Genomic DNA, 56,678 nt, shown 5'->3' on the forward strand with positions numbered 1-56,678 from the left:
GCCGAGTCGTAAAGCTCAGAAAGCTAGCAATGAACAAAGAAATTTAAATCCTGTTCTTGACTCTTGCAGTTAAAAACAGGACATTTTAAATGGTTTATCGCATAGACATTTTAATTGGTGAATAACACACAAAAATCAAAAATGGGAGCCTTAAGCTCGCATTTTTATTGTATTTTTTTGAAAATTTCGTATAACGCCCATTATGTTAAATAGAATAGAATTTGAACGATAAAAAATTAACAGTCATACATTATCATTAACAAATAATAGGGGACATTTTTTATGGGTGATAAATTGAAAGAAATACCAGCACTTACTGGGTGTTTTATTGCGGGTACTCTAGTGCGTGTACAGAGGGATCTAAATTTACCACGGAGAATTTGGAAAAAAATCGAAGATATACAGGTAGGTGATCTAGTTTTTGATCCTAGACAGTATCGTGGACAACAAATCCCTCTAAATTCTTGAAATATTTCTGTTCAAAGGCTTCTGGGCTTAAACAGCCGTTTGCAGAATGTCTTCTGATTCGATTGTAATAAATCTCAATATAGTCAAACAAGACAGCATTCGCTTCTTTTCGAGTGGCAAATACACTGCCATGGACCACATGAACTTTCAATGTATGAAAGAAGCTTTCGGTCACTGCATTATCCCAGCAGTTTCCCCTGCGTGACATACTTTGAACGCAGTTATTCGTCAATAATAGCGCCCTAAAATCACGACTACAGTACTGTGAGCCTTGGTCCGAATGTACCATGACACCCATTGGATACCCCTGACGAGCCATTGCATAATGAAACGCATCACATACCAATTGACGGTCTATTCGATAGCTGGTTTGCCAACCGACAATACGACGGCTGAATAGATCCAGCATCACACATAAATACAGCCAACCTTGCTTAGTACGGATATAGGTAATATCTGTTGTCCAGATCTTATTGGGTTCATTGACCGTAAATTGACGATCTAACAAGTTAGGTGCTGTAGGCAAACGATGGTTTGAATCAGTCGTATGCTTGTATTTACGTGCAATCCTGCTACGTAAACCAAGCTTTTTAAGCATTCTTCCAACGGTTCGTTCGCTCATGCTGTAACCTAAATCATGCATGTCATGTACCAATGAAGGTGCACCCAATCGTGCATGATGCTGCCAATATACGGCTTTTAAATCATTATATTTCTGCGCTAGATTGGTCTGGCGCTTTCGCCAGGCATAATAGCCTGAAGTGCTGACACCCAGGCATTTACAGACAGAAGATACAGTGACTTCATTCACATCCAGATCTTGAATTACCGTGTACTTTTCTTGGCATGATCTGTCAGAAAGTACACATGCGCTTTTTTTAAGATGTCATTGACTTCCCTAAGCTGTTTGACTTCTTTCTCTAATTCCAATATCCGCTGTTGTTCTGGTGAAAGTTGACGTTTGCTTGAACCCACTGGATTGGCTTCACGAATCCATTTGTCTAAAGTTGAATAACCCACACCTAATTTCTGGGCGATTGCAGCTGTAGGCTCGTGTGAGTTTGAAAGTGCATAATCAATTGCTTGCTGTTTAAATTTGGGATTAAAACGTTTGGCCATTTCTTGGATCTCCAAAGTTAACGTTACGTTATCTTTAGAGGGAAGTACTGTCCATTATTTTGGCTAGGATCAACATGATGAAATAGCTCTCTTAAAATCAAAGGTTCAGCTTGATCAAATGCAATATCCCTAGTCTGAACGATCTGCTTCAAGAATTTATTCACATTGTTGTCGATATGAGTGACTGTGATCTCCTGCCAGATACTAGGCACAATCAGGGCTAAAGGACGTATTTTATAAAAATGAGAGGCAATATTAATCCCATACGGATCAAGATCACCATAAAATGCCAACAAGCAGTTATCCGATACTTGTTCTAATAATTTAACTACTGTTTTAATGTTGGCCCCATGCCCACGATAGACAAACAGGCTCGACTGCCACTCAAGAGGCAACTGCATATACCAATCAAATACCCTATTCATCATGGCACCATTTTCAATAATAATGATGCGCTGTATCGATTGTATGTCATCCCTGGATGAATTTGGTCAAAAGTGAGACGATAAATATCCTCAAATCAGTAAATCATGGCTTGCCAACTGGTCGAATCTCAACACGTTCTTTGCCTATCCAATGGACATTCGCAAGGCGATTTATACCACCAATGCAATTGAATCCTTGAACAGTGTCATTCGCCATGCCACCAAGAAAAGAAAAATCTTCCCAACCGATGAATCTGTGAAAAAAGTGGTATATTTAGCGATTATGGCAGCAAGCAAAAAATGGACGATGCCCATTCAGAATTGGAAAGCTGCCATGAATCGTTTTAGTATCATGTTTGATGAACGTGTAACCAAGTATTTTTAAAACCACATTTACACAGAATTATTTACACCCTCATTAAATAGTGTAATTATCAGTAGATACCAAATTTACAATCTTCAATGGCTTGCATTTTTTTAGTAGTTGACTCAGCCAACGTTTTACGTTGCTCTTGAATTGCAGGGTCACGAGTAAAAATAGGTAGTTCTTTAACTTTAGTCCGATATTCTGTTTCAATTTCATGACACACTTTAATATTTTCTATTGTTTTATTGACAAAATTTTCATCTACTTTTTTGTACTGATTTTTAGAAATACGTAATGTTTGACCATCATCAGATAAATGTAAGGGCATAGCAGCTAAACCATTATTAACCGCTAAAGTATCATCTTTTTTTTCCAATACGAGAGAACTTCCCTCTTTACCATTCACCACATTACTACGAGCAACCACATTTTCTTTAAGAATATAACTATCTTTACCCTCTTTAAAAATTTGCATAATGCGCTTTCCTTGCACATTTTCTAATTGCCAGTAGCCAACCATTTTGTCATGTTTATTACCACAAGCTGATAAAAAAACCGTCGACATTGATAATAAGATTACTAACTTTTTCATAAGTAAACCTCTGAAAATAATAAAGATTCTTCTAAGCACAACTTTTTATAACTATCACTAGTCGTTTTTAGGTTAAACTGAAATATATCAAAAAATAAATAAAATACATACATTTATTTTTAATTGAATTATTTCAAGTGGAAACTACACCCCAAATTTGCTAAATAGGTTTTCCAGCGTTTCAGTTATACAATGTTTTATGAGATCTGGACTAAATTCAACAGCATCATGAAAAGTTAGAACAACAAAATATCCGAAACTATTCCCAAAAGATGTCAAACAGGAAGCCCATTTGAAACTTTACTTAATGGAAAACGAATTTGGGCTGATAAGAATTTAGCCCAAATTTAACCTGACAGGCACAATAAAAAACGGGGAACTGTCAGATCAGTTTTGAGCTAGTATAAGTGAAGGGTTGTCCTTGTTAGCAGCAGTGTAAAAATGCCCCCTTGGTTATGGTTAATATAGCGGTCTTTTTGAACACTATCTGTACCCTATTCTTTTGAACTGGAAAGCTCTTCAGCCAACTGCTCAGCCTGTTCCAATACAGTTTCTGTAGCCAATAAAGCCATATCAGGTGGATAGCCATACTTCTTCAGCAATCTCTTCACGATGACTCTTAACTTTGCTCTAGCAGCTTCCTTGATCGTCCAATCCAAAGTCACATTCTTACGAATAGAATCAGTGAGTACGACTGCAAGTTCTCTCAATATGTCTTTCTGCATCAATTCTCGAGCACTGTCATTGTCTGCTACTGCTGAGTAGAACGCATATTCGTATTCAGTCAGGTTGAGTTCTTCAGCCAGTTTGTCTGACTCCTGAATTGTCTTAGCTAACTTGATCAGTTCATCAATGACTTCTGCTGCAGTAAGTACCTTGTTCTGATAACCCTTAATTGCTGAACTCAACATATCCATGAGCTTCTTACCTTGGGTGACACTGCGTTGCTCTCGTACCTTAATCTCATCACCAAGTAACTTCTTAAGTGTTTCAAGCGCAATGTTCTTATGCTTATAGTCTTTCATCTCCTGCATAAACTCATCAGAGAGAATCGAGATATCTGGTTTCTGAATCCCTGCAGCATCGAAGATATCTACCACTTGCTCTGTGACTAGAGCTTGGTCAATGGTTTGCTTTACCTTGGCTTCAAGCTCAGCATTACTTAAGCCAGAAATCTTGCCTGTACCATCACTAAACTTAGCAAGACGTGCTTTGACTGCTTGGAAGAATGCCACCACTGGTGCAGCTTCCATAGCATGTGGATGAGGTACAGCTAATGCGAATGCCTGTGACATCGCTGTGACTGCTGTCAGGAAGCGAGTCTTCCCTTCTCCTTGATCTACACCAAGGATATGCTCTTCCGCTTCTAAAATGATGTTGAGCTTACGAGAAGTATCTGCAGTGAAGTACTCTTGGTAGTTGAAGCCATGCAAAATGCCATCAAGCACTTCTAGCTTTTCTTGCAGGATCGTTGCAGCTTCATCCTGCACCAATGCAGGATCACCTTTACCACCTGCTTCTGAGTAAAACGATAAGGCTTCTTTCAAGTCAGATGCGATACCAAGATAGTCCACAACCAAGCCACCAGCCTTGTCTTTGTAGACACGGTTGACTCGTGCAATCGCTTGCATGAGGTTGTGACCTTTCATTGGTTTGTCGATGTAAAGGGTGTGCATACTTGGGGCATCGAAACCAGTCAGCCACATATCACGAACAATAACGAGTTTGAGCTTATCATCATTGTCTTTCATACGATCTGCTAAGCGTTGGCGCTGTTGCTTGGTAGTGTGATGTTTAGCAATCACCTCACCATCTGAAGCTGAGGCAGTCATCACAACTTTGATTACACCATCATTCAGATCATCACTGTGCCACTCTGGTTTGATCTTTACAATCTCGTTGTAAAGGTCTACAGCGATCCTGCGAGACATGCTGACGATCATGCCTTTGCCTTGGTTTGCATTGGCTTTAAGACGCTGCTCAAAGTGTTCTACGATGTCCTTTGCAATGGCTTTGATACGTTCTTTACTGCCGATCAAACCTTCGACTCTTGCCCACTTCGCACGTTCTTTTTGAGTTTGGTTTAAGTCATCTTCAGTAAACTGGTCATCAAAGTCTTCAATCAGCTCTTTGCCTTCCTCACTGATGGCAATCTTAGCTAGGCGGCTTTCATAGAAGATACGAACAGTTGCACCATCCTCCACTGCTTGCGAGATGTCATAGATATCTACATAGTTCCCGAAGACTGCAGGTGTGTTTACATCCGTCTTCTCAATTGGTGTTCCTGTGAAACCAAGGTAAGTAGCATTAGGAAGTGCATCACGCATGTACTTGGCAAAACCATAGACAGTACGTTTACCGACAACCTTGCCATCTTCATCTTTGACATCGACTTCCTTGGCATTAAAGCCATACTGAGAACGATGTGCTTCATCTGCAATCACGACAATGTTGGTTCGGTCTGACAGTTGCTCGTAGACGCTAGTGCCATCATCCGGTTGGAACTTTTGGATGGTGGTGAAGATCACGCCACCTGAACCCACCTTGAGTAACTCTTTGAGTTCTTCTCGGCTGTCTGCTTGTCGTGGTGTTTGTCTAAGGAGTTGGCTTGATGCAGCGAATGTACCAAAGAGCTGATCATCTAGATCATTACGATCTGTGATCACAACGACTGTTGGATTATCCAAAGCCAAGACAATCTTGCCTGTGTAGAAAACCATAGACAAAGACTTACCTGAGCCTTGGGTATGCCATACCACACCGGCTTTCTTGTCACCGACTGCTTGTTGCTGTACCAATTCGAGCTTACTTCTACCTTGATGTTGCATGGCAACTTCTGCTGATTTCGAGTCCGAGTTCACTGCAGACGCACGAATAGTCGAGAGGACTGCTGCATTCACTGCATAGTACTGATGATATGCAGCCATCTTCTTGATGGTCTTAATGGTGATTAAGCCATTGGTATCCTCGTGCTTCGTTGATTCATAGACAATGAAGTGTCGAATCATGTCGAGTAGTGTGACTGGATTCAGTAAACCATGAATCAGGACTTCTAGCTGTGCTTGTGTCTTCTTGGCTTTGGTTTGACCATTGTTTGTCTTCCACGCCATGTAGCGACTGTAGTCTGCTGAGACAGTACCTGCTTTCGCCTCTAAACCATCAGAGATGACGTTGAAAGCATTGTAGGTAAACAAGCTAGGGATTTGGCTTTGATAGGTCTGTATTTGCTTGTATGCGCCTTCTACAGTGGCATTCTCGTCTGTTGCATTCTTGAGTTCAATGACCACCAAGGGTAAGCCATTCACATACAAGATAATGTCTGGTCGTCTTGTCCAGCGATCTTCTTTGATGGTTACTTGATTGACGACAAGGAATTCGTTATTGGTTGGATTCTCAAAGTCAATCAACCAAGCATACTCACCTTGAGTGTTACCCTCTTTGCTCACCTCAATGTTAATGCCCTCAGTGAGCAGTCGGTGGAATGCTTGGTTATTACTGAGTAGATCAGGGGATTGAATATTGGTGACTTGCTTTAGTGCTTCAGTACATTTGTCTTGGCTTAAATGAGGATTTAAGCGTTGTAATGCATCAAGCACTTTGTCTTCCAAGATGACCTGCTTATAGCTTCGTAGAGGGTTAGTGCCCTTCGATTCAATCTCAGGTCCATACACATAGGTATAGCCCAATCCCTCTAGTTGCTCTATCGCCATCAGCTCAATGTCTGATTCGGTCATCTTAGTCACTTGATTATTTCCCCCTAAACTTATCCATATAACCTGGACTCATTAATTTTTTATATGATGTAAAGCTAAGAAACCTTATTCATCGTCCTGCACGTTATAGCCATACTTCTGCACAGCATTCTCAATAGCGCCCTCAAACTTATGGCAAACATATAGATAGAGTTCAGCATCTACCATCAGTACTCCAGGAACACCTAAACCATCATTGAGTGGAATCAGAGTCTTTTGTGAACCAATCTGAACTGTTGGTCGTTGGTATGAGCAATTCACAGTGACTTTATGTGGCGATCTATTCCAGTCAATTTTCTTGGCTTCCCACTCACGACTACCGCCCAGCAAGGTGACTTGAATCTTGGATTCAGTCGCTGTCTTATTCAGTTGTTTGTAAGAGACAAACTTGGCGACTGAACAAGGAGAGTGATAACAGGTTTCTATGACTTTACCTTTTTGTATGCCGCTATGATTGAATTTAGCCGGTGCTGCTTGAACGGTTGCAGCAAAGCTAACTACAGCAATCAAGCCAAATCCCATTTGAATCATGCGCTTTATCATTCTGTTTTTCCTCTTTGTTCTCTTTTACTTAATCCATCGGCACAGCGATCTTATTCACTTTCCAACTCAAACCATCACGAACCATTTTGACAGTGACGGCTTTGGAATCATTTGGATGTTGGATCACAACCTCAAAGTCACTGAATGAGGTATAGCGAGTTTTGTACTCTGCTTGATCTTCTTCTTTGGTTTCTGTTGTTGATGCTCCCTGTGATGAATGTGCTGCATCTTTAAGGTCTTTGCCTTGCATCATCATGGTCATCCCTTCAGGTGTGACAAAACCATCAATCATCTTGTCTACCATGGTAGATGCAAGCATGGCACCTAGTGCTGCGAAACCATCATCTTTATGGGTTGCCATCTCTTTCATCATCATGGCATTCATTTGATCTTTGAAGCTCTGACGCACACTTGGATAGTCGATGTACTTGGACACCTTTTCGCTATCACCTACTTGTGCAGCATTCTTGATGTTATTGATGGCAATGTATGGCGAAGCATACAAGTAGCCACAGATCACTACGACTAAGGCAATGATTGCCCCTATAATTTTTTTATTCAATTCAGCCCCCTGAATGTAAAAAAGGTGAAGCCATCAAATGACTTCACCTCAAATGTTATGCAACTTCTTCTGTTTGGTATTGGACTCTGACTTCGCCGCTCATCAGCTTAGGAAGCAAGGTATCTCGTAGTTGTTCAAGTGTTTGGATTTGCTTCTTGTTAGATGAAACCTTTTGCATCGAAGGAGTAATCAACAGCGAATACTCTTCAAGGTAGTCTAAACTTGGAGTCTTAAAAGAGATATTTAACATATCTTCTGGCTTAACCCTTTGATGACTGCCACTGGTTCCCGAAGCACTCATTGCTAATTCATCAATAACATCTCTTGAATTGAATAAGCTATACAAGAACATTAAATGAGATCCTACTTTAGGCTTCAAATTCTGAAACTCTGTTGAACATACATAATTATCTTTGACATCAGTTAATAACCATATACGAGGCACTCTTGGATTCAGCTTTGAGACTAAAATTGAGTTCTCACATACTCTGTACTTATTACTCAGAATTTCCGCACCCAATTCAATAGTAGGCTTTTCTCCTGAATCAAAAGCAGGCAAACTAAAATGATAGTATGTCTTAAGAGGATCTTTTGATGGGTTCACATTGTCTTTGATATGAGTAGCTATATCACTTACTAGTAAATCATCCCAATCCTCTTTCGCTTCCTCAATAAACCATTGACGAAACAGTGTTTCAGCCATGGCTTCCAAAGTCTTGTTCTGACAGTGCAGTAAGTCGATCTTGTCATCTAATGATGAAAGGATTGAGGCTATGGCTTTTTGTTCAGGGAGAGACGGAAAGCATATCTCTTCTTGATGAACATCATTACGGTTAACTCCAGGCACCGCACTTTTGTCACTAAATTTTTCCCAATCCAATGTTTGCAAAAAGTAGTAGATGAACTTTTTGTCATTCCCCTTAAAGTCGTTTACATAAAGAGATGTGTTTAATGGCCAAAATGGTACATCACTGAAAAAAACTGAACCAATGGTTCCATATCGGCCCGTCACAACACCTGATTCATTTACTTTGGCTTCATTATGAAAATCAGCAAAACCTGAAGAAGCAATGATGGGAACACTACCAGAAACACGAGATTGCTTTGGTAAGTCATAACCACGTTTTAGGGTAAAGAAGCTATCTAATCGCCCAACCTGCCACTCACTCATACAACCACCTTTGCTAAGTTCTCAGCAATGGCTTGGTTTAGCTTGGCTTCCTCAGCAAGCTGTGCTTCAAACTCTGCCTTTAAGCTTGTAAAGCGTACCTTGAAGTCGAACTCATCTTCATCATCAGCTAAACCAACATAACGACCTGGCGTCAGTACATAATCAAGCTCAGCGACTTTCTCAAGTGGTACAGATGCACAGAAGCCTGCAACATCCTCATACTCACCACCCTTGTTACGCCAATTGTGGTAAGTGTCTGTGATGAGCTTAATATCTTCATCAGACAAGACTTTGGTTCTGCGGTTAATCAGATGACCTAGGTTACGAGCATCAATGAACAGAATCTCATTGCTACGATCTTGGTATTGGCTTGAGTTAACACGGTCACGACGCATAAACCATAAAGCAGCAGGAATCTGTGTGTTCAGGAACAGCTTGGCAGGTAGGTTCACAATACAGTCGATGACATTGGCTTCTGAAACCAAGGCTTTACGAATCTCACCTTCACCACTGGTCTTAGAGGTTAATGCACCTTTAGCAAGCACAACGCCTGCCTGACCTTTAGGACTCATGTGATACAAGAAGTGTTGCATCCATGCGAAGTTCGCATTGCCTGCAGGTGGTGTACCTAGAGACCAACGAGCATCACCCACTAACTGCTCACCGCTCCAATCAGAGACGTTGAATGGTGGATTAGCAATGATGTAATCCGCTTTCAGGTCTTTGTGTGCATCATTCAGGAATGAACCCTCAGAGTTCCATTTCACATGCTCTGAGTTAATGCCACGAATGGCTAAGTTCATCTTGGCCAAACGCCAAGTTGTCTGGTTACTTTCTTGACCATAGATGGAGATGTCGTCCACTAAACCCTGATGCGATTCTACGAATTTCTCAGACTGTACGAACATACCACCTGAACCACAGCAAGGATCGAATACACGTCCTTTGTATGGCTCTAGCATTTCAACCAATAAGCTCACGATGGATTTAGGCGTGTAGAACTGCCCACCTTGCTTACCTTCAGCTAAAGCGAACTCACCTAGGAAGTACTCGAATACGTGTCCTAAAACGTCGGCAGAGCGATCTTTTGCATCACCTAGGGCAATGTTACCAATGAGGTCTATCAGCTCACCTAGGCTCGTAGGATCGAGATTTTGACGTGCATAGACTTTAGGTAGTACACCTTTGAGCTGAGGGTTCTCATTCTCAATGGCTTCCATTGCATCGTCTACAATCTTACCAATGGTGACTTGCTTTGCTTGGTTTAACAGGTATGACCAACGTGCGATCTCAGGAACGAAGAAGACGTTGTATGCAGTGTATTCATCACGATCTTCAGGATCAGCTCCTGCAAACTCTCCCTCACCTTCAACCAATAGGTTGTAGTGAGCTTCAAATGAGTCAGAGATGTACTTGAGGAAGATCAAACCAAGGACTACATGCTTGTACTCAGCAGCATCAATGTTCTTACGAAGTTTGTCTGCAGCTTTCCAAAGAATGACCTCAATGGGTTCTTGTTTGGTTTGCTTTGGAGTACGTGCCATGGAATTGTCCTGCAATGAATAGGTTATCTAGTTTTAGTTAAACCAATAGTACCCAATAATACGCTCGTGTGTAAGTATTGATACGTCATTTCTTGTCGTACAATTTAAGTATTAAAAAAGTGTAGCAAGTTGCTACACTTTTCAGACTAATCACAAACCCCACTTTAGCGATCGTTAAAGTGGGGGTATTTTCTAAACTTCTATCGCTTATTCATAGTGATTTATTTTTAAGCGTATTGATGGCTAAAAAATACAATAAAAATTAACTTCGATAAGTGCAAGGCGATTTTCTTCAAGTTTTGTGCTGTAACTGACAGTAAACATTGCTGCGTTACTTGCATAACAGAGACCCTGTAATTATTTTGCAACGGCAAAATTCGTTCAACAGTCTCCTTATCGGGACAATATAGATGCGCGACACGTTCATGAATGATATTGAGATCAATCGCTTTGTCTATTTTACGTATAAGATAATTTTTAGGAATAAACTCTTCTAGCGTAACCATATCAATTTCAGTTTGGGTGGTATAATTTTTCGCATGTGATAATTATAAAAAATTCTCACGTAAGTGTGAGAGTTTTATGAGCAAACTGAAAAGTGTAGCAAGTTGCTACACTTTTTCACTTTTCTGAATAAGCTGTTTTAAAAAATCTTCTAGTTGTAAAAGACTAGCTTCATCAATTTCTGAAATTTTAAGAGAGATATTGAGCTGTTTTTGATTCAGTTTGATATTTCCAGCAACCTTACCATCATATTCGATTTTTCTTACCACTGATGTCGTGGTTACTTTTTCTGGATCTTGACTCAATAGTTTTTCAGCATAAGAAGTAACTTTGCTTTGCTCCAGTTTTTTTTCTTTTAATTTCTCCCAAGCACCGAGTAAAGCTGTTTCCGCCTCCGAAAGTTGCTCTATATGATCCGATAAAAATTTCTTGAACGCTGTTGCAGCAGTACGACCGACTAGACCTGGCTCCAAATCCAGGTCATTCAACATTGCTTTAGGCAGCTTTTCATACGATAGATATTTGTACATATCTTCGCGATTTAAACCCAATGAATTAGCTAAACGTTGCTTGTTCTTCTTCAACTTTTCATCAAGTGAGTTCAAACCAATAAAAATTTCATAATCTGTCAGATCTTGACGCTTTAAATTTTCAGCTAGGGTTAACAAAGATGCTTCTTCATCATTAGCATCAATGATAATGGCTTCAATCACCGACTTGCCGAGTAATTGATGCGCCCGTAAGCGTCGCTCGCCTGCAATCAGTTCATATTTCAGATTATCAAGTTTACGCACTGTAATGGGCTGCAAAAGGCCGATTTCATTAATAGAATCCGCCAGTTCTTTTAATTGAGAATCTTCAAATACTTTACGCGGTTGGTTGGGACTGCGACTGATATCCTCAATAGGAACATTACGTCTAAATTCTTTTAGCTCTTTAATATTGTCTTTCTGTGCTTGCTGATGTTTTTCTGTATTTTGTTTCAATTTTTGAGCTAAAAGCTCTTTAGTGCTTGCCATAATACTCTCAGGTTTAAACTTTCGCTACAATTTCATAAGCAAGGCTTTCAAAAGCCTTACGTACTTTTGAATTTTTTTCTACTTTCAAAAGTGGCTGTTGCAGAATTGCTGCTTGATTAACTTTAGTACTTTGAGGAATGGTAGTTTGTAAAATTTTTCCAACCTGTTTTAAAGCTTCATCCCGAATCAATTTACAAACATTCTGACGTTCATCATGTTTAATCAGTAAAGCGCCTAAAAGCTCTAAATCTGGATTAATACGTTTTATCTTTTCAAGATGGTTTAAAAGATCTGTTACCCCATACAGTCCATATTGTGATCCAGATTCGATAGGGATAATGACATGTGTTGATGATGCTAAGGCATTACTGGTTAATAGTTTAAGACTAGGTGGGCAATCAATTAATATGAAGTCGTAAAGATCTTTTAACAGTTCTAGCTTGATGCTTAATTCTTCTGAAGGACGAGGAGCTTCTTCTTTAAGCTGGTCTTCAGTTTTTCCTAAATTTAATGAGCCATAAATTAATGATACTTTTTCAAAGTTTGTTTCTTCTTGTAATGCATCAGCTAATAATGAAATATCACCAACGAGTAATTCTGCTGAAGTAACAACAATTTCGCTTGGATGTTGGATCCCAATGTGTAAACTTGCGTTTGCTTGAGGATCTAAATCAATGACTAAAACTTTATTGCCAAGATTTGCAAGTTCAGAGGCTAGATGTACAACGGTCGTTGTTTTGCCACATCCACCTTTGTGGTTAGCAACCGTAATAATTTTTGCAGACATACGTGTCAGATGCTTCCGTATTTGAATGTTTAACAATATAAATAACTTTCACTCATCATACTATAGTTTTTAAATTTATAAATCTTATTTATTTAGGTGTAAAACAACTTAAAAAACTAATTTTTAAATAAGCTAGCTTAATTAATAATTAGTATAATTATTTATTTAGCTAATTAATAATTAAGACTGTTTTTTTGCTATATAAAACAAATGCTTATAAGTTTAAAAGTGGAGGGCTTGTCACCGTAAAGTGGAAGGTTTGTCACTCAAAGGTGGAAGGTCTGTCACTCAAAGGTGGAAGGTCTGTCACTCAAAGGTGGAAGGTCTGTCACCGTAAAGTGGAAAGTTTGTCACAAGAGTGGAAGGTTTGTCACTACTATTTTTAAAAAGGTTATATTTTTTAAAAAACTCTTGCAAAAATAAATACTTAATTTGTTGATAAAGTTGGCTAAACAATCTTTAAGGGTGGAAGGTTTGTCACTATGTGTTAGCACCCTGTGGATAAATTTTTTTTATTGGATATTTCCTGATGATTATCTATTCATTTATACCTTTCAAATCTAATGAAAGGTGGAAGCCTTGTCACATCTAGGTTTCTATCTGACATAGCATACCTAAATTTGGAAGAAATAAGTGAAAATGGGTATTTTGAACTGTTAGTTTAGAGCTAAAGGTGGAAGGTCTGTCACTATATGGTGGAAATAATATATTTCATTCCACTTTAAGGACAATAAATCGTCAAAAATGCATATTTCTGATGACAAGCCTTCCACTCTTAGATTCTTGTGGTGAAAGTCTTGAAAGTTTTTCCACTTTTGTATATAAAAATAGAATTAAATATATAAATATCACGGTTATGACAGAATCAGAATCATTGCAAGAAGAATTGAATCATATTCCTTACTGTATAGGCAATATTCGTCATAATGGCGTTGTTAGCACTAGTAACCGCTTAATTCGCCCAATTGAGTTATCAGCCAATGAATATAAGGCGCTCCTATATGCAATGGCTGTTGCAAATTATAGTGAGAAAAATAGGGTAAATGGTGAAATCACAGAACAAACCTATATTTATCTGTATAAGGATGATTTGGCAGATTTACTAGGATTGAATAAACGCAATTCGATTAATGTTGCAATAGACCGGATTTATAAAGAACTTTCATCTAGGGTGGCTCATTTTATTATTGAGGAACCTACTGATGATGGTAAGAGAAAGACTAAAAAAGTACATTCTGTCGTTCCTATTATCCGTGAGTTAAGATGGGAAGATGATTCTAAAAATGCCATTCAGATTCGTTTTACCAGTGAGGTGTTACCGTATTTCACGCAGTTGGCTGGGGGGAATTTCACCACCTATCAATTGAAACATCTGTTTGCCTTGGATTCTGTTGCTAGTATGAGTCTTTATACGTATTTCATTAAAAATGAATTCAAGTACGCAAGCCAAAAGAGTTATGAAGTCCCAATGCTTTTAGAAAACTTGAAAGCTCTGATTGATATTAATGAAACTAAATATGATCGCTGGGTAGATTTTAGACGCTATGTATTAGATAAAATAGTTGCAGAAATTAACGAAAATACAGATCTACAACTAGAGTATGAAACCATAAAAAAAGGGCGCCCAATTGTGGGGGTGAATTTTAAACTGCATCAGCGTATTACTGATAAAACACTAAATGAAACTGCTGTAATTGAAAAAATTTATCTTGATGTTCCATTTGAAGAGAATGCATTAGTAAAAGAATTGGGGGCAAAATTCGATACGAATGTACGTTCCTGGTACATTTTTAATAATGATGAAAAGTATTCGCAGTTCAAGAAGTGGTTTAAAAAAATTGGTTGTCTCACTGACTCTCAAGCAAATATTGTTATTAATGACACTTTATTCCAAATGGATTTTGCTGAAGTTGGTATGAGCTTGAATGACTTTAAACGTAATATGAAGCATAAACTAAAAAATAATCCGGAATTTGTACAAAGTATTCGTGATAGGCTGAATGATATTTTTGGTAAAGAGCTTGTCTAAGGAAAAGTGTAGCAACTTGCTACACATTTTTTAATGTATCACTGAAGAATTCAAGTACTAAGAAAATTGGATACAAAATATCTGTGTGTATAGCTGAATGAAAAATAGTTAAAAGAATAGATATTATTTTTAGATTTTACACTTTTGTTGTTCCTCATATATTTTTGCAGAAAAAAGTTTTTCAGTGCTCAAAAAATGGTGTGGTTAAGATAGGGAGATCAACCAAGTTTTAAGTATATAGAGTAATTTAGATAAAAAATTACTAAATATTTTTATAGCCTTTGTATAAAGCAGCGGATCATGAAAACTATTAAAATAGCCTAAGCTTATTAGCTTTGTTGTAAAAATTTACTCTGAGATGCTTCTTAAGCTAGATATTTGATGCTGTTGCGTCTAGCCACAAATGATAAGCTAAAGACCGTTTTAGCTAAAGATGATGACGATCAACTTGGCGATACCATTGATTTGTAAGTATCCTCTAAACTCTATGCCAATCTTTTAATTTGGATCACTTTGTATGTCGGCAACTTTTGCAGTACACCATTTAAATAGGCATACAGATCTAGACCATTCAACTTTGCTGACTGGATCAATGTCATGATGTTAGCAACTCGCTGACCACTGCGCAGTGATCCAACATACAACCAGTTCTTACGACTTAAAGCCCAAGGGTGCATTTGGTTCTCCACCAAATCATTGTAAATAGATAGATTACCATCATCTGAATAGCGGCTTAAGGCTTGCCAGCGCTTTAGAGTGTAATTGATTGCCTTAGCGGTGGTAGAACTTGATGGCACCATCAGATGATGTTGGTTGAGCAATTCATATAGTTGTTGCATCACTGGTTGACTATGCCGTTGCCGGTATTCGCAGCGTTGTTGCGCTGTACCGTCGGTCTTGTGCCTTAACTCTGCTTCTATCGCATACAATTTCTGAATCAGCACCAGTGCCTGTTCAGCAATCTGACTTTTCCCAGTGATATGCAGTTCATGGAATTTACGACATGCATGTGCCATGCAACCTACTTCAATGATCTGACCTGATTTGAAATGTGCTTTATAACCACTGTAATCATCACAGACCAGATGTCCCTGCCAGCCATTCAGGAATTCTTCTGCATGCAGACCTGAACGGTTTCTTGAAAGTCATAGATCACCCCCTTGCTGCAGCACCACCTGTTTTAAGGCATTGACCAGAGGTTCAAGTGTCTACACCACAGCGACCAATCCAATCTGACAGGGTGGATCTAGATAGATCTACACCTGCGCGCAGAAAGATCTGTCGCTGACGATACAGCGGTAAGTGATCAGCATATTTGGATACCAGCACATGGCTAAGTAACTCAAGTGTCGCAATACATTTATCGATCACATAGGCAGGCATCGTTTGCTGAGTCAGGGTGTCACATTGATCACAAACCCATTTACCACGCACATGCTGTTCTTTATAGAACTGCGCTGGTCTGAAATTCAATTTTTCACTGATATTCGCCGATACGACGCAGTGTGCACCCACAGATGTATTGCGTTGATGCAGATTCATGCTCAATACGTACGGTTGCTAAATGATCTGGGAGTAGTCGACGTTTATGTTTATTTATCCAATGAGCCGTAAAACACCCTCATTTATGGAGGTGATATAAGGCTCGATTTTTAATTCTAATGAGGTGATTGTTGTTGCTCGATGTATTGTTTAATAATTTCTAATGGCGCACCACCGCAACTTGAAGCAAAGTAACTTGGCGACCATAAAGAATCACCCCAAAGTTTGTTTTTAATTTCAGGAAAGTCTTTTCTAAGGTGGCGACTAGATAGACCTTTTAAGCTATTCACTAAATTTGAAATAGCAACTTTTGGTGGGTAATTAATTAATAAATGAACATGATCATCCTCCCCATTAAATTCAATCAATACAGCATCAAAATCCAAAGCCCGATATTGGCAATAGTCACCAACATAATATACATTAAATTGTATAAATTGCTGTGTATATAAGTACAATGAAATAAACAACTTACGTTTTCAAATATTTTTTATTGGAATTAATTTTTATTAAGATCGTTTAATTGTGGTCACATAAGTTTTTAAAAATTTACCAAATTATCACCAACATAATTTTGTGATGATTAATTAGGTAAACCGAATGGTAAAAAATCAGGTTGATGGAATTATATATGGCCAGCCTAGGCTTTTATCAGCATTAATTAACTGTATAACCCCCAAAAAAAATTAAAACAGACACTCACCATTAAAACTTAGGTGTAGCACGAGAGTTAAGCAGTATCCGTTACGATGATTTATTGAAGTCATTTTATTTCTAACTGCAATTGAGCAGGCCTACCAATGCAAGCCAGATGTAAACAAAATTTAAAAGCCGGTAGTGCTTTGCCTTGTTTTAAGGAATATAGCTGTAAGCGTGCATTATTTTCTTTTGTTGTTGGGTAACCTTCTAGTTTCTGATTTGCCTTGGCAAGTTTGAGTAGATTCGGCGTAATTTCTTTGTTTAAAAAATTAACCATATCTATTCCAAGTAAATGCCACATGTTGGCAGGAAACAGATCTTTGGCCGCATAGTAGAATTTTTCCAGATTCTGAATATTTTTCCGCGTTGAATGTAAACCTGTATGTGAAGCAGTTACGTGATTAATAAAGAATTCTAAGACATACCTAATATTTTCAGGTGACTTTTGATAGCAGGCTTGTAGATAGTTAAAAAAATGTGTGACCAATAAAAGGTCCTCATTAGTATCAATCATTGACGGTTTGATGTATTGCAGTTCGGTTATATGAAAAAGTCTTGGATTGTTTTTTCTAGATTTAAGTTGTTTGAGTTGGATTGCATTGTCATACCAATACTTGATGAGCTCATGAGATAGGCAAAGTTCTTGTGCTACGCGCTCCGTATCATATTTGTATAACTCTAATAAGCAGAGTGCCTTATAAAATAGATCAAGATCGATTTTAGATTCTGGAGTCGCGACAAAATAGTCAAAAATACAATGTTCTTGCGTTTGATTTACCTCTAATTCTGCATGTAGTGTGTGAGCATTGCTCGCTATCCATTTTTCTTGATTGTTTAGAAGGAGTTTACAGAGCGTTGTAGCATGCATTTCAAAATTGAATTCAGACTGATCATTGAGCGATTTTAGAAAATGTAACTCTTGTGTTGAATTGCTTATCCCCAGCATTTTCTTAACCAAACCATTGCTTAGTAATGGGCGATATTTGGAAAATTGATAACCTGCAATAAAGTAAGCTACATGAATATAACTTTTAAAGGTCTCGATGGGTTCGAGATGCCCCAAAAGATGTGCGATGATAATCCAATGATTTTGATCAATTGAATTACGTAATAACTCAGCCCTGAGCTGATTATATTCAACTTCCGTATAGTCTGTGAGGCTATCAGACAAAAAATGATAATCACATTTAAAAATTAATGCTAAATGATTTGCTGCAGAATGTCTAAATGAATGAAATGTATAGTGATGTTGCTTGAATAACTGATCCATAAAATTTTTAAAGGGTGCAGTCAGCATGTGCTGGCTGAGTTTCTTATTCTCATTGAACTGACTGAATAAATAATCATTCGGTTTTTTTGTTAACCGCTGTTTGACAACATATTGATGAAATTGTTGATACTCAGATGCTTTGAGTAAGCAATACACGGGCACGCTACGTTGCGCGCTGTCAGTCTTTAATCTGTGTTCATTGCCTATTTTTTCTGACCCATATGGCTTGACCAATAATGATATTCTGTTTAATCCTTCAGTATCTTTGATACGTAAACCAATCATTTCATTAATTCGCATCCCAGTTCTGTAAGCAAGCGTATAAATAAGACTAAGATTTTCATAGTCATGTTGAGAGATGATATTTTGTAGATGTGCTTGTTGAAGTTTTTTGATTAACAGTTGAAATGTGACTGGGCTGATAATACGTGTGCGTGGTCTGGTTTGTTGATCCAGCGTCTCTAAAGTGAATGCTGGGGCATCGAATAGTTGTTCTTGAAATTGATGAAAACGTTTGAGTGTTTTTACAATTTGAGCAGCCGATTTTTTAACAGTATCTTCGAGCAGACTTTCAGCAATACAGTTATTTTGATAAATCTGTGCATATATTTTTTGCAGGCGTGTTTCTTCATCGTCCTCAGAAAATTGATATTGTAAAGAATAGATTAGCCAAGGCTCACCAATTCGAGTGTAGTATGTGTAAATTGAGCTTTTGGCTAACTGGCTATTGTTGGAAATGATTTTAGCAAAAATTGTAGCGCAAAAATCAAATCTCTGAGCTAGCAGATCTATATCTTCTTGAGGTGGTTTAAAGAGACTAATTAACCACAGGGTGATTCGTTTACTGTATTCATTAAAGAGTTTTGCATTCTCCATACAATAATCGATCATGAGTTGATAGATTGGGGCATCTGTTTGGCGAAGACGAATAATTTTTAATAAGTCTTTATGAATTTTTAGTACATCTTTTAGTGCATCTTGCTCATGATGCAAATAAACAGTTTGTGGAGGTAAATTCTTAGACTGATGAATGACTTCAGTAGTGAGCTCATGCTTATATTTAAATTTTGGTTGCACAAAACGCTCAAACTCTTGTTCGGGTAAACCACAACTGAGTAAATTCCCGATGAGGCATTCAGAGAGCGCCGGATCTATATCTACGTTGGGAAGCTGTAACCAGTTGTAGCGAGCATGCTGAAGTAAATGCGATAAGCTATTTTTTTTAAACTTTTTCTTTATTTTTCGAAAGATATACTCAAGATAGCCCTCTACGGGAAGATGAACATGTCGAATATCTCTCAGATTAAAATGTATTAGCCACAGACGTGTGACGGGGTCTGGAATAAAATTTCTAGATTTTCGAACAGTATATTCATCAATAAAAATATCGCCATAATGATTAGAATGGGATTCTAAAAAAAGAATATTAAGGTCTTTATAATGGCGTACTTTTACTGGATTTCTGAGGTGTTCAAGCAAGGCATTAAGTTCAGCTTTTTCATTTAAGCCACCAAATAGAATGGCAGACAATATAATATTGCCCACGATTTCCTCATTTGAGAATGAGTCACAGCTTTCAGCCAATTCCCAATAATTATAAAGCTGTTGTACGAGGTCATTTATTTCATGACCATCGGCATTCCAGCTCATGGTCACGATAGGCTTATCTCTTTTAATATCTAAAACAGCATGAGGCAGCTCTAAATCCAAGCGATGCTGAGCATTTAACTCTTTGATGTAATCTTCAAAAAAATCATATGCAAACTTGATCCACTTTTTACTCGTAGAGTTTTTCTTGATGTGGCTATAAACCTCGCCGTAATCACCTAGCAAATGTGGATTCTGATCAAACTGCTGTTCTGAAAAATATTTGCGGAGTGAAGCATGAACTTCATTTTGAATTTTTTGTTCATTTAATTGTCGAGTAAGTTCTCGTTTCTTTTCGGCAAACAGTTGATCTGCTTTTTTAAGCGATGAGGACATTTAAATTCACTCCAATAATTTCAAAATATTCCTGCATTTCATTTAAATGTGTTGCGAGCGCGCGATATTGGTTCAGAGACAAACTAGAAAATGGATGTGCGGCTTCCTGTTGGAAGGCTTCATGTCCAAAAAGTGCAAGTATTAAAGGCTCGGGGATTTGTTTGTTGGTGAGAAAGGCACGTGTTGTATGGCGGTGCCAGTTGGGATGTGCTAACCCAACTTCAGGATGAAAGTCACGCACATTGGAAGGTGTAAGCGGAGTGAGTGTGCCATTTTGTAAAAGATTTAACAGAGGCTGTTCATTATTAAATATGGCATCAATTTGGGCTGAGATTTCGCGGTTAATCGCCATGTAATGTTGTTGGATATGTTCGAGGAAACGAAGATATTTCTTTAATTCACCGATGAGAAATGCACAAAGTGGAATCAAGCGTCCAAAGCCACGTCTACCACCGACCTCTTTGTCAGACAGCATAATTGTCTGTTGCTGAAAACTTATATTATTCAAAAAACCTGGAAAGTCCCGAACAGGTCGTGCAGCGGTAAACAAAAGTAGGATATGCCACATCCAAATGCTATAAGCATTAAAACTTTCTACCCAGTCGTTATCTGAAGTCGTATAAATTTTGGTGTAAAGATAGAAAAGGATGTCCTTTATGACATTTTTACTTGGTGCTTTTTGGCTACCAAAGCAGATGGACTGATCACTATAGACAATATCACCGTAGTCATTTTCAGCGAGCTGTGTACATAGTTCAGATAAAACTTTGACATAATTTTTTTGTAATTTATTTACATTGTAATGGCAGTAAGAGCTTGAAGAAGAGTGACTTGCATCTACACCAGTGATGATGTCAGCAAGTTGCCTATTGCCTGTTTTTTGCAAAATAACATGATGCAGTAATGAGCTAGTTTTTGATAAGTTCAGCTGAGGAATTTTGACTTCATCTTTTATTATTCTAATTTTTTTCTTTAGCTCATCTTCAGTGATGATTGGTTCTGCTTTGATACGATCAATAAAGTGATTTGGGATAGGGATATCTAAATGAACGGTGTTATTGATCAGTGACTCCGGATATTCAAACGTTGCATCTTCAAAAATGCTGAATTTGGTTGAGAGATAGTATTGGTCACTTTGCAATTTAATGACTTGGCGATGATTTAATCTTTTTACACGCCTTTTTTGAAAATTTAACCAGTCTTTAAAGCCAACGCCTGTGATTAAGCAAAGTAATACAACGAGCACGCTTTTATCATTATGTTTTTTATCATCATGATACAGGTATGTAATTAGGTCAGAAATAGTATAAACACTTGGGAGTAAACAACTTGCAGTGAGCAAATGATCTTGTCGTTGCATATGTTTTGGAATTAACGAAAGTGCCATACGTTGGGCATTTTTAGAATGTCTGGCAAGTGGTGTAATCTGATCTGCTTGAACAATAACAGAGGGGTCTTCTTGCTCGTCAAGGGCTTGCTCATTAGCTAAACCTCTATTACTTTTTTTAGTCTCAATGATTTCGTTAATAGTTCCATCGGTATCCCATGTACGATATTGCAGTTTACTATCTACACTTGATTTGGCAATTTTTGGACGGCTTTTTAGTACATAATTGAATGCAATACGTAATTCATCACAGAAATTTTTCTGAAAATCATTTAGTTCTTGATCTGCTTCAGGTTGAAGAGCAGACTCTACAAATTGCTCTAATGATAGAAATAAAGCAGGGAATTTAAGAGTTAAGAATGCTTGATAATCTAATGCGTGAGCATCTTTTTTTTTTGCAAAAAAAGACTTGTTTGCAACGCGGAAACGCTGAAATAAGCGCTTAATCGTATTGAGATGCTCTGTATGTTGTTTTTCAAATAAATCTGGTTTGATCTGCGGCAATGCTAATAAATATAGTGCTGCTTTAAGGACGAGCACATTCCAGGTGAGTAGTTCCGTGTGCGCATGATAAATGCTGGCAATACTGTTGATGTAATACGTGATTGGGGAATCACCAATTTTAGATTTTCTAGACGCTTGGAGAGTAGCGGGAATGCGAGGTGGTGAACTTGTAGAAATATCAGATTCAATCTCACTGAGAACAAGCCCCTTAAGATAATCTGAGCAGTCATGGTAAACCAATAGATCTGCGATAAAGTTAATATGTGCATGAAGACACAAATCCTCTGCATTAAAAAGCTTTTTTAATAAGTCTGATAATAAAATTTTGGGTTGAGGAAGGGGCTTAGTTTCACTTTCGTGCATATGAACAATTCCAAAAATCTGTTGGATTTGGTGAAAAATCATTTTGATTTAAATAATGATCGACGACTTTTGATTGCTTGCTGACTTCGTCAAGTAGATGCTGGCGACGTGCATGGATTTTTCTGTTTCTATTGTGGAGTTGTGTATGGCTAAAATTGAGTAACTTACCAAGCCCCTCAAGACTGAGCGTTTTATGTGCTTTGAATGAATGTAAGCGATTAAAGTCGAGTAAAACTTCAGTCGAAATATATCGGTTGATCGCTTGCTGAAGATGCTGCGGATTTAAATTGTGTATATCAAAAGTATTTGCTTGCAAAAAACTTAAGAATTCAAAGCTTGCATAGTGTTTGAGTTGTTGTTGTAAGTTGGCATCAGGTGGGAACGTATATACATGTAATTCCTGAGGTGAAGGCGGAAGCTTCATGTGATGCAGGTACAAATCAAAATTATCAGCGATCCAGAAATTGGATATTCCTGCTATAGACCAAACATTGAGTTTGTTTGATGCTAAACGAAAATGAGAAGTTAATCGTAGAGCTCGAAAGGCCATGTGATAGCAGTGATGAATGCCAGCAAAATCTGGATGAGTGTTTAATGCGAGTTTAGAAAGATCTCGCTTGAAGATAATTTTGGGGTTATCAAAATTAAATGAACATTCAGAAGTTACTTGTTTACGCGTTCCACGGCACATATTTAGATTATTAAAATATAACTATGATACATTTCTACTATTTAACTGTTTACTTTTCAAGTAATCTAACGGTATTTATTGTGTAAGTGTAGAAAAGTAGACACAATTTATAGTTTTGGTGTGCATAATTTAATTTGGTTCTATTTTTATTAGTAATATTTTTAAGCTATTACCGAGGTTGGGATTGATTGATTGTATGGCTGTGATTCCTGCTACAAAGTAGTAAAAGTTAGATCATAAAAATACCCCAACCTTGGCAAGGTCACCGAGATTTATTCCATTAAATGACCTTAATTATAAGTATATGATTTGATTACTGGTATATAGTTTTTGGTGGAGTAAAATTTTGATCAATTTAGATCATTTAATGTGGTTTTGGTCACTTCATTTTAGACATTTTAGTTTATAAAAGTCACCTATGTTTTGATGCTGATTTTCGTGAGAAATAATAACAATATATAGTTTAATATAATGATTATTAATAATTTATAAATCGACTACAACATGTAGTAGCGAAGATGCTCAAAATGCACTTACTACGTAACATCAGTTAAATAAAAGTCTCCCACAAACCCAATACGGTTCACTTGGGCCTATGCAGTCTGAAATAGGTTTATAAACTTAATCTGATCTTAAGAACTTAATCTTAGCTTTGTAGAGAAAATCTCTTGAAGGATGAAACGAGTGGATCAGCGAGTAGATGTACTAAATTTTAAAAAACTATTATATCTAATGAGCGTCTTGATCTTGATTAGCCTTGGGCTATGGTGGGGAAGTAAGCTGCTCTCGAATAAAAATATAGAGGCTAAAGTAGAGAGACAGGTTTCAGAGGCTGAGAGGAGTCCTGAAGTCTCAGAGCAACAAATCTTAATTTCTTCAAAACAAATTGAGCAAGTTGGGATCAAATTACACACATTAGGTGCTTCTTCTACTAACATACAAAAACAAATTATTTTACAAGGGCAAGTACAGTGGTCACCAGAAAGCAAAGTTGTACTGACTAGTCCTGTTTCAGGAATGGTGCAGCAAGTTTTGGTACAACCCTTGGCAGAAGTTACCCGGAATCATCATGTACTTGCTGTACATAGTCCAGATTTAATTCAGATTCAAAATGAAATATTGCAGCTTCGTGCTCAACAACAATTAGCCCAGCAAAATTTAACACGTGAACGTAGCTTATATGCTGAAGGCATTATTGCCGAGAAGCGTGTGCAAGAGGCACAGAATCAAGTACAGCGTCTTAATATTAACTTAGGTGCAAAACAGCGAATGCTGCAATTTATGGGAGGAGGGCAGGTAAATAGTCTAAATTCCATTGTCTATGTTAAAAGCCCAACAAGTGGTTATATAGAAAACTTACAGGTTTCTACAGGTCAGTATGTTGAGGCTGGTACAGTATTAGGTCAACTTGTAAACGCTGATTCACCGTTACAATTGTTATTACAAGCTAATTTAGCTGACAGTAAATATGTGCATATTGGGGATGTTGTTCAGGTTGAAGGTTGTGATATTACAGGGCATATACAAAATATCGCTCCAGCACTTGTAGGGAATACACAAACTCAAAATATCATCGTACAAATGGATACCAAACATAATTGTTTGCGGGTGCAACAATTTGTCAAAGTTCATGTTCAAAGTAAGCAGCCAACAGTAATTGCAGCATGGCCAGTACCAAGTACTGCCATAACCTCACAAGATGGTAAACACATTATTTTTGTTAAAAATCAGAAGGGGTTTGAAGCTGTAACGGTTGAAGTTCTATCAGCTGATCAGCAGCAAAGTTATATTACAGCTGAAAAATTAAAACCCAAAATGCAACTTGCTATCAGTGGTGTAGAGCGTCTCAAGGCGGTGTGGTCTGGCTTTGGTGCAGAGCAAGCACCTATTAGCACTACAGAACGTTGAGGTGAGACATATGTTAAAACGTCTTATCGCCTTTTCACTTAGTCAGCGCATTTTAATATTATTGCTCACATTGGCGATCAGTGTGGCAGGCTACATTGCTTTTACGAAACTACCAATTGATGCTTTTCCTGATGTGTCAAGTACGCAAGTACAAATTGTGATGAAATCGCCCGGCATGACGCCCGAAGAGGTGGAAAGCCGTATTGTTGTACCCATTGAACAAGAAATGTTGGGAATATCTCATCAGACAGTAATGCGTTCGCAATCTAAATACGCGATTGCGATTATCACATTAGACTTTGCTGAAGGCACTGACCCTTATTGGGCTAGACAACAGGTGAATGAACGTTTAAGTAATGTGATGTCTGCATTACCAAGTAGTACGTCAGGTGGAATTGCACCCATGACGACCCCATTAGGTGAATCTTTTATGTTTACCTTACATGGGCCACTCAGTGATATGGAAAAACGAACTCTACTTGATCGGGTGGTTCGTCCACAACTTCGTAAAATTGAAGGGGTCGCCGATGTTAACGCTTTGGGGGGACTTGTTCGTACATTTGAAGTGACCCCTAATTTAGAGGCCCTGGCGGCACGAGGCTTATCTTTAACACAGCTACAACAGGCAATCGAGCTAAATAATGCCAGTGATGGTGCTGGGCGGCTTAATGAAAATGGAGAGTCATTACTGATCCGAAGCGATAGCCGCGTCAGAAACCTTGAAGAGTTAGGCGATATTATTGTTTCTAGCCATCAAGGAACATTGGTGCGGGTTAAAGATGTTGCACAGGTACATACTGGAGCACTCACACGCTATGGTGCAGTGACTGAAAATGGCCAAGGTGAGGCTGTCCAAGGTATTGTATTAACTTTAAAAGGTGCGAATGCACGTCAAGTCGTTCAACATGTTCGTGAGCATTTGTCCGACATTGAAAAAACTCTGCCACAGGGTACAACGATTGAACCATTTTATGATCGTGGTGAGTTGGTAAACCGAGCCATTCATACCGTAAGTAAAACGTTATTAGAAGCTATTGTCTTAGTCTTGATTTTACTTTTATTGTTCTTAGGAAACCTAAGGTCTGCTTTAGTGGTTGCGGCAGTTTTACCATTATCTGCACTAAGTACTTTTTTGATGATGCACCATTTTGGTTTAAGTGCCAATTTAATGTCTTTAGGTGGTTTGACGATTGCGATTGGTTTATTAGTGGATGCTGCAGTTGTAGTGGTTGAAAATATTGAAATGCAACTTGCTGAAGCAAAAGAGTCACCGCAACGTTCTTTTTTACCGCCATTAAATATGATTTACCGCGCAGTGTCTGAGGTTGCAGTACCAGTCACAGCAGGCATGATCATTATTATGTTAGTGTTTATTCCATTGGTCACGCTTGAAGGATTGGAAGGGAAGCTCTTTTCACCTGTGGCTTTAACAATTGTATTTGCTTTATCAAGTTCACTAATTTTTTCTTTGACAGTGATTCCTGTACTGTGTTCATTCTTTCTAAAACCGAAAGCACATCACACACCCTTTTTAGTAGCTAAATTAGAAACTGGTTACCGAAAACTTTTGAATCTGAGTTTAGCCCATCCTAAACAGATTTATGTCTTAGCAGGTGGTACCTTACTTCTGGCTGCATTGATTTTCCCATTCATTGGAAAGTCATTTATGCCAACCATGGATGAGGGAGATACTATTTTACAGTTAGAAAAAATCCCTTCGATTAGCTTACAAAACTCAATTGCATTAGATCTGGATATTCAAAAACGTATTTTGGAACAAGTGCCTGAAGTTGAAAGAATTGTGGCACGTACAGGTTCTGATGAATTGGGATTAGACCCTATGGGGTTAAATGAAACAGATAGTTTCATTGTGCTAAAACCACAAACGCAATGGCAAGTCAAAAATAAAGAGCAAATTTTAGAAAAAATTCGTCTTGTACTTCAAGATGTTCCTGGCGTGAACTTAACATTTAGTCAACCCATAGAGATGCGCACTTCAGAAATGTTGTCTGGAGTACGAGGAGATTTGGCTGTCAAAATTTTTGGAAGTGATTTAGACCAGCTTAATGATTTATCAAAGCAAATTGCAATAGTTCTACAAGGCATTGAAGGCAATGAAGATGTCATGACACTCGAAAATTCGGGAGTACAGTATCAAGAGCTGCGAATCCATCGTGATATGGCTATACGAAATCAATTGGACAGTCAAAATGTTCAAGCCCAACTCAAGATGCTCGTGGAAGGCAAAGAAATAGGTTCCATTATTGAACAGGGGCGCCCTGTTCCATTAATGATGAAAGGGGATCCACGTTTGGGAGAGTCGAGTTTTGAATTTTCCAATATTGCCTTGCCAATTGAGAATGCAGCTGCAGTGCCATTGTTATCTTTAGCAGAAGTGGTTAAGACTGAGGGTGTCGTAAAAATTGATCGTGAAAATGCATCACGAATGTCAGTGGTACGTGCCAACGTACGTGATCGTGATTTAGTTAGTTTTGTAGATGAAGCAAAACAATTGGTTGCAGAGAAAGTCAAGTTACCAACCGGCTACTCACTCAAATGGGGGGGGCAATTTGAAAACCAACAACGTGCGGCTGCTCGCTTAATGCTTGTTGTACCTGCTGCATTAACAATGATCTTCTTTTTACTATTTACGACTTTGGGTTCGGTGCGTCAAGCCGTATTGGTTTTCGTCAATATTCCCTTTGCGTTAGTCGGTGGAGTATTTGCATTAGCATTAACAGGTGAGTATTTATCTGTTCCTGCATCAGTTGGTTTTATTGCCTTGATGGGGATTGCTGTACTGAATGGTTTAGTGATGATTAGTTATTTTAATCAACTGATTTCTCGTGGTGTTGCAATTGAGGAAGTTGTTCGTGAAGGTGCTATGCGCCGTTTACGTCCAGTCATGATGACCGCGAGTATTGCAGCTTTAGGTTTGATCCCATTGTTATTTACTACTGGCCCTGGTGCCGAGATTCAACGTCCATTGGCGATAGTTGTGATTGGAGGGCTTATTTCTTGTACTTTGCTGACTCTGATTTTACTTCCTAACTTGTTTAAAAAATTTGGTTTAGCGCGAGATCATCATGTCTGAAATATGCCAACTCTCTATTAACGTGTCCTCTGATATTGCTGAAGAACTTATGGAGCATTTGTGGTTAATTCCTGAGTTGATTTCAGGGTGTACTTGTGTCAACGCACAAGGGTTTGGTAATCGCCAACATTATCGTAATGTTCAGGAAAAAATTCGCGGAGCAACTGAACGGAATCTTATATTGCTGATTGTACAACACGAATCTGTATCATTGGTTTTGGCGCATATTCAGCAAAAATTTAAATCAAGTGATTGTTTTTATTGGGTCATACCTACATTAATTTCTGGTTATATGAGCCAAGGAGCACTTGACTAATGACATTAAATATCAAATTTAAATCAACACTTCTAGGCCAAATTTGGTATCTGTTTGGGTTGGGCTATTGTTTTACAGTGGCTTCGACAGCAATTGCAAAACCTCAACTTGAAGCTGCTTTGCCACCACTTGAAGCAGTACAACAGAGTCTAGTAGAACATCCGAATGTGCGTGCTGCAATATCAGAGCAAGATTATGCAGACTTTGCCCGACAAGGATTAAAAGTAGGGCAAAATCCGTGGACTGTTACAGCCGGTATGCAAGTACGTAAGACGGATACACAACTAGAGCGAAAACAAGCCAATAGTTATGAACCTAGTTTGGGGATAGAAAAACAAATACGTTTGCCTAATAAATACCGGCTAGATCAAGATCTAGCACAACGTATTTCAAGTATTGCAGAAACCCCAACCTTGGCAATAGTCACCAACATAATTTACATTAAATTGTATAAATTGCTGTGTATATAAGTACAATAACATCAATAACTTACGTTTTAAAATATTTTTATTGGAATTAATGTTTATTAAGATCGTTTAATTTTGGTCACATAAGTTTTTAAAAATTTACCAAATAATCACCAACATAATTTTGTGATGATTAATTAGGTAAACCGAATGGTAAAAAATCAGGTTGATGGAGTTATATATGGCTGAACCGTACCGGGTTTGTCGGAGACTTTTTTATTTAAGTTAGGCCACCTGACCTAACGGGTTAATCTTATGCTGCTGTTAGGGTCTAAAAATAGCAGTTTTGAAGGGCTTTATCGAGTGATTTTTTCAACACTCTACGCAATTATGGATATCATAGTATCCACTTTATGTTTTATTTCGCTATAATGGATATAACTGTATCCATTTGGTCTTTGCGGATGAATTTTACCTTACTTGATGATACCGATGTAAGCCAAGCTTATGCGGCTTATTTACGTGAGTTACGCAAGCAGGCAAAGCTGTCGCGCGCTGCATTGGCTGAGCGAAGCTGCGTACCTGCGGCCACCATTAAGAAATTTGAGCTGACCGGGCAAATTTCATTTCGTCAATTGCTGTTGCTATGGCAGACACTTGATTCGCTAGATAGGCTTTATCAGCTCACGCAACTTAGCAAAGAACGCGCTGCTATACCCATGAGTATTGATGAGGTGCTAAAAGATGAGTTTTAAACCGATTCAGAAGCTTAATGTTACTCGTACGCTAAGCTCAGGTGAGCAGATATCTGTTGGAGTCTTGGCGCAGAATCGGCAAGGCGTTTTTTTTCAGTATACTGACGACTATTTGCAGCAGTTTGGCAATTTATCACCGTTTACCTTGCAAGCGAATACGCTAGTTCAAGCCGCACCTAAAGCGCCGCACCAAGGTGTACATGGCGTATTTGGGGATTGTTTGCCCGATGGCTGGGGCATGTTGTTACAAGATCGTATTTTCCGGCAAAAGGGCATCCTACCTAATCAATTAACGGCGATGGATAGACTGGCCTTTGTCGGTGATAAAGGCATGGGAGCGCTGTCTTTTGCTCCGGTGTCTGAGTTTTCAGCCACGACATACGCGGACATTGATTTAGCAACCTTGGGCTTAGAAGCACAAACGCTGTTCGATGCTTCAATGTCAGATTATATGGATGATAATCACGATGAGTTAGATGGGCATACGCAACAGGTGTTGGCCGCATTAGTCGCCGGTGGTAGTTCGGGTGGAGCAAGGCCTAAGGCGCAGATTTATATGCCTGCAGGGGAAACTCAGCATTGTCGAACCTTTGCTCAGCCTGGAGATGAGGCTTGGCTGATTAAGTTTACCTCGAAAAATCTCGCGCTCGGGCATGAAGAAGGGTTGTGTGAAGCGGTTTATTTGCAAATGGCCGAGCTTGCCAAGTGCCAACCACCAGTCTGGCAACTCATTGAAGCACCAACTACAAGCGGTGCGTCTGCCTGGTTGGCGCTTAAGCGTTTTGATTATGTCACGGAGCAGGCCCGTTTAAGCGGTAATCGCAGTTCAGGTCGCTTGCATATGCACAGCGCTTGCGGGCTGCTGGATGCAGACTTTCGAACGCCAAGTTTAGATTATATTGACTTGATCAAAGCCAGCCGTCAGTTGTGTAAATCTCCTGCTGCTGGGCAGCTGCAATTTCGCCGTGCCGTTTTTAACCTGCTGTCGTCTAACCAAGACGACCACAGTAAAAACTGGGCGTTTTTGCAAGCGGATGACGGTCAATGGAACCCTGCACCTTTTTACGATGTTACCTACAGCCCACATCCATTCAACGAACACGCCACTGCTTTCGGCGGTTATGGCAAAGCGCCATCGCTTAAGGTGATGCAAAAACTTGCTACTAGTGCTGGCTTTGCGAATTGGAATGATGCAAAGCAAGTTATTGAAGAAGTCGCAGAAGCCATCAGCCAATTTACGTATCTTGCCAAGCAACAAGGGATCAGTAAAACAACAATGTCCGTGATTGCTAAGACATTGGAGCAGCGTAAACAAGAAAATGCAGCGCTTTTTCTATAACAATAAGAAGGGACAGTAATGAAGCTCGGCCGAAACGATCCTTGCCATTGTGGCAGTGGTAAAAAATTTAAACGTTGTTGTATGAGCAGCGTTTCCAAGCAACATGCCCAAGTCTTCGATGATGTTGAAACCATGCTGGCAATGAACCCAAATTTGAGTCTTGATGAACTCAATGCCGCTTTGCAGCACAAAGTGCAAGAACGCAATCATCAACCTCATCCCGATTTTTGTGGCGTAACGCCAACGCAAATGGCCAATTGGCTTTATGCGCCTTTTGATGAATTAAAGTGGGTGACAATTTGCACTCCCGACTCTCTTTCTGCCAGCCCAATAATGCGTTATCTAGCCCTCATTCTTGATGAGGCCATGGCGCAAGAAGGCTCCTTCAAAGCCACGAGTAAAGGCAACTTACCGGCTAAGTTGGTTAAACAGGCCAGTGAGTTATTGCCTGAGTTTGCCGTTGCTCAATTAGAACGTAGTATAAGCATCAGCGAGTTTTCGGGCAGCAATGAAGACAAATTTAATGCCTTGCACTACACCCGAGTGCTTGCCGAAATTAGCGGTATTATTTATCGGCGCAGTGGCCGCTACCATGTAAAAAAATCAGCGCAAAAGCAGTATCAAGCGCTAGGCATACAGGCCTTTTTCAAACCTATGTTAGAGGCCGCTATCAGCAAATATAACTGGGGTTATTTGGACAGTTTCGAATACGATGTCGACTTGCGCACTTTTTGGTTGTTTATGCTGTGGCGTATTCAAAGCCACAACAGTGTGGAGCAGCTTGTGAAAGAGGTGATGACAGCTTTCCCTAATCTATTGCTGGTATTCCCTACGGATGATTACTTCTCGCCAGAAAGAAACTTAAGTATGCTCATCGAATCACGATTTATTGAGCGATTTTTGCAGTTTTGGGGATTTGTAACGATTGACCCAAGACGTTATATAAACGCTGAACAAGTCGCCAGAGTGATTCAGGTACAGCCTTTGTTAAAACAAACTTTTCAATTCACAATAAATAAATAGCAAGGTCACCGTGAGCGAATTTCAATACTATAAATTTGAGCGTCTGGATGGGTATTTAGATGCTAAAGCACGTCAAGCACTCAGAGCCATTTCAAGCCGTGCCGAGATCAGCGCTACGGCCTTTCAGGTGTATTACACCTACAGTGATCTAAAGGCCGAGCCTTTTGAGCTGATGTTAAAATACTTTGATATCGGTTTTTACTATGCCGATTGGGGCTCAATCGATGTATACATCAAGCTACCAGCAGGAACGCTTCCAGATGCGTTACTTGGCTTTTCAAGTGATGGACTTCATGTTCACGAAAACGATGAGTGGCAGTTGCTGATTTTTTCCCTTGAGGAGTGTGATGAGTATTTTGACGATGAGCATGCTGACGACTTTTTCCAGCATTTAGCCGCTTTACGCGGCGGGTTAATGCAAGGGGATTGGCGCCTTGTGTACTTAATGTGGCTCAAAGCGTTTGATTTTAATGATGGCGTTGAGCGAGTGCCGTTAATTCAATTCGATTTTGAGCACCTCAGGGAAGAGGAGCAGTCGTTTGCTGCGCTGTATGATATTCCCTTAGCATTGGTTAAGGCGCTCGCCATGGTGCTGAGCGAACAACCCAGTCACCAAGCCAAACAAACTCAGCTTACGCTTGATGCGTGGATCCATAATCTCTCGCAAGCAGAGAAAGACACGCTATTACGCACGTTGTTTGAGCAAGGCCAGCTAACCCGTCACCAAGCCTTAGCGCTGACGCGAAAAGAACCTGTCAACACAGACGAGATCTATCAATACTGGTTAACTTCCGCCGTCATTTCTCCTTTCATTGAGCAAGCGCAAAGTCAATTACAGCAAGAGCAAGCCGCAGCACTCGCAAAAAAATTAGCTATCGAAAAAGCGGAAAAAGAAAAAGCGTTGACGTATATCTACAATCAACGTGAGCACTACTGGCAGCAATCACAAGAGCAAGCGGATCGAACTTGCGCCAGTGGTTACGATGCGGCATCACGCTATCTGCATCAGCTGTTTGAGGCCTATCAGTTCAAAGCTGATGAAGCGGCGTTTGAACAACGTTTTAAGCGCTTTGTTGTGGCGAATAATAGCCGTAAAGCACTGTTAAATCGCTTGAGTGATTTGCTTTAAACGATGAGGCGATAGGCTGGCCAAATGACGTTAGCAAAAAACCGATTGAGGGTTGGTTGAAAGGTTGTAAGCCCACCAAAGGTCTACAAATTGTTACCTATGAAGTCACTTTGTGTAGACCTCGGGGTCTAAGTAACGCGCTTTTACCATCTCTGTGGTAAATACTGCGTGAAATACAAAGGCATCACGATATTGGTTTGCTCTAATGCGGATGAGCCTTGTGTACCCGTTAACTTAAAGGTTTTACTTGGAGTACATTTTTCAACGTAGGATGCCAACGATTTTGCTCTTGTACGTTTACCACTTTTGACCTCCACAGGGACGATATCGCCTTCATCGGTCGCCAAAATAAATTCGATTTCGGCACGGGCGTCATTCCATGAATAGCTTGGGTCAACGCCAATGGCAGTGAGCTCTTGTTGCACAAAGTTTTCAGCCACATAACCTTTGTATTCATAGTTTTGTTGCTTAATTTCTTTATAACTGCTGCCGAGCATATGATTAAGCAGACCCACATCAAACAAAAACAGTTTCACCATATTTTCTTTTTTATAGGCCGCTAACGGAGATTTCGGCAATCCTTCAATAGGGTAGTTTGGCAAAGCTAGGCGGCAGCAGTTAAGCCAATGGATCGCGGTTTCAAAATCGCTATAACGAGATTTACGCTCATGCACATGCTTAAATTTAAAGCGTTTAACCGACTCATCGCTGACAAGTGATAGCTGGGCTGGAATGCTATTAAATACCGATTCAATCAGTGTGGTGTCGACCTTGCCCGCGTACTTACCAAAATCGCGGCGATAACCTTCCACTAAATCGGCATGAATTTTTGTGACTTTTTCAACACGCTCTAGAATGCTTGAATCCTTATACTGATACCAAGCAGAAACGGCTTCCGGCATACCACCAGTAAAAAAGTAGTCAGTGAGTTTGTCCATCAATTTGGTGTGTACTGCCGGTGTGCTTGCTTGACTATCAAACGCTTTGATCAGCGCTTGCTCGTTGGATGCGTAAATAAATTCTTGGAAGGTCAGTGGTCGTAAATTGTATTGTTCTACCTTGCCCACAGGGAAGGTGTTGAGCAAACCAATATTCGAGCCGCTGGCAGCGACAAAATAGGACGGTGCTTTTTCAGCAAAGTACTTTAGTGAGGTAACGGCACGTTCACATTCGCCAATTTCATCTAATATCAGCAGATCGGTTTCTGGGTTGAACGCTTGGTTGGTTAACAACTCAATATTCATTACTAGCTCGTCAGGTGACAGAGAGCCATCGAACGCTTCTTTGTAGGCAGGGTTTTCAAGGAAGTCGATACGAAGGATGTTGGCAAAGGTATTCCCAAATAACTCTTGTAGCAGATAGGTTTTACCTGTTTGTCTTGCACCATCGATCAATAATGGCTTGCGCACCGGTTGATTTTTCCATGTTATTAGGGCGTTTAGTAAGTTGCGCTGCATTGTCATTTCCCGCCAATTAAGACTGTTAACTGCCTGTAGTATAACTCAGCCTACACTTTTACGCGCAGAAAAGTGCGGAATTTTACATTTTTATGCGCATAAAAGTGTAATTTGATGACCTTTGGCATTCAGGGATTCACATCATCGCCTTGGCCAACGCGCAAGCTAAACCTAAAAGTAGGATATAAATCCAATTATATTGAGTAAAGTGGGAATATAGTCCCTTTGGTTGGTGATATGGCTAAGCGTGACTTACACAATATATTGTTTCCAAAGCAGCGTAAAATCCTGACGCAGTTTGGTGAAGACTTGCTGTTGGCGATGAAAAGACGTGGTTTTACCAAAAAGCTACTGTGTGAACGTACTGGTTTTGATCATAAAACCGTGAATTAAGTCTTAGCCGGTGATCCGGGCGTTGCCATAGGCACTTACTTAAAGGTGATGGCCGTTCTTGGCATGGAAAGCAACTTTGCAGAAATGGCCGCCCATGATGAAGTGGGTATCAAGCTGCAAAACATAAAATTGCTGGAAGGTTCAAGATGAGCCGTGAAATCGTTGAAGTCTATGCCGACTGGCAGCCAATTGAAGCACCTTTGCTAATAGGGCTGCTTTCTTACAGCGATTCAAGCCGAGGTGGCGTGTTTAGTTTTGCCTACGATAAAGCATTTTTAACCTCAGCCTATCGCTTGCAAATTGATCCCATCCTGACCCTCCACTCCGGTGTACTCTAAAACGATGAAGTCGATAAAAGCTTCCGCGCATTTCTTGATTCATCGCCTGATAGATGGGGGCGTATTTTAATGCAGCGGCGTGCGGCGATTGAGGCGCGCAAAGGCATTCGAGCAACAAGTCGATTAAACGAATTGGATTACCTGCTGGGCGTAAATGACTCTTACCGGATGGGTGGTATTCGATTTAAGCGAACAGGCTCGAATGCTTTTTTGGACGACAATTCTGAATTTGCTGCGCCGCCAATGGCTTCTTTGCGAGAGCTAGAGCATGCAGCAATGCAGATTGAAAAAGACGATAACATCGACAGTGACGAGTATTACCGCTGGTTGAAAATGCTGATTTCTCCAGGCTCATCATTAGGTGGTGCAAGGCCCAAAGCTTGTGTCACAGATGAACAAGACCACTTGTGGATTGCTAAGTTTCCCAATTTAAACGATACCCATGATGTGGGCGCGTGGGAGATGGTCTGTTATGAATTGGCGTTAGCGGCAGGTGTTGACATGTTTCCAAGTGAGATGAGGCAATTTTCGTCACAGCACCATACCTTCTTAACAAAACGGTTTGACCGCGACGGTGACAAGCGGCTGCATTTTTCGTCGGCCATGACACAGCTTCAATACTATGATGGTGAACAATCTCAAGGTGCCAGCTACTTAGAGATTGCTGAATTTATTTCCAATTGTGGAGCACAAACCACAGCTGATTTAGCTCAGTTTTGGCGTATGGGGGTAAAGGCATGGGGAAGTGTTTAATGAAGTGCTGCTGTTTATTTTGGCTTGGTATTTGGTGAAGGGATGTTTTCTAATTTCAATGAAGGTTGCTTGTTACTGTTGTCATCAATGTACTCAAGGGCGTACCTCATAGCCTTGTAGCTTTTCTCGCGTTTTTTAAACATGCGTTGCAGCATAGGGAGAGTGCAGTCCACATAGTCGTGAATAGTGACTTGTGTTTTGCCTTCCGATTCACGATGAATACGACCGGCATATTGAGCCAATGTTCCTTTCCATGAGATGGGCATGGCCAAAAACAACGTATCCAGTCTTGGTAGGTCAAACCCTTCGCCTACATATTTTCCTGTTGCGACGACGACTTGAGCCGATTGCAGATGATTGTCAGCGTTCTTGCGTTCCGCAGCTTTCATGGCGCCTTTAAGTACGACAGTGCTTATACCCATTTCGGTAAGTCGTGAGTGTATGGATTCTGCGTGCTCTCTACGCTCTGTAAGGACTAACGGGTGTCCGCCATTTTGAACACACTCGTAGGCGTCTGAGACGATTTTTGAAGTGCGCTGCTCATTATTGACGAGCCAGCGGTAGGCATCGCTTATTTTGGGGCGCTCATCTGTTTTTATAAGCTCTGCTGCTGGTACATCGTAGAGCTGATGAATCATCACGGTTTGAGTAAATTGCTCATCAGGGCTTTGTTTCACTTTGTAGCGAATAGGCCCTGCCGCCATAAAAATGATCTTTTGATGACCATCTTGTCGCTCTGGTGTTGCTGTAAGGCCCAATACATATTTTGCTCTTACCTCGTTGAGTACCATTTCAAACCTTGGTGCAGATAGGTGGTGGCATTCGTCAACAATAATATGGCCGTAGTCTTGAATGAGAGGAGTGATGGAATTGTCTTTTTTATTAACCAAACTTTGGTAGGTGGCTATGTCGATAATGCCACTCGGCTTTCTTTTACCTCCGCCTATACTGCCAATGGTTACTTCGGGTAGGAACGTGCGTAAGCGCTCTTGCCATTGTCGAGCAGTTGTCGGCTATGAACCAGTATGAGGGTATTTACTTTGCGTTTTACGATCATAGCAATGGCAGTAACCGTTTTTCCAAATGCAGTTGGCGCATGCAAAATACCGAAGTCATGTTTAGATATTGCGGCCACTGCGTCACGCTGGTTCTTTCGCAAAGTGAACTCAGGGGTAAGCTTTAATAATGGTTTACCAATTTCACGCTTATCGTCAAATAGTGGCGAAATGTTTTGCTCTTGTAGCAAAGCAATCGCATCATCGAGGCAGCCTCGCGGTAGTGCTAGATAACCGTTTTCAATACGAGCACAGGAAATAAACCTCGGAATGCCATGGGTTGAAAAGCGCAACGCTTGTGTTTTAAAAAACACAGGATTAGAAAAACTAGCTAATCGCTTTAGTCCGGCCAGTAATGGCCCAGGTAACTCGCTCATCAAAAAGTAGATATGGTTGGCCAAGGTAATGGTCACGTTTTTCGGCAAAGACTCTAATTTTATTGGTGCGGCTTTGGCTGTGATTTCCCAAGGAGGGCGGTTGTCTGTTAGCCCTTGCTCGGACAGTAATAGGGTGTTGGGTGAAATAGTTGTTATGAGTTGGTCAATACTCGACTGAGTGAGCGTTTTAAGCTCAGCAAGGTACCGCCATTGATCATCGATGGCATTCAGGTCACTGTCAACAAAGCAACTACGACCTGAAAGGCGAGCCTCCTTTTGAAGTGGTAACGCAATGAGATTGCCAAACCCGCCTTCAGGAAGTACATCTTGGTTAGGAAAGAGCCTGTCATAGGAGTCAAACGATAGATTTGGAAATATTTCCATGGCTTTATCAAGCAAAGCGAAACCCAGTGCCCGAGCATGGTTCGCTGGGATATTGGTTTCAAAAAATATCCATAAGTGAGCCCCGTTGCCAGAACGCGAGATTTCTATCGCGTGCGGAATATCAAACGCTTGGCACACTTTAGACATTGCTTTGACTTCTTCTTGCCAACAGCCTTTGTCAAAATCGGCTGCCAACAAATAGCACGAATTATCTTTAAGTAGTGGATACAGACCTACCACTTGATGACCGGCAAGGTGCCTGTAAATAATGTGCTCGTTTAATTCGCTAAACTTTCGGTGTGAACAGTCTTGGCATTTAATGCGGGGTTTGTTGCATAGCCCGCTTACCCACTCATTATCACAGGCTACGGAATAGCCACTGCGCCCCTGTTGATTTTGCCAACGATTGGCAAAGATATCCTCTCTTCCACGAAATCGTTGTCTGAATAAGGCGACCTTTTGTTCTGGCGTGAATGTCTGTACTGAACGCTCGATTTGAGCGCTACGCAAAGCCTCTCTTAATGCGAGAAGCTGCTGCTTTTCATTTTCAAGCTCAGCTAGCCTGTTATCAATAGCAGAAATGTTTGGGTAGCGAGCGTCATTCATAACAAACTAATTTTGATTCGCAGCACTATAAAGCGCGAACTTGCGGTGGCTTGATCAGCGACTCTGCTGGAATACCTAACCCTTCATGAAGTTTCCAAATCATTTTTAGCGTGAGTGATCGCTTATGGTTTAGGATTTCATAAACACGATTGCTTTTACCTATCATGGGTTCAAGATCTTTAACGGTTAAGCCTTTGCGCTCCATCTCAAACTTTATTGCCTCAACAGGGTCTGGCAAATCCATTGGAAAATGCTTTGCTTCGTAGGCCTCGACTAACGTAACCAAAATGTCCAGCTTTTCGCCTTCGACGGTATCAGGCTCCGCCATCATTAGGTTTTCGATGTCGTTTAATGCCGCGCGGTAGTCGGCATCTGTTTTAATAGGTCTGATGTCCATTATATTTACCTCTTGTTACTACCTTTTGGCTTCAAATCGTTTGTACATCAATTTTATCGTATTGCGCATGGCTGCCGATAAACCGTATGTAAACCACTTTGTACGCATAATTGATCCAAGCAACTAACCGGTATTTATTACCGGCAATGTTAAACACGACACGCCCATCTTTGAGGATGCTGGCATTTCTAAAGTCCTGTTTCACATCCGCCGGTGCTCCCCAATCAGCGTTTAATGCATGCCTATACCAAGCTAACGTTGGCTCTTTAGCGTCAATGTATTCTGAGCTGTCTTCCCAAAATGTTTTTAAGGTTGATAGTGCGATAATTCTCATAAATAGATATTAGTCCCAATTTGGGACTTTTGCAAGTTTGGTATTCTTGATGCGGTTAGGAGTTGTTACCGCATCCCCAATTGCCCCATTCCTTGGGGCGGTTCACATCCCTCTTATTCACCCTCTTAAGCTCGGCATATCAAGTGTTGCCCCATTGTCCCAACTGCCACGGTAAGTGATCAAATGGGGGGCTTGCTATTTTCGCCTGATGGGCCTTTTCGACATGCGGCTGCGTTTGCCATCGAAGAAGGCCAATACTCTGAACCAATAGAGTGATTCTTCATACCCCAAGCTGTGCGTTGGACGTGCAGGCGGGATGAGCCCCAGTTTGCGTCCTAAACTGACAATCACGTAGAAGCGAACGGAAAATACCTATACGAGCCTGAAACTGTGGCTGAAGTTGAGCATATTCTAGGTGCTGTTGTTGTTCTATTAAGACAGCCGATTTATTCACTCGGTTTAGGCTGTGTGATTAATGTGTTTAGAACAGCCCAAGCTTTAAATATTGGGCTTGAAATTGGGGCAGAGAAGGATAACTTGTATCTCAAACCTGATCTGACAGTTACCCATTTTTTATTGTTTCTATCAGGTTAAATTTTCTAGATGTGTATGAAGGCTAATTGCAGAAATTTGATTGATATTGGTACACAAACTGAGTCTTTGTTGCTGTCGAAGTTGGTGCATTATATTGGGTTAAACCTTTTAAAGCACTGAAGCTTAAAGCAGCACGATCAACTACTTTTCTTGTGAAATTCGCATTGGGATCTGAATATTTAAACGAAATTTCTGCTAAAACAGGTTTTAGACTACCGTAAGGCAATAGGGTATACCATAAACTTAACTCTAAATCTGCATCGAATTCACCTAAATCAATCGTTGCACCACTATATTTTCGTTCATAGATAGTTAGACCACCAACTTGATTCAGGGCTAGACTATTATTAAAATTATAGTCATTTTTGAAGCCAGTAAATAGAATATTGATATCCTCAAAATCGTTAATGGTTCGCGAGGTTGGTACGGTTGTTGACTTGCTTGCAACTACAAGGAAACTCAAGTTATCTTTACGAGTAATGTCATCTTCTAGCTTAGTTTTTGCGCCTGATACATTGCTAGTCAAATCTTTGAAGTCAGCAATATAATGGTCATATCCACGATACTTTAAAGTTACTTCTTTTGTACCATTTTCATTACGCTCTCTGAAGCTGTATCCCATATTTTTTAAAGTACAGCTTCCTTGAGTATCGTAAAAGCGGATTTCTCTTTGTGTATCAAAGATCATAGCACCAGTTACGTCACGACTGATTTTATTTTCAATCGCATTTTTCACCGCTGAAAAATAGCTATTTATGCTGCTTGCTTCATTTCCATAATTAAAATTTATGGGATCTAATAGTACTTTGTATTCGCGAGATGTGGCTTTGGGAGATGCATAGCTCAGCGATGGTAGCACTGTAATTGCCAAGAAAGTTATCAAAGCCGATTGAGTTATTCTCATTTTTCTCTCTAGACAAAAGTTGAATTTAAAAAGCCCAAAAGTTTTAGCTTTTGGGCTTCATTCATTGTTATGGGTTGAAAAGATTTAACTTATCGGCAATATATAAGGTAGGTGTATCGACACGCATGCCCACATTATCCAAATACTTTTGCTCTAAACCATTGGTTGTCCAAAGACCCATGTCATCATCATTCACAATGCCAAGAGTTTGTCGGTTAATCAACCATAGACCTTCCATTTTGTCATGCGCATAACTTACACGTTTACCCATATCCAATACCAATGTTTTACTTACTGGCTGAATATTTAGTGCTTGTAATGCTTCCCATTTTTTATCGTTATTGATGAAATATTGCTCGAGGGTTTTACCTGCAATCGTTAAACCAAGTTTAGGATCTTGCACTAGATCGCCCTGAGTTGCGATATCCTCCAAATTGGTAGCATCCTTCAGATCAATACGATAAACATGTTTCATGATATTCGGATCGTCTTTAAGGAATTTGCCATCACGTTCCAGTACTAAAAACTCATGATCATTAATCGCAATAATAGCTGAGTTTGAGTTAGCATCAATTTCTTGACGATAGAGATACTGAGCAACTTTTCCTGTTTCAAGATTGATCGTCACAATACGTGTTAAGGTTGATTTATTAACAGCTTTAGTCGGTAAGTCCATTGTCGATTGCATAATCCCAACCAATGTTTTTTGGTCAGGTGTAATAGTTAAACCTTCCATACCACGGTTGGCACGACGATAACTAAATTCTTGCGGTAAAGTGAAGGTATTGCGCACATCATTTACAAAAGGATTAATACGACCAATTTCTTTTCCATTGGCATCATAGTGCACAATGTGAGGACCATATTCATCACTCACCCAGAATGTACCATCATTCAATGCTGCCAAACCTTCAGAATCGAGACCGTAATCATCAAGTTTGATAGGGTTCGTTATTGGGTCATAAGGCTTTGATGGATCTTTAGCGATGACCTTGCCATGAATATCGTAAGGTGTTTCGCCTGTACCACCTAGTGCAGCAGTATTCGGTAATCCACTAATATTATTTCCATCACGATCTTTTAATAAAATCGTTTTGATGAGTTTGATTGAGCCATCATCTTGTACCTCAAACAACCCAATTTTAGGTATATAGTCTGGCATTGGAAAAATCTTACCAGCACCATTCACGCCATCATTATAGTCAGCATTTGGGCCACGATCTGTGATTGCGTAAAATTGTTTATTGTTCGTAGGATGGGCAGCAACATCAGAGCCAAAGCCACCCTGTCGAAGTGTAAATGCACTCGCAATAGTTGTTCCATTCGCCTTAAAGCTTGTTAAGTTTTGGTAAGGCAATGCAACCCCTTGGGCAAATAAGTTTGGACCACACTGGATGGAGCTTTGCTGGATTTCATTCGCATCCAACTCACCATTTTGATTTTTATCCAAACCACTTTCAATACGTGTTCCAGCACTCCAGCAATCATCATTTCCAAGTACTAAAGGCGTCTGTTGAATCAAACTATTCAATCCATTTTGACCATTGTCCCCATCATCAGTACATGCGGTTAATAAAATTGTCGAAGCTAATAAAGCTAAGGTTAGTGGTTTTTTTTTCATTTTTTTGAAGCATCATGTTTAAAAAGCTTCATCATAAGAAGCAAAAATGACAATTACATGAATGAAATATGATCAATGTAAAATTTTAGCAAATTAAAAATATCAGTAGTTTGTGGGGGTTATATCTAGGTTTTCTTCATTATTTATCAAATGTGGTTTGAGGTAAAATTAAAATAAAACTTTAAACTGCCACAGTATTCTAGATATAAGCAGCCTTATTATGAAGCTGTCTCATAGGGCAGGGTTATACCAATGCTAAGTTTGAAGTGATTGAATCATCCTACTTACTAACGACACAATGTGACGTGTCGAAATTTATGTTTATTGAAAATTCCCCCAAATAATTTAAATTACTGTAATATTTTCCAATAGTTAAAACATTGCTAGTAGCATCATCAACTTAAATGTACTGTGTTGCAGGTAATAGAATTAAGACATCAGAAATAGCTTCAGCACCATGACTAAACCACAGGCAATGGTGATGACAGTGGTTCAACAGATTATCAAAAGTTACTTCCAACTGTCGCTTTAGGCTGGGATATATTACCTGAGCTTTATACTTATGCTAGCTATGGCAAAGGCTTCGAAACACCAACCTTTACCGAGATGGCCTATCTTACAGTAGGGACTTCAGGCATTAACTTTAATTTAAAACCTGCGACCAGTGATACCGTAGAACTTGGCTTAAAATCGCAGAATACCTTAGGGTTATTTACTTTTGCTGTATTTCATACTGAAACTAAAAATGACATTGTGCCTGACGATGCCAATGGCGGGCGAAGCACATTTCGTAATGCAGAAAAAACCTTACGTGAAGGCTTAGAGTTATCGTGGCAAAAACAGCTCTGGCAAGCACTCAATATTCGAACCAGTTATAGTTATTTAGATGCGACTTTTGATGCTGATATTCCAGCGACCACAACCAAACCGCTGATACAAAAAGGAACATATATTCCAGGTATTGCCAAGAATCAAGCTTTTGTAGGCTTGGCATGGCAACCTGAGCAGGGATTTCAGGCAGGCTTAGAAGCACGTTATATGGACAAGATTTATGTCGATGATATCAACTCTGATACTGCACCAAGTTATACGGTCGTTGCGGCAAATGTTGGCTATTTGTGGGTCAATAAAGACTGGAAAGTAAATACTTATGCACGACTAGATAATTTATTAGATCGAAACTATGTGGGTTCCGTGATTGTCAATGATAGTAATAATCGTTTCTTTGAGCCCGCAGATAGACGAAATTTTAATGTTGGACTATCGATAAAAAAATATTCTAACATAGGCTTTGTTGCATAAATACATAACCAACTGATTTTGTTCATTAATTTTTAGGTTGAAATTCATACAAACCTATTTAAATCAGAAGCTTACAAAATCTTTATGCAACAAAGCCGTGGAACAGCCACAAATAAACTCAGTAATAAATTTTTAAACATATTAATCCCCCGTTAAGTAACGGATTATAACAGCCGTAACTATCTAATCACATGCAAAAAGTAGCCGTTTCGCCTTTTCCTGTCCTCACATGATGCAAGCGGACCATACATCTTAATCAGATAGAAATCGAGTCGAGGTAAATCAATCCATCACAAATGGAGCAGAAATTATGCTTGATCACACTCTTGGTTAATGCTGAAAAGTCTTTGAGTTTTAATTAATAAATAAGTGTATCCATGTCTACCCTCAACTTTACTTATTTTCAGATAGCAACCAATCGAGAGCACTCATTTTTACAATACCATTATAATTCGCTTCAGTCCCTATCGTGTCTAAGGTAAGCAAATACTTGGGATACGAATCAGAAATTTTCTGTAATGGACGTAACTCTCGGCTGAGTGTCTCCTCATTGAGCGTTTCTAATGCCACCTGATAATAAGTTAAATTCTGTAAAGTATCGACAGCAACAAAATCAATTTCATATTCATCAACCCGCCCTACATAGACCGTATAACCTCGTCTGACAAGCTCAAGATAAATCACATTTTCTAAGATATGACCTTGATCAGCATTAGCATCAGGCAACATAATCCGGCGCAATCCGACATCAACTAAATAGTATTTTTCAGAGGATTGTAATAACTCACGCCCGCGTACTTTAAATTGTGCGGCACTATAAAATAACAAACTGTCCTGTAAGCCCTGAATATAGCGTTTTACTGTTTCAAATGAAATTTTAACCCCACTTGAAACAAAGGTATTTTTAATTTTATTGATGGAAATAGGTGAGCCTGTCACGCTTGCCAAATATCTTGCGACACGCTCGAGAGAGTTAATATCGGCAGTATTCAAACGGGGAATAACATCTTTAAACATTACACTGGCATAGACTGCTTGCAAGTAATCATAAGTTTCCTGCTGGCTAGTCATGGCAAGCGTATAAGGGAAACTACTGCGCGTATACATGGCATACAAATCACGATTTGATAATTGTTGGATGATCGGATTATTTTCAATATGCCACTGTTTAAATTCTTGGAATGACAGAGGTAGAACATGTTGCTCGATATAGCGTCCTGTAAGTAAAGTCGCAAGTTCTCCACTTAGAAAGAATGCATTTGAGCCTGTAATATATAAATCGATATAATCCCGAACATATAAAGAGTCGACTACTTTCTCAAAATTTGTAACATGTTGTATTTCATCTAAGAAAACATAGTTTTTTTTACTTTTATCAACTTTGGACAATACATAATCATGTAGTTTACGGTAATCGGTGAGTTCTTCAAATTCCATAAATTCGAAGTTGATGGCAATGATGTTTTCGGCTTGTACACCCTGTGCTTTTAGGATTTGTTGAAACATTGCCAATAAGGTGGATTTTCCAGAGCGACGCACACCTGAAAGTACTTTAATGACATCACGGTCTTGCCATGTATTCAGAAATTTTAAGTAGCCATCACGTCGAATATTAGCGCTTCTCATTATTTACACTTGGAATCTAAAGTTTTAATAAATTATATCAAATTTTAGAACGTATATGTAAATATATTTAATTTTAAAAAAAGTTTAAGGTTAAGTGAAACATTCAAAGCTGCTGTTGAAGTATACGGATAGTAAATGTAATAAAAATCCAGATTCTATCTTTTTTGACTCTGTACACGACAAAAAACCTAAATATGCCTAATATCGTATCTGGGTCTACTCCTTAGATGAGCAATGGTGATGCCTTGTTTTCGGATTTGTTGAGACTGTAAATAAAACTATGTAAACGCTTAAACTCCCCCAACGTTGTTGGGGTCAAACAAAAGGTGTTTACCATGAAAGATGAAGCAATGTTGGCACTCGCTAAAGAGTTAGCCAAGAACCTAAAAACCGAACTCGATCTCAATAATTTTAGTCGGGCTTTAAAGAAATTGACTGTTGAAACTGCCCTTAATGCGGAACTCACCGACCATTTAGGTTACGAAAAGAATAGTCCACGAACAGGTAAAAATGCTCGCAATGGTTACACAACGAAGCGTCTACTGACTGATGATGGTGAGTTTGAACTAGATACCCCTAGAGATCGTGAGGGTAAATTTGAGCCACAGCTTATCAAGAAAAATCAGACCCGTATCACAAAGCCAATTTCTGCTTTTGAGTGAGGTAAAGCAATTTGAACCGTTAACATATTAGTAGAAATAGGATCTAATGGTGCAGAGCAGGATAAGGCAATAAATGCAGGTTTATTCGGTGGTGGTGAGCGATCATTCTTTGGTTTACCATCAAATAAGCGAATCCATTTGGATACAAGATTTGCATTCAATCCATGTTGCAAAGCGACCGAAGCAATTGAAACGTCAGGTGCTTTACAAGCCTGAACGATCTGCTGTTTAAATTCAGCACTGTATGTTCTTCGTTTTTTCGCTAGAGATGCGATGGATGTCTGATTATTTGTCGTCATAAATTTAAGTCCCCACTTGTTTTTAAGTGGGGACTAAATTAAGGCTTATAGGATGAATTCATAAGGTGTGTTCAGCGGACGCTTACGAAAAAACAGCCAAGTGCTCATATGGTACAGTTATATCAAGAACAATGGTCAGATTGGCTATCAACGACACATGTGGCAAGTGAAGGTGTCCTGCAGAATGAAAGTTAAGTGTCTATTGAGGGGTACAATCTAATGGGAGAAATTGAAAAATAAAATACCATTGAATATTTGGTCATTATTTGTTAATTTCTGCGCAAAATTTAACATGCAATAAATTTATGTTCAAAAAAAATATAGTATTAAAAAGTATTTTGCTTACTTTGGGTGGTTTTGTTGTTACTCCTTTTGCATTTGCAGAAACATTTGATCCAGCGATAGATGGTTTGATTCGAAACCAGCAGCGCCAAGCAGAACTAGAAAAAATTATACAACCAGAACGTGATGTTAATTTAGATGTCATCCAAAAAAAAGAAGCTGTACAACTTACCGACCTTGAAGATCAGAATTGTTTTGAAATCAAGACAGTTGAACTTGATGGCGAAATGAGTAAGCATTTTGATCAATATGTGCAACAAGCGTTAAAAGATTTAAGTTTTACTCCAGGTTTATGCATGGGTGAGCAGCGAATTAATCTGTTGATGACGCAAACGCAGAACATCATCATTGGCCGAGGCTTTACTACGACACGAATATTGGCTGCACCTCAAAACTTAAGTACAGGCGTATTAAAACTCACCGTCATTCCGGGATTAGTTCGAGAAATCAAACTCGATTTAAGTGATGAGGAAAATACCCGAGCAGGCCGAATTCAATATGCCAAAAATATCTTTCCAATGAAGAGTGGCGATATTCTCAATTTACGTGACTTAGAGCAAGGCTTAGAAAACTTAAAAAGACTGCCTACAGCGGAAGCTGATATTCAAATTATTCCTGCAGATGCGCCCAATCAAAGTGATGTTATCGTCAAATGGAAACAGCGAAAAATTCCAATTCGCGTGACCTTAAGTGCTGATGATGCCGGTAGTCGTCAAACCGGTAAATACCAAGGTAACATCACCGTTTCAGTCGATAACCCTTTATTTAGAAGTGACTTATTTTACGTCACCATGGGCCGTAACTTAGCAGATCAGCAAGAGATTACGGATCAAAATGGAACCACTGTGAAGAGCGGAACCCATAACTATGCCCTTCATTATTCAGTCCCTTATAAAAACTGGCTGATCAGCGCCAATGCGAGTCGATACAATTATGACCAAGCTGTTGCAGGCACCAATAATGTCTATAACTATAATGGAGAAAGTCAGACTCAAGACTTAGGCTTGACCCGATTGCTTTATCGGGATGCCAAGCGTAAAACCTCAGCGACCTTGAAAGGCTGGCATCGAGAATCTAAAAGCTATATTGATGATGCCGAACTGACCATACAGCGCAGAGATGTTGCGGGTTGGCAGTTAAACCTTGATCATCGTGAATATATTCAATTTGCAGTGCTGGATTTGAGTCTAGGGTATAAGCGAGGCACAGGTGCATTCGATTCATTACCAGCAGTTGAGGAAGCGCTGAACGAAGGTACATCACGGATGAAGATCTGGACGCTAGATGCCAATCTGAATGTTCCGTTCCAATTTGAGAACCAGCAATATAGCTACTCAAGTGCCTTTAGAGCGCAATACAATGACACCCCGCTGACCATCCAAGACCGGCTTTCCATTGGTGGAAGGTATACAGTACGCGGTTTTGATGGTGACCTAACCCTAGCAGCAGACCGTGGCTTCTACTGGCGCAATGATTTAGCCATGTCTATTTTTCCCGCACATCAATTCTATATGGCCTTGGATGCTGGGCATGTTGATGGTCAATCTGCCCAATGGCTTTTAGGTAAAACCCTTGTGGGTGGTGCGATGGGGCTACGTGGTCAATTTAAGGTGGGTGGCACTTTTTACTACGATATATTTATCGGTAAACCAATCAAGAAGCCTGAATATTTCCAAAATTATGATTTGAATTATGGTTTTAGTGCCAGTTATTCATTCTGATCTAAAGAAAAGTACAAACTAAAAAATGAGCTCGTAGTATTAAAGCGAAAAAATCTCCCAAATAAAGACACATTGGTAATTGAAAAATGAATAAGAACTGCTATAAAACGATTTTTAGTCAAACCCGTGGTGAAATGATTGCTGTTGCAGAAAATGTCGCAGCTGCAGGACAAGCCTCAACACAGAATAATAAAGCGGTTGATCTTGAAACACCAGTCGTTGCTTCTGAAAAAAGTTTAGCTTTAAAAGTTCTTTCATTTTCATTGATGCTGATTACAGGCACTGCCCTGATCAATGCATCTATTGGTGTATCGCACAGCAATGTTGTTGCAGACTCGAATGCGGCAGGCAATCAGCGTCCAACGATATTGAACAGTGCCAATGGCACAACGCAGGTGAATATTCAAACCCCAAGCAAAGCTGGGGTATCGGTGAATCACTACCAGCAATTTGATGTGAATCAGAACGGTGTCATTTTAAATAACAGCCGCCAAAATACTCAAACGCAGCTTGGGGGTTATATCCAAGCCAATCCGTGGCTTGCAGGCGGTGAAGCCAAAGTCATTGTTAATCAGGTGAACGGCAGCAATCCAAGTCACTTAAATGGCTATGTAGAGGTCGGTGGACGTAAAGCAGATGTGATCATTGCCAACCAAGCTGGGATTAATGTCGATGGTGGCGGTTTTATCAATGCAGGTGGGGTGACTTTAAGTACCGCCAATCCGAATATTCAAAATGGACAAGTGACAGGTTATCAAGTCCGTGACGGGGTGATTAACATCACAGGTCAGGGCTTGGATGCCAGTAAAGCCGACTATACCCAGTTACTCAGCCGTGCTGCACAGATCAATGCGGGGATTTGGGCTAAAGAATTGACGGTGGTTGCTGGACAAAATGATATTGAAGTTAATCCGCAGGCTGGTGCGATACAGGCGGCTTCGGGGTTGGCAGGCACTGTGCCACAGTTTGCCATTGATACCAGTCACTTAGGCGGAATGTATGCGGGCAAAATCAGTTTAATCAGTACCGAACAAGGGGTTGGGATTAACAATGCAGGGCAAGTGTTTGCTTCAGCCGGGCATATTAAAATCAGTGCCAATGGCGAGCTGCAAAATAGCGGTGCAGTAGTTGCAGAAAATAAAGTCGATAGCACCCCAGCGAGTTTAAATCTTCAAGCAAAAGATTTAAACAATAATGGCAAGATATTAAGTCTAGGCGATCAACGCATTCAGGCTGAAAACGTCAACAATACCGGCCTCATTAATAGCCAAGGTTTAACTCGTATTGATGCCAGTCAAGGCATCCAAAACGTGGGTACAGGTCAAATCTATGGTGACCATATTGCCCTGCAAGCCGCGCATCTTCTCAATGCAGAACAGCAAACCAATGGCGATGTCAAAGCAGGCACGATTGCGGCACGTCAACGCTTAGATATTGCAGGCGGAAAAATTGAAAACCGAGAACAAGCCTTAATTGCCAGCGAAGGTGCGCTGACTGTTGGTGGACAACTCAATGCAAACCATATGGCAGAAGGCTCTGCCGCATTATTAGACAATGCCAGTGCACGTATTCAATCCGTGGGTGATATGTACTTAGGCGTGGATATTTTGACCAACCGAAATTTGCATTTCAGTTCAAGTGTCAAAGAAATACCAGAAACCCGCAAAGATGTGACCGCTTATCAAGGTGCTGGAAGCGCTGAAATTCTTGATTCATCGCATATTACAGGTCGTGGCAGTTATGACAGCATTTATCTGGATGGTCAAAAATATGAAGACTATACCCGATATATCTACAACCAGTACGAAACCCAACACTATGTGGATTCCAGTGCACCAGCGGAGATTATTTCAGGTGGCACACTGACGCTAAAAGGCCAAAGCCTGACCAATGACAAGAGCCAAATTCTAGCGACGAAAGGCATTAATATTGAACAAAATGAAGTGAATAATATTGATGCTGAGGGTGAGCATCGTGTGATTAAAACGGGGACATCACAGTATCACTATGTAGGTTGGAATACATTAGGTACAAGTAAACGAAGTAAGTGGAACAGTGTTAAACCCTATAATCCAGCTGATATCGTAACGCCAATAAAACTTGATGTGGTGAAATATGATGGTGCTCACCAAGGCACATTAAATGGTGATACCTCAGAACTCAGCTTACCGCTGCAATCCTTATACAGCGTTAATAAAGAAAATAATAACCGCCCTTTGATTGAAAGCAGCGATGCCTTTACCAATTATAAAAATTGGTTAGGCAGTGATTACATGCTGCAAATGTTCGCGACCAACCCACAAAATATGCAAAAACGTTTAGGGGATGGTTATTACGAGCAAAAACTGGTCAATGACCAAATTGCACAACTGACGGGTCAAGTTTATTTAGATGGTTATACGAACTTCGAGGATCAATTCAAAGCCTTGATGGATTCTGGGGTAAGTGCTGCCAAAGATCTTAATTTAAGTGTTGGAGTGAAGCTCTCAGAAGCACAGATTGCTCGATTGACCAGTGATATGGTGTGGCTGGTGACAGAAACCATTACCGTTGATGGCGAAAAAATCCAAGTCTTGGTACCGAAAGTGTATGTTGCGGTACAGTCGGGGGACTTAAACAACAAAGGTGCCTTGATTGCAGGCGAGACGGTCAATTTAAAACTGAGTGGGGATTTAAACAACCAAGGCAGTATTGCTGGACGCCAATTGGTGAGTCTTGAAGCCAATAACATTAATAACGTGGGTGGCTTAATACAAGGTCGAGATGTCTTTGCGACAGCACACACCGATATCAATAATATTGGTGGGACAATGACCGCCAATCAAATCCTTGCCCTTGATGCGGGCCGAGACATTAACAACATCACCACGACGATTAAAACTGAAAATAAGCACGGTTTAAGTGAATTTAGCGCTGAAAACATTGGCCGTGTTGCTGGGCTGTATGTACAAGATGCGGATGGTCAGCTGGTTGCCAATGCCAAGAATAATATCAATCTGACTGCATCAGATCTACAAAGCCAAGGTAGCATTGCGATCCAAGCGGGACAAGACCTGAATCTTTCTACGGTGAATGTCAGTCGCAGTGATTTAAGCTCAGCAGGTGACAAGGATCAGATTCTGAATGCTTCGAGTCGAGATGTAGGGACGCAGATTCAGGCGAAAGGAAATATTTCCCTGCAAAGTGGTGCCAATACTCAGATTAAAGCCAGCACCTTGAACAGTACGTCGGGCAATGTAGTGATTGATGCTGGACAAAATGTCTTGATCGAAAATGGACGAGATGAACGCAGTTCTCAGCTTGCAGCCCAAGAAAAAGGTGGCTTCTCTACAACAGATAAAAAAATCCAATCTTCGACCAGTCAATCGATTGCAACCGACATCCAATCGGGTGGCAATATCCTGATCAATAGCCAAACAGGAGATATTCAAGCCACGCACCTGCAAGCTGGTGCGAAAGACAGCATTCAAATTACGGCAAACCAAGGCAATGTAAAACTTTTGTCAGATATTGATACTGATATAAAGAGCACGGAAACAGCCAAGAAAAATACAATTCAATTTAAAAACCGTCAATCAGGATATATCGACGAAGATGTTGCACAAACACAGCTCAAAGCTGGCAAAAATGTTGATATCAATGCCGGTAAAAATATCGAGCTGCAAGCCAATGATATACAAGCTCAAGACAATATTTATATTGGCAATAAACAATTCGAACGCCAAGCGGATGGCAGTTTAAAATCCAAAGATGGTAATGCCCTGCCCGAAAATGTCAGTCTGACGACATTAGAAACCAATGATCAGCAATGGGATGAAACCCAAAAAGGTTATCGTGGCATTGCCAAAGACTTAATGAAAGTGACTGCTGTTGGCTTAGCGGGTATTGAGGCTTTAGCTCCGGGATTAAAAGCACCGAAGATCACGATCGGAGAATCATCGAGCACACGGACTGAGCAAAGAACACAAACAGGGACCGATCTTGGTGCCAATAATGTCTATGTGGGTTCAGCAGGTCAAACGACACTGACCAGTAGCAACATTGATGCACAGAACACGGTCTTAGCGGGCAAAAAAGTCACGCTCGATGCAGCAGAAGAACAACACAAAACTGTTACGTCAAACAGCAAAGAAACGGTACAAGGTCTTGGGGTTAAGCTGAATAAAGACAGCATTCGAGTGGGCGGCTTTGTACTTGAAGACGCAGAGAATACCGTTAAAACTACAGCCACAACGCATAAGTCAGGCAATATCAATACTGAAAATTTAACAATTCAAGGTGCAGAAGGTGTAGATATCCTCGGCCAAAATATCACAGCGACAGGTGATACGATCATTGATCATGGTCGAGGAAATCTTAACATAGGCGGTTATGAAAATAAAACCACCACAGAAGAAAAGACTCATACTGAAACCATCAGTACAGAAGTCGGCATTCGCAATGCCTATTTAGATGCAATCTTAGCGGTAGAAGCTGTTGCAGATGCAACTAAAGCCTTATCTAAAGCTAAAGATGATTATAGCCAAGCACAACGTGACTATGCAGCGGGTCGAATTACCAAAGGAGCCTTAGATGACAGCAAAGCCAATGTCGCAATGGCAACGGCCAATGTGGCAAGTGCACAGATTGCTGTAGGGGCAGCAGCCGCATCTGCGGCTGCAAGCAGTGCAACCTATGGCTTTACTATTGGTGCCAATGGTGAAAGGATTGAAACTACGACGACCACGAATACAGAACAAAGCCAATGGCAAGGTAGCAACTTAGATTTAAATAACCTTCAGCTTAAATCAGAAGGCCAAGACATCAATATCCAAGGCAGCCGAGTGAATGCAACAGGCACCACGACCTTTGATGGCAGCAAAGACCTCAATGTGACTGCAGGCGTCGAGCATAGTAAACAGGACAGCAATAGTAAAACCAATAGCCAAAGTGTGAGCTATACCTATGGCGGTGGCGGCAGTGCTTCAATAGGCAAGCAAACCAGCCAATCACAAAACGAAAGCCTCACCCACGTAAATAGTGAAGTTGTGCTGAATCGTACTGAAGGTGCAATAGACAAACTGAATATTCAGGGCGGTGAGGTTTCTATCGCTGACCGAGGTAATCTACAAGTAAATCAGATCCATGTAGAAAGCTTGCAGGATACAGAGACTAGCAGTAATAGCAGCAAAGGCGGAAATATTGGCTTAGGTTTTGGTTCTAACGGTAAAGCCAGCAATATCAGCGCTGGCTATAACCAAAGTAAGGGCAGCATTGACAGTGCATGGGTAAATGACACTAGTAAGCTGCTGATTGGCAATGCGCAGAACGATGCTGATCTAGATGCGATGGGTGTTAAAAATATTACCAGTATTGGTGGTGTGATTGCCAATGCGACGAAGAATGAAGACGGCACATTAACGGATCACGGTAAGCTGAACTATTCAGGCGAACTTGCGCTGAAAGACATAGAAGATCATAACTACAACAGTAGCAGTGGTTTTAATGTATCAACGACGATAGGCAAAACCACGAACAACAAAGATGGAGAAAAATCCAAATATCCAAACGGTTCAACCACCATTGGCCTTAACAGCAGTGGACAAGAAACAGAACAATTGACTAAGGCAACGATGGGTCAAGGGACTGTTGCAAATGCCTCAGACAGCACCAATCGGGACATTAATAATACGCAAGAAATTACTCGTGACCAAGTGACGGGCATGCTGGATGGTTCTGTGACGGTTGATCAGCGTTTACTGAGTAAGAGTGGACGGGCGGAGATTATTCAAGAGCAGAAGGAATTACCTGAAAATTTCCGTCAAAGTGCTGAAAATATTGTGAAGCAAATGCCTGAGGGAGAATATAAAGAGAAGGCTTTACAAAGTTTAAATAATATACAAGCAAAACTTTATAGTTTACCAGCAGATTTTGAGGGTTTAGAGGAATATGGGCAGCAAGTTGCAGGGGAGCTATTGAAAAATGGTCTTGAAATTAAAGAGGTCGAAAAGATTATAGATACAGATAATTATTGGTATGCAATTCAAAAATTATCTGCTGTCCAAGAACAATTAGATATTTTGAGTCAGAATGGTAGTGGCATTGAACAGATTCTTAATTCTGAGCTCTCTAAAGAGCAACCAATAGTCAACTCAAACTCCTTAATTAGTATATTAGCTGAAAATACAGATAGTTCTCTTGCTGTAAAAGAAACGGATTTACTAGGTTTTAAATTTTTACATGCGGCAGCAGAAATTAGTAAAAATATAGAAAAAATTTCTGTAGATAGTGGTGTTGACATTGAAAAAATACAACTTGCTGCTAGCGTGTTGTTAGGAGGGCCTGTAAAAGCAACAGCAGGATATATAGTTAATCAATTTAGTGGAGAATATATTGATTATGCTACAAATGCGGTATCAGATCATTTAGTAAAATCACTCTACGGACTTTCAGATGGTCTATATGATGATTGGAGTCGGTCTGAAAAAATTAGTGAGTTGAAACAGCTTGGACTAAGCGATGATGATTTTCAACGAAGTCTTAATTATGCGGAATCACTGCAAAATGCAAAGCTAGGTGCTACTTTTATTGTTGGTATAGCTGCTGAGACACTAATTTCAGGGAAAGGAAAAGCTAAAAATAGTGATGAAATATCAGTAAAACCTACTGTTCCTGATTATGTTACTCGTAATGATCATGATTTTTCTGCTACAGAAAATTATAAAGGTAAACCAAAAGCTTACATAAATGACAAAGGTGATTTGGTTGCTGCAAACCCTGAAGGAACAGGATCTGTTCAATCTCATATTAGAGGTGGTAATTCTGAGAATACACCATACATTTCAACAAGTGATCCAGCAATAGCTATTGATTCTAAAAATTATGGTGGTGAGCAAATTAAGATTGATACGAAGCGATTGCAGGAAGATATTGATGCAGGTAAGATTTCTGGTAGTCAGATTGTGACACATACCGAAGTTAGAAAGGAATTACAATCTAAAGTCGATGCAGCTCAGGCGAAATATGATCGTAATCCTAGTAAAAAAAATCGAGATAAATTAAGAGATGCAAATAAAGATTTGAATCATGCTATTAGAGATGGGGAATGCTTAATCAAAGGTTGTGTTCCATCAGAATACATAAAGAAATAGTTTGTAAGGAGTATAGAGTTGGAACAGAAGATTATAGACTTATTAAATGAGATTCCTGATAGTGTCAATTATACAGATATAGCAGAGGACTTAGATGCTGAAGATATTTCAGTTAGCCGTATAGAACAGTTAAGAGAATTATTAACAAATTCGGATGACTATATTGTATTCCAAGCTGCTAAATTGTTGACATTTTGGGGAGATGATTATGGTTTTAATGCTTTAACTGCATTATTTGAAAACAATAAATTAAATGGTTTTATTGATCATAGGCTAAATGGTTATGATGATACATTGCAACATGTTCTTAGAGCATTTATTCGTTATTGGGCTGATAAATCTGACCATGGTCTAGGTACCTTAACAAGAAAAAAATTGTTTCCATATATTGTCAAAATAATAGAGCTTGCTAATACTCAACCTTTTGGAATAGATTCTTTATTTGGTTTAATAATCGATGAGGACTTCAAAGAATATATTCCATTTTTAAAAGAACATTTAATTTCAATCATTGATCATCCAGAAATACATGGTTGGAAAATTCATGATGTTATTGAGTTATTTTTAAAAATTGAACCTGATTTTGTATATAAATTATTGGATGAAAAAGGAAAGACGTTAAAGGATTTTAATTTTTGAAATTAATGTATCGACCAGTATTGGTATTCCACAAAAGGGAACTAAAGAAGCTTCTACAGCTCCAAAAGGTTCAACGACCATTGGTATCAATAGCAGCGGGCAAGAAACAGAACAACTGACCAAGGCAACCTTAGGTCAAGGTACTGTGACGAATGTGAAAGATACGGTAATCCCCCCTAAAAATAATAGGATCTAAAAGTAGAATTTTCTCTTAAGATACGAGCAGGAGATTCTGCATGAAAACATCTAAATTTACTGATAGTCAGATCATGTCCATCTTGAAACAGGCAGAATCTGGCACACCTGTAGCGACCCTTTGCCGTGTACACGGCATGAGTAATGCTACCTTTTATAAATGGCGTGCCAAATATGGTGGTATGGATACATCATTAATGGCTCGACTGAAAGAGCTAGAAGCCGAAAATACCAGACTTAAAAAGATGTATGCGGAA

At 39.8% G+C, this 56,678-nt stretch carries 37 protein-coding genes and 8 pseudogenes; 19 read left to right on the top strand and 26 right to left on the bottom strand.

The features are described from left to right. Positions 1-427: 427 nt before the first annotated feature. Both FTT74_RS11305 and FTT74_RS11310 read right to left on the bottom strand, forming a co-directional pair. A protein-coding gene (locus tag FTT74_RS11305; protein WP_154320140.1) for an IS3 family transposase occupies positions 428-1,587 on the bottom strand; the annotation gives its coding sequence in 2 pieces (ribosomal slippage) (positions 428-1,353 and positions 1,353-1,587; 1,161 coding nt in all). Between the two features lie 23 nt (positions 1,588-1,610). Further along, on the bottom strand, positions 1,611-2,057 hold the full coding sequence (locus FTT74_RS11310) for a Wadjet anti-phage system protein JetD domain-containing protein (protein ID WP_228291712.1): 447 nt from the start codon (positions 2,055-2,057) through the stop codon (positions 1,611-1,613). A 31-nt stretch (positions 2,058-2,088) separates the two neighbouring features. Between FTT74_RS11310 and FTT74_RS11315 the strand changes: the two are divergent. Further along, a pseudogene (locus tag FTT74_RS11315) lies at positions 2,089-2,397 on the top strand (transposase); the annotation flags it as partial. Between the two features lie 49 nt (positions 2,398-2,446). Here the strand turns inward: FTT74_RS11315 and FTT74_RS11320 are convergent. The 9 genes from FTT74_RS11320 to FTT74_RS11360 all read right to left on the bottom strand — a co-directional run bounded on the left by FTT74_RS11320 (position 2,447) and on the right by FTT74_RS11360 (position 12,853). Then, on the bottom strand, positions 2,447-2,971 hold the full coding sequence (locus tag FTT74_RS11320) for a hypothetical protein (RefSeq protein ID WP_154320138.1): 525 nt from the start codon (positions 2,969-2,971) through the stop codon (positions 2,447-2,449). Between the two features lie 494 nt (positions 2,972-3,465). Then, positions 3,466-6,705: a type I restriction endonuclease subunit R gene (locus tag FTT74_RS11325; RefSeq protein ID WP_218944576.1), complete on the bottom strand. Its 3,240-nt coding sequence runs from the start codon at positions 6,703-6,705 to the stop codon at positions 3,466-3,468. An 84-nt stretch (positions 6,706-6,789) separates the two neighbouring features. Further along, a complete protein-coding gene (locus FTT74_RS11330) occupies positions 6,790-7,266 on the bottom strand; it encodes a hypothetical protein (RefSeq protein WP_070153126.1) in 477 nt (158 codons plus the stop codon). A gap of 28 nt (positions 7,267-7,294) precedes the next feature. Then, positions 7,295-7,828, bottom strand: a complete 534-nt coding sequence (locus FTT74_RS11335; RefSeq protein WP_167846516.1) for a DUF2939 domain-containing protein — start codon at positions 7,826-7,828, stop codon at positions 7,295-7,297. Positions 7,829-7,883: 55 nt separating this feature from the next. Then, positions 7,884-8,999: a restriction endonuclease subunit S gene (locus tag FTT74_RS11340; RefSeq protein ID WP_104915058.1), complete on the bottom strand. Its 1,116-nt coding sequence runs from the start codon at positions 8,997-8,999 to the stop codon at positions 7,884-7,886. Beyond that, positions 8,996-10,543, bottom strand: a complete 1,548-nt coding sequence (locus FTT74_RS11345; RefSeq protein ID WP_154320136.1) for a class I SAM-dependent DNA methyltransferase — start codon at positions 10,541-10,543, stop codon at positions 8,996-8,998. Before FTT74_RS11345 ends, FTT74_RS11340 begins: the two co-directional genes overlap by 4 nt. A gap of 227 nt (positions 10,544-10,770) precedes the next feature. Continuing rightward, entirely contained in the window at positions 10,771-11,049 is a 279-nt protein-coding gene (locus tag FTT74_RS11350) for a hypothetical protein (RefSeq protein WP_070153138.1), read from the bottom strand. A gap of 105 nt (positions 11,050-11,154) precedes the next feature. Beyond that, entirely contained in the window at positions 11,155-12,066 is a 912-nt protein-coding gene (locus FTT74_RS11355) for a ParB/RepB/Spo0J family partition protein (protein WP_070153141.1), read from the bottom strand. A gap of 13 nt (positions 12,067-12,079) precedes the next feature. Beyond that, positions 12,080-12,853: a ParA family protein gene (locus tag FTT74_RS11360; RefSeq protein ID WP_094069344.1), complete on the bottom strand. Its 774-nt coding sequence runs from the start codon at positions 12,851-12,853 to the stop codon at positions 12,080-12,082. Between the two features lie 856 nt (positions 12,854-13,709). Between FTT74_RS11360 and FTT74_RS11365 the strand changes: the two genes are divergently transcribed. Continuing rightward, a complete protein-coding gene (locus FTT74_RS11365) occupies positions 13,710-14,882 on the top strand; it encodes a replication initiation protein (protein WP_094069347.1) in 1,173 nt (390 codons plus the stop codon). A 485-nt stretch (positions 14,883-15,367) separates the two neighbouring features. Here the strand turns inward: FTT74_RS11365 and FTT74_RS11370 are convergent. The 5 genes and pseudogenes from FTT74_RS11370 to FTT74_RS11390 all read right to left on the bottom strand — a co-directional run. Next, positions 15,368-16,479 (bottom strand): annotated as a pseudogene (locus FTT74_RS11370) (IS66 family transposase); the annotation flags it as partial. Between the two features lie 61 nt (positions 16,480-16,540). Continuing rightward, the gene (gene tnpA, locus FTT74_RS11375) at positions 16,541-16,858 is read right to left on the bottom strand and encodes an IS200/IS605 family transposase (RefSeq protein WP_257229519.1); all 318 of its coding nucleotides are present in this window, start codon (positions 16,856-16,858) and stop codon (positions 16,541-16,543) included. A gap of 329 nt (positions 16,859-17,187) precedes the next feature. Next, a complete protein-coding gene (locus FTT74_RS11380) occupies positions 17,188-20,376 on the bottom strand; it encodes a tyrosine-type recombinase/integrase (RefSeq protein ID WP_154320135.1) in 3,189 nt (1,062 codons plus the stop codon). Continuing rightward, positions 20,360-22,630 carry a hypothetical protein gene (locus FTT74_RS11385; protein ID WP_070153152.1) on the bottom strand — a complete coding sequence of 757 codons (2,271 nt, stop codon included), beginning with the start codon at positions 22,628-22,630 and terminating at the stop codon, positions 20,360-20,362. The genes FTT74_RS11380 and FTT74_RS11385 overlap by 17 nt, the downstream gene beginning before the upstream one ends. After that, entirely contained in the window at positions 22,617-23,321 is a 705-nt protein-coding gene (locus FTT74_RS11390) for a hypothetical protein (protein WP_094069346.1), read from the bottom strand. Before FTT74_RS11390 ends, FTT74_RS11385 begins: the two co-directional genes overlap by 14 nt. A gap of 684 nt (positions 23,322-24,005) precedes the next feature. Here FTT74_RS11390 and FTT74_RS11395 point away from each other — a divergent pair. The 8 genes from FTT74_RS11395 (at position 24,006) to FTT74_RS11430 (ending at position 33,292) form a co-directional block, all read left to right on the top strand. Next, positions 24,006-25,229 carry an efflux RND transporter periplasmic adaptor subunit gene (locus FTT74_RS11395; protein WP_004974297.1) on the top strand — a complete coding sequence of 408 codons (1,224 nt, stop codon included), beginning with the start codon at positions 24,006-24,008 and terminating at the stop codon, positions 25,227-25,229. A 10-nt stretch (positions 25,230-25,239) separates the two neighbouring features. After that, positions 25,240-28,323 (top strand): efflux RND transporter permease subunit, encoded by a 3,084-nt coding sequence (locus tag FTT74_RS11400; RefSeq protein ID WP_004974298.1) that lies wholly within the window; start codon positions 25,240-25,242, stop codon positions 28,321-28,323. Continuing rightward, positions 28,316-28,639, top strand: a complete 324-nt coding sequence (locus FTT74_RS11405; RefSeq protein ID WP_004974301.1) for a DUF3240 family protein — start codon at positions 28,316-28,318, stop codon at positions 28,637-28,639. The genes FTT74_RS11400 and FTT74_RS11405 overlap by 8 nt, the downstream gene beginning before the upstream one ends. Continuing rightward, positions 28,639-29,109: a hypothetical protein gene (locus FTT74_RS11410; protein ID WP_228291711.1), complete on the top strand. Its 471-nt coding sequence runs from the start codon at positions 28,639-28,641 to the stop codon at positions 29,107-29,109. The genes FTT74_RS11405 and FTT74_RS11410 overlap by 1 nt, the downstream gene beginning before the upstream one ends. A gap of 401 nt (positions 29,110-29,510) precedes the next feature. Further along, positions 29,511-29,801, top strand: coding sequence for a helix-turn-helix transcriptional regulator (locus FTT74_RS11415; RefSeq protein WP_070153163.1), 291 nt, complete (start codon positions 29,511-29,513; stop codon positions 29,799-29,801). Then, positions 29,791-31,140 (top strand): type II toxin-antitoxin system HipA family toxin, encoded by a 1,350-nt coding sequence (locus FTT74_RS11420; protein ID WP_154320132.1) that lies wholly within the window; start codon positions 29,791-29,793, stop codon positions 31,138-31,140. Before FTT74_RS11415 ends, FTT74_RS11420 begins: the two co-directional genes overlap by 11 nt. A gap of 18 nt (positions 31,141-31,158) precedes the next feature. Continuing rightward, the gene (locus tag FTT74_RS11425; RefSeq protein ID WP_070153169.1) at positions 31,159-32,163 is read left to right on the top strand and encodes a YecA family protein; all 1,005 of its coding nucleotides are present in this window, start codon (positions 31,159-31,161) and stop codon (positions 32,161-32,163) included. A gap of 10 nt (positions 32,164-32,173) precedes the next feature. Continuing rightward, the gene (locus FTT74_RS11430; RefSeq protein WP_179989052.1) at positions 32,174-33,292 is read left to right on the top strand and encodes a hypothetical protein; all 1,119 of its coding nucleotides are present in this window, start codon (positions 32,174-32,176) and stop codon (positions 33,290-33,292) included. 143 nt (positions 33,293-33,435) lie between these two features. On the opposite strand, the gene FTT74_RS11435 is transcribed toward FTT74_RS11430, so the two are convergent. Then, a complete protein-coding gene (locus FTT74_RS11435; protein WP_070153175.1) occupies positions 33,436-34,749 on the bottom strand; it encodes an ATP-binding protein in 1,314 nt (437 codons plus the stop codon). Positions 34,750-34,986: 237 nt separating this feature from the next. Between FTT74_RS11435 and FTT74_RS14015 the strand changes: the two are divergent. After that, a pseudogene (locus tag FTT74_RS14015) lies at positions 34,987-35,292 on the top strand (transcriptional regulator). After that, a pseudogene (locus tag FTT74_RS11445) lies at positions 35,289-36,203 on the top strand (type II toxin-antitoxin system HipA family toxin); the annotation flags it as partial. The pseudogenes FTT74_RS14015 and FTT74_RS11445, both read left to right, overlap by 4 nt. A gap of 44 nt (positions 36,204-36,247) precedes the next feature. On the opposite strand, the gene FTT74_RS13935 reads toward FTT74_RS11445, so the two are convergent. From FTT74_RS13935 to FTT74_RS11460, 4 genes and pseudogenes are all read right to left on the bottom strand, one after another. Beyond that, a complete protein-coding gene (locus FTT74_RS13935; protein ID WP_257219781.1) occupies positions 36,248-37,024 on the bottom strand; it encodes a DEAD/DEAH box helicase in 777 nt (258 codons plus the stop codon). Then, positions 37,025-38,655: pseudogene (locus tag FTT74_RS13940) on the bottom strand (DEAD/DEAH box helicase family protein); the annotation flags it as partial. 25 nt (positions 38,656-38,680) lie between these two features. Then, positions 38,681-39,052 (bottom strand): type II toxin-antitoxin system HigA family antitoxin, encoded by a 372-nt coding sequence (locus FTT74_RS11455; protein ID WP_000354814.1) that lies wholly within the window; start codon positions 39,050-39,052, stop codon positions 38,681-38,683. Between the two features lie 31 nt (positions 39,053-39,083). Beyond that, positions 39,084-39,386 carry a type II toxin-antitoxin system HigB family toxin gene (locus FTT74_RS11460; protein WP_154320130.1) on the bottom strand — a complete coding sequence of 101 codons (303 nt, stop codon included), beginning with the start codon at positions 39,384-39,386 and terminating at the stop codon, positions 39,084-39,086. A 390-nt stretch (positions 39,387-39,776) separates the two neighbouring features. On the opposite strand from FTT74_RS11460, the gene FTT74_RS11465 reads away from it, so the two are divergent. Continuing rightward, the gene (locus FTT74_RS11465) at positions 39,777-39,980 is read left to right on the top strand and encodes a hypothetical protein (protein ID WP_094069354.1); all 204 of its coding nucleotides are present in this window, start codon (positions 39,777-39,779) and stop codon (positions 39,978-39,980) included. 22 nt (positions 39,981-40,002) lie between these two features. Here the strand turns inward: FTT74_RS11465 and FTT74_RS11470 are convergent, their stop codons facing one another. Together FTT74_RS11470 and FTT74_RS11475 are read right to left on the bottom strand one after the other, a co-directional pair. Next, positions 40,003-40,884, bottom strand: a complete 882-nt coding sequence (locus tag FTT74_RS11470; RefSeq protein ID WP_179989051.1) for a hypothetical protein — start codon at positions 40,882-40,884, stop codon at positions 40,003-40,005. A gap of 67 nt (positions 40,885-40,951) precedes the next feature. Next, entirely contained in the window at positions 40,952-42,505 is a 1,554-nt protein-coding gene (locus FTT74_RS11475; protein ID WP_167846514.1) for an esterase-like activity of phytase family protein, read from the bottom strand. Positions 42,506-42,979: 474 nt separating this feature from the next. Between FTT74_RS11475 and FTT74_RS11480 the strand changes: the two are divergent. Then, positions 42,980-43,807: pseudogene (locus FTT74_RS11480) on the top strand (TonB-dependent receptor domain-containing protein); the annotation flags it as partial. Between the two features lie 268 nt (positions 43,808-44,075). On the opposite strand, the pseudogene FTT74_RS14020 reads toward FTT74_RS11480, so the two are convergent. Together FTT74_RS14020 and FTT74_RS11485 are read right to left on the bottom strand one after the other, a co-directional pair. Continuing rightward, positions 44,076-44,162 (bottom strand): annotated as a pseudogene (locus tag FTT74_RS14020) (HNH endonuclease); the annotation flags it as partial. Between the two features lie 38 nt (positions 44,163-44,200). Then, on the bottom strand, positions 44,201-45,433 hold the full coding sequence (locus tag FTT74_RS11485) for an ATP-binding protein (RefSeq protein WP_094069408.1): 1,233 nt from the start codon (positions 45,431-45,433) through the stop codon (positions 44,201-44,203). 335 nt (positions 45,434-45,768) lie between these two features. Between FTT74_RS11485 and FTT74_RS11490 the strand changes: the two are divergent. After that, a pseudogene (locus FTT74_RS11490) lies at positions 45,769-46,071 on the top strand (transposase); the annotation flags it as partial. Here FTT74_RS11490 and FTT74_RS11495 read toward each other — a convergent pair. Then, the gene (locus FTT74_RS11495; RefSeq protein WP_154320127.1) at positions 46,056-46,394 is read right to left on the bottom strand and encodes a transposase; all 339 of its coding nucleotides are present in this window, start codon (positions 46,392-46,394) and stop codon (positions 46,056-46,058) included. The pseudogene FTT74_RS11490 and the gene FTT74_RS11495 overlap by 16 nt on opposite strands. 305 nt (positions 46,395-46,699) lie before the next feature. Here FTT74_RS11495 and FTT74_RS11500 point away from each other — a divergent pair, with 305 nt between their 5' ends. The 4 genes from FTT74_RS11500 to FTT74_RS11515 form a co-directional block, all read left to right on the top strand. Continuing rightward, positions 46,700-48,457 carry a ShlB/FhaC/HecB family hemolysin secretion/activation protein gene (locus FTT74_RS11500; protein WP_154320126.1) on the top strand — a complete coding sequence of 586 codons (1,758 nt, stop codon included), beginning with the start codon at positions 46,700-46,702 and terminating at the stop codon, positions 48,455-48,457. A gap of 86 nt (positions 48,458-48,543) precedes the next feature. Further along, the gene (locus tag FTT74_RS11505) at positions 48,544-55,587 is read left to right on the top strand and encodes a hemagglutinin repeat-containing protein (RefSeq protein ID WP_179989050.1); all 7,044 of its coding nucleotides are present in this window, start codon (positions 48,544-48,546) and stop codon (positions 55,585-55,587) included. An 18-nt stretch (positions 55,588-55,605) separates the two neighbouring features. Then, positions 55,606-56,226, top strand: a complete 621-nt coding sequence (locus tag FTT74_RS11510; protein WP_154320123.1) for a hypothetical protein — start codon at positions 55,606-55,608, stop codon at positions 56,224-56,226. 236 nt (positions 56,227-56,462) lie between these two features. Beyond that, positions 56,463-56,678 (top strand): transposase (locus tag FTT74_RS11515; protein ID WP_179989049.1); only part of this gene is annotated, 216 nt, incomplete at its 3' end.

It is taken from the genome of Acinetobacter sp. YH01007 (assembly GCF_013420425.1).
GTDB classification, from domain to species: domain Bacteria; phylum Pseudomonadota; class Gammaproteobacteria; order Pseudomonadales; family Moraxellaceae; genus Acinetobacter; species Acinetobacter towneri.

Excerpts from the sequence above, each read along its gene's own strand:
- FTT74_RS11320 (WP_154320138.1), bottom strand. The coding sequence starts at position 2,971 with ATGAAAAAGTTAGTAATCTTATTATCAATGTCGACGGTTTTTTTATCA.
- FTT74_RS11325 (WP_218944576.1), bottom strand. The coding sequence starts at position 6,705 with ATGACCGAATCAGACATTGAGCTGATGGCGATAGAGCAACTAGAGGGA.
- FTT74_RS11330 (WP_070153126.1), bottom strand. The coding sequence starts at position 7,266 with ATGATAAAGCGCATGATTCAAATGGGATTTGGCTTGATTGCTGTAGTT.
- FTT74_RS11340 (WP_104915058.1), bottom strand. The coding sequence starts at position 8,999 with ATGAGTGAGTGGCAGGTTGGGCGATTAGATAGCTTCTTTACCCTAAAA.
- FTT74_RS11345 (WP_154320136.1), bottom strand. The coding sequence starts at position 10,543 with ATGGCACGTACTCCAAAGCAAACCAAACAAGAACCCATTGAGGTCATT.
- FTT74_RS11350 (WP_070153138.1), bottom strand. The coding sequence starts at position 11,049 with ATGGTTACGCTAGAAGAGTTTATTCCTAAAAATTATCTTATACGTAAA.
- FTT74_RS11355 (WP_070153141.1), bottom strand. The coding sequence starts at position 12,066 with ATGGCAAGCACTAAAGAGCTTTTAGCTCAAAAATTGAAACAAAATACA.
- FTT74_RS11360 (WP_094069344.1), bottom strand. The coding sequence starts at position 12,853 with ATGTCTGCAAAAATTATTACGGTTGCTAACCACAAAGGTGGATGTGGC.
- FTT74_RS11365 (WP_094069347.1), top strand. The coding sequence starts at position 13,710 with ATGACAGAATCAGAATCATTGCAAGAAGAATTGAATCATATTCCTTAC.
- FTT74_RS11380 (WP_154320135.1), bottom strand. The coding sequence starts at position 20,376 with ATGTCCTCATCGCTTAAAAAAGCAGATCAACTGTTTGCCGAAAAGAAA.
- FTT74_RS11385 (WP_070153152.1), bottom strand. The coding sequence starts at position 22,630 with ATGCACGAAAGTGAAACTAAGCCCCTTCCTCAACCCAAAATTTTATTA.
- FTT74_RS11390 (WP_094069346.1), bottom strand. The coding sequence starts at position 23,321 with ATGTGCCGTGGAACGCGTAAACAAGTAACTTCTGAATGTTCATTTAAT.
- FTT74_RS11400 (WP_004974298.1), top strand. The coding sequence starts at position 25,240 with ATGTTAAAACGTCTTATCGCCTTTTCACTTAGTCAGCGCATTTTAATA.
- FTT74_RS11405 (WP_004974301.1), top strand. The coding sequence starts at position 28,316 with ATGTCTGAAATATGCCAACTCTCTATTAACGTGTCCTCTGATATTGCT.
- FTT74_RS11410 (WP_228291711.1), top strand. The coding sequence starts at position 28,639 with ATGACATTAAATATCAAATTTAAATCAACACTTCTAGGCCAAATTTGG.
- FTT74_RS11415 (WP_070153163.1), top strand. The coding sequence starts at position 29,511 with ATGAATTTTACCTTACTTGATGATACCGATGTAAGCCAAGCTTATGCG.
- FTT74_RS11420 (WP_154320132.1), top strand. The coding sequence starts at position 29,791 with ATGAGTTTTAAACCGATTCAGAAGCTTAATGTTACTCGTACGCTAAGC.
- FTT74_RS11425 (WP_070153169.1), top strand. The coding sequence starts at position 31,159 with ATGAAGCTCGGCCGAAACGATCCTTGCCATTGTGGCAGTGGTAAAAAA.
- FTT74_RS11435 (WP_070153175.1), bottom strand. The coding sequence starts at position 34,749 with ATGCAGCGCAACTTACTAAACGCCCTAATAACATGGAAAAATCAACCG.
- FTT74_RS13935 (WP_257219781.1), bottom strand. The coding sequence starts at position 37,024 with ATGGTACTCAACGAGGTAAGAGCAAAATATGTATTGGGCCTTACAGCA.
- FTT74_RS11455 (WP_000354814.1), bottom strand. The coding sequence starts at position 39,052 with ATGGACATCAGACCTATTAAAACAGATGCCGACTACCGCGCGGCATTA.
- FTT74_RS11460 (WP_154320130.1), bottom strand. The coding sequence starts at position 39,386 with ATGAGAATTATCGCACTATCAACCTTAAAAACATTTTGGGAAGACAGC.
- FTT74_RS11470 (WP_179989051.1), bottom strand. The coding sequence starts at position 40,884 with ATGAGAATAACTCAATCGGCTTTGATAACTTTCTTGGCAATTACAGTG.
- FTT74_RS11475 (WP_167846514.1), bottom strand. The coding sequence starts at position 42,505 with ATGAAAAAAAAACCACTAACCTTAGCTTTATTAGCTTCGACAATTTTA.
- FTT74_RS11485 (WP_094069408.1), bottom strand. The coding sequence starts at position 45,433 with ATGAGAAGCGCTAATATTCGACGTGATGGCTACTTAAAATTTCTGAAT.
- FTT74_RS11495 (WP_154320127.1), bottom strand. The coding sequence starts at position 46,394 with ATGACGACAAATAATCAGACATCCATCGCATCTCTAGCGAAAAAACGA.
- FTT74_RS11500 (WP_154320126.1), top strand. The coding sequence starts at position 46,700 with ATGTTCAAAAAAAATATAGTATTAAAAAGTATTTTGCTTACTTTGGGT.
- FTT74_RS11505 (WP_179989050.1), top strand. The coding sequence starts at position 48,544 with ATGAATAAGAACTGCTATAAAACGATTTTTAGTCAAACCCGTGGTGAA.